Source organism: Amycolatopsis sp. NPDC104863 (assembly GCF_055582965.1).
Genome location: NZ_JBVJOW010000008.1, coordinates 195,818 through 250,187, shown reverse-complemented (window position 1 = coordinate 250,187; position 54,370 = coordinate 195,818). Strand labels below are relative to the sequence as shown.

The window sequence follows — 54,370 nt, the reverse complement described above, 5'->3', positions numbered from 1 at the left end:
CCAGCCGGCGCTCGCCAGCCGGACCCCGAGGATCGCGGAGATCGTCGCGGTGACGCCGACGCTGAACGCGAGCACCGACTGGACCAGGAACAACGGCAGCCGGTGCAGCGCGGCGGCGGCGAAGACGAACCCGAGCAGGTCCACCCCGACCCCGAGGAAGTACAGCGGCTGCCGCCGCAGCGCGACGAGGTCCTGCGGCGAGCCGCCGTAGGCGCCGGCCTTCCGGACCCCGGCGGACTCCAGGATGGAGCCACTGCCCGAGGCGACGGCGGCCAGCACGGCGAGGACGTATCCGAGGATCACGGCCTGAGTCTCTCAGCCCGGCTCCGGACGCTCTCACCTCGGACCGTCGAGCACGGCGTTCAGGAGTCGGTCGTCTTGGCGCAGGACACCGGCCGGCCGGGGCCGGGGGCCGTCGCCCTGGCCAGTTCCTGCTCGCCGTCCAGCAGAATGCGGCAGCTCAGCGTGAGATCGCCCGTCGGGGTGGCCGTGAGCTCCGCCTGCTGGCCCGCGGTCACGATGGCCTCCTGCTTCCACGGCACGCCGACCGGGCCGGCGACCGTGTGCTGCTTGACCTCGTCGTTGTAGCGGTTCGGGGAGTTCGCGTAACCGACCTTCGCCAGCGTCCCGCCACTGGGGCCGGTCACCTCGTAGGTGATCGCCCACGACTTGCCGGTGGGGTTGGCACACGCCGTGACACCCGCCAGCGCGCCGCCGAGGACCACCGTCGCGAGCACTGCCTTGATCATCATGGTCAAAACCGTAGGGCCCCCGGACCGCGACGGCATCGGACCGAAGACCGATCATCCGATAGTGCGATGGTCCTAGTCCCGCACGCTCAGCGCCGGGCCGACCCAGCGGCCGACGAGCGCGCGCAGCTCGTCGTCGGTGAGCTCCGGGGTGGCCGGGAACTGCAGGAACGAGATGAACAGCCGCATCAGGATCTCGGCGAGGCCGCGCAGGTCGTCGTCGGTCTCGACGCCCGCGGCCGCCCAGTCGACCGGCACGGTGCGCAGGATCCGCGCGCCGAACGTGAACGCCTCCGGGGCGAGCACCCCGACCGTGAAGAAGTCGGCTTCGCCCGCCTTCAGCAGCAGGCCGAGGTGGGGCTCGTCGGGGACGGTCCGGAGGGCGAACACCACCGACTCGGCCGCGGCGTCGGCGGGACTGCCGGACGAGGCCAGGTGCCGCTCCATCCGCCCGGCGAACTCCTCGACCCCGGCGAGCGCGACCGCGCGCAGGATGTCCTTCAAGCCCGGGAAGTAGCGGTAGACGGTCTGGCGGGTCACCCCGGCCGCGGCGGCGACGTCGGAGAGGCTGGTCTTGGCGAGCCCGGCGCGGTCGAGGCACGCCGTCGCCGCCTCGACGATCCGGCGGCGTGCCTCGTCTTCGGTGCCGGGCGGGTTGCCCTGCCAGCCGTGGAACCCCATGCGCCCCATCTTCCCCGAGCCGGGCGGCTCAGACGGCGGCAGGGGCCGTCCGCCGCGCGCCGTACAGCGCGGCCAGCAGCAGACCCGCCCCGAGGAAGCAGGCGAGCGCGTACGGGCCGCTCCCGACCGGGGTGCCGTCGTCGGTGACGCCGTCGTGCGCGCCGAGGTACGCGGGCAGCGCGGCGAGCCAGCACACCGCCAGCCCGCCCAGGTAGACCGCGGGGTAGATCCGGGCGAACGCGGTCAACGGCACGTCCGGCCCGCGGTCCGGCGACCGCAGGTGCGCGACGACGATCCCGGCGCCGACGACCCAGAGCAGGGCCAGTTCGACACCGAGCACCCACGCCTGCGCGGGTGTGTTCCCGGCGAAGAGGCTCGACGGCAGCCCGGCGACCGCCATCGTCAGCGGGGTGAGGGCCCCGGCTACGAGCGTGCGCCAGACCAGCGGCCACCCGCGTCGCGAGCGGCCGGCCAGGCGCACGACGAGGTAGGTCAGGCCGCCCATCGAGACGGAGGCGAACAGCAGCATGCTGGTCATCGGCACCGCGGCCAGCGCCGGGTGGTTCACGATGCGGTTGCCCGGGTTCCACGCCCACCACCTCAGCTGCGGGCCGAGCTGGTCGAAAACCTCGTAGAACACCTGGCAGGCGAAGGCGACGGCCACCGAACCGGCCAACGGGCCCCGGCTCCGGAAGAGCCCGAGCGACCGCACGAGCTCGTAGGCGAGCTGGCTGATCACCGGGTAGAACGCGACGATGTAGAGCGGCAGCCGGTCCGCCATGAACTGCACGGTGAACTCGTTGTGGGCGAAGATGAACCCGTACTGCCGGTCGAGCCCGAACCACTCCGGGAAGTACAGCGGCGGTTCGGTGACGAAGAGGTAGACCAGCGAAGCCCACCACAGCGCCAGGTTCACCGGGTCACCCGCGCGGTACCGGCGGATCGCGTGCACCAGCGCGAAGACCGCGCCGCCGACGACCAGCACCTCGAGCAGCGGCATCGTCCAGTGCGCGAGTGTCCACGGTGGACGGACCGAGACCACCGGAGCGACGGCGTGGCAGTCGAAGCCAAGACCGCGCGTGACGGCTTCGGCCTCCGGTCCGCACGCGGTGCTCACGCCGCGGCCGGTGAGTAGTCCGTCGCCGGCGGCTCGGCCTGGGGGTCGAACCCGAACGGCACCCGGTGCCGGCCGAGCGCCGCGCGGACGCGGTAGCGCACGAGCGCGGCGAGCACCCGCGGGTTCCGCAGCAGCTCCCCCAGCGACTCGTCCATGTTGAACACCTTGGCGAAGTGCTCGTCGACCACTTCGTACTCCCGCGCGGCGCCGACGATGAGACTGAACGCCGGCCCGGACACCGCGTCGAGGACACGGCGCTTCCACTCGGGCGCCTTTTCGGTGCCCTCGGCGCAGGCGTAACCCTGGTCCCGCGCCATCGCCAGGCGCCACGGCACCCCGAGCAGTTTGCGTTGCGCGCGCAGGAACCGCGGGACGAACGCCGCGTCGAGCCGTCCGGCGCGGGCCAGGTGCTCCCGCAGCAGCAGCGCCGACCCGGCCGCGGAGCTGATGCCCTGCGCGTAGAACGGGTTGAACGCGCAGATCGAGTCGCCGACGAACACCAGCCCGGCCGGCGGGGTGCGCAGCCGGTCGTAGCGCCGCCACTTGTTGCCGGTCGAGCGGGTCAGGTGCACCTCGGACGTCGGGGCGCACCGGTCCATCGCGGCGGCGAACAACGGCGTCCGCACGCGGCGGGCCGTCTCGACGAACGCGTCCGCCGTGCGGGGCATGGCCAGGCCCCACGAGCCCATGCACGCGATGACGCGGTTGCCTTCGATCGGGAAGAAGTTGACCAGGAACTCGTGCTCGGCGGGGTGCGCGCCCCTGTCCGGCGTCGGCATGATCACCAGGTGCCGCCACCACCACGACGCCGGGCGCGCCGCGGGCTCGGGCAGGTCGTACCAGCGTGAGGTGTAGGTGACCTTGGCGTCGAGGGTCCGCACTTCGGGCTCGGGCCAGCCGGCCGCCGCCAGCCAGCCGCCGGCCGGGGAGCCGCGGCCCATCGCGTCCACGACGAAGTCGGCGTCGACGTGCTCGCCCGCGAAGTCGACGCCCGTGATCGCCCCGGCTCGCACGGTCAGGCCGCTGACCGCGGCTCCTTCGCGGATGACGACGTTGGCCAGCTCCCGCACCTGCTCGCGCAGCACGCGCTCGATGAGGATCCGCGAGCTGTAGATCATCGTCATGGCGCTGCGCTTGCGCGCCGACCAGCCCGGGCCGTCGAGGTAGGCGGCGTCCAGGGACGGCATCAGGTGCAGCCCGCCCGCGGCGATCAGGGCGGCTTCGAAGCCCGGGAACAGCGCCCCGATCGCGCGGCGGCCCGAGTTCAGCAGGAAGTGCGGGTGCTTGCTCTGCGGCACCCCGCGCCGGTGCTCCGCCCCGGCCGGCAGCTCGTCGCGTTCGAGCACCAGCACCCGGTCGAAGTGCGGGGCGAGCGCGCCGGCCGCGCACAGACCGGCGGCGCTGCCCCCGAGGACGACGGCGGTGTTCCCGAGCCGCATGCGGACCCCTTCCGTCATTCATACAAATGGACATCAAATGTATGAATGACGGCGGGCACTGTCAAGGCAGCTCCAGCAGCGCCAGCGGCACGTGGTGCTGGCCCGCGTGGATGTCCCGGTCCCGCAGGCCGCCCTGGGGAACCGGGCGGGGGAAGGAGATCTTGACGACGTTCAACGCCGGGATCCGGAAGATCCGCACCCCGCCGGCCGGCACGCCGTACAGCCGCGCGACGACGTCCTCGTTGAGGAAGGTTTTGTCCGCCGCGACGCGGTATCCCGCTTCGTCGCGCATGAACAGCTCCATGGTGACCCAGAACGGGCCCGCGTTCTTCGACCGGACCTCGAGGGCGCGGTCCTGCAGGGTTTCAGGCATCGGCACGGGCCTTCCGGAGCTCGGTGCGGAACAGCGCGGTCGGCGTCTCGGCGTCGACGACGTGGTTGAGGACGAACTCGTAGGCCGGGCCGCGCTCGGTCTCCGCCGGCGACGTCGGGAAGGCGAGGCTCGGCAGGTACGGCATGTCCGGGGTCGGCAGGTGCAGCATCAGCGGGTTGGCGATCTTCGCGACGGCGGTGGCGGTCGCCTGGTCGGCCGCGTGCACCAGCAGCATCACGCCCACCTCGCGCGCGGGGGTCGTCGCGGGGTCGAGGTCTTCGAGGATCGCGTTGTGGCCGTAGAGCCGGATGTCGAGCTCGTAGCCGTCCTCCCCCAGCGCGAGCGTCTGCTGCACCCGCTCGACGAGCACCTTCCGCAGCAGCGCGGCCCAGTCCTCGATGCCGGCCAGGATGTGCGGGTCGCGGATGGCGGTGAACGACATCGTCGCGTAGCCGGTGAGCCGGGCGCCCTCGAGCTTGATCGTGTGCTGCGCAGCGGGTTCGAACGCCGAGCCCTCGACGCGCACGATCCGGTCGTCGACGGCCCGGTAGGTGGCGGCGGAGACGTCGAGCGTCCCGGCGGGCTCGCGCATCCGGAACGGGTCGGCGGTCTCGTACAGCATGTGCGCGGCCACCGACGTCGGGGTGCAGGCCGCCGTGGGGTCCAGCGGTTCGATCGTGAAGCCGGTGCGGTCGATCCGCGCGAACACCCCGCCCGAGCGCGGGTTGGTCGTGCACTGGCCGCCGCATTCGACGATCTTCGACGCGTGCCAGACCGGGCCGGCCGGCATCCCCCGCATCAGCGCGAAAGCGGCCGCGACCGCGGTGTCGGTGGCGCGTCCGGCCAGCACGACGTCGGCGCCCGCGCGCAGGGCCGCCTCGATGGGCTCGTGACCCATCATCCCGACCACGCGTACGCAGCTGTCGAGGGTCGCGGCCTCGAGCGGGCCGAGTGGCGGCAGCGGGTGGATCGCGCCCTCGGCCAGCCGGCGCCGGAGGTAGGCGGGGTCCTGCTCGCTGTAGATGGTGGCGACGGTCAGGTCGATCCCTTCCGCCGCCAGGATTTCCGCGGTGATCGCGGCGAGCCAGTCGACCCCGCTGTCGGCCCCGCTCGTGCCGCAGGACCCGACGACGAGCGGGATCCGGGCCTTCGCCGCGGCGCGCAGCAGCACGCGCATGTCCCGGGCCACGGCCGCGGTCGACGTCTTCGGGGTGCCGGAACCGAGGTAGTGGGGACCGGAGTCGGTCGAACCCCCGTCCACGGCGATCACGTCCGCGCCGAGGGCGAGGCCGCGCTCGACCGTCTCCTCGGCGAACCCCGCGCCGATCATGCCCGCGGGCACCAGGACGCCCACTGAGTCGTTCACTCGTTTCTCCTTCGTGTGACGGGGAAAACCGGGCTGCGCGGCGCACCGCGCAGCGAGGCCAGCAGCTCGTGGGCGGCGCCGGCCACGGCGGCCCGGCGGGCTTCGGTGGTCTGGCCGCCCAGGTGCGAATAGACGGTGATCCCGTCGACTCCGCGCAGCGGGCTGTCCGGCGGCAGCGGCTCGGTCCGCACGACGTCGAGCGCCGCGCCCGCCAGCCGGCCCGAGCCGACGGCCTCGGCGAGCGCGGCTTCGTCGACGAGGGCGCCCCGCGCGGTGTTGACCAGGATCGCCGTGGGTTTCATCAGGGCGAGCGCGGCCGCGTCGACGAGGTTCCGCGTCCGCGGGGTCAGTGCGGTGTGCAGGGACACGAAGTCCGCTTCGCGCAACAACTTCGGCAGCTCGACGAACTCGACGTCCGGGTCGCCGCCGTCCGGATGTGCGGTGGCGCAGAGGATCCGCATACCGAACGCCCGGGCGAGCGGGACGACGGCGCGGGCGGCCGGGCCGTGCCCGACGAGCCCCAGGGTGGCGCCGCGCAGTTCGCGCCCGCCCCGCCGCGGCCAGCCGCCCGCCCGCACCCCGGCGGCCGATTCGACGAGCCGCCGGGACGCGGCGATCAGCAGCCCCATCGTGTACTCGGCGACGGCGTTGCTGTTGATCCCCGGCAGGTTGCTGACCCGGATGCCCAGCCGGCCGGCGGCCTCGACGTCGACCGAGTCGTACCCGACCCCCGACCGCACGATCGCGCGCAGGAGCGGTGCGCGTTCGAGGACTTCGGCAGTCAACGGGTCGTTGCCGATGATCGCGCCGGTCGTGTCCGCCAGCGCCGCGACCAGCTCCGCACCGCGCGGCCGGACGACGTAACGGAGGTCGTGGCCGGCCGCGGTGAGCAGGGCGTGGGCCTCGTCGCCGGGGCGGGCGTAGTCGGTGGTGACCAGGATGACGCTCACAGCGCGACCTCGGTCCCGGTCGGGCGGCGCCGCAGCACCCACACCACGGCGGCGACCGCGAAGACCGCGAGCAGGGCCGCGTCGACCGGCATCAGGTCCCAGCCGCTGACGTCGACCATCCCGCCGACCACGGCGGGCCCGAGGAAACCGCCGCCCGCCCAGCCGACGGTGTAGAGCGCGGTGTAGGTCCCGAGCACCCGGCTGGACGGCGCGAGGTTCCACAGGACCACCGCGGCGTTGATGACGAACCCGGCGGCGCCGACCGCGGCCACGCACAACGCGACGATCGTCGCCGTGGCGGTGTGCAGGAGCGTGCCGATGGTCAGCGCCAGGACGAAGACCGTCATCCCCAGCGCCATCACGCGCAGCCGGCCGATCCGTTCGGACAGCAGCGCCAAGGGAAACGCGGCGAGCAGGAACGCCACGCCGCTGGGCAGCGTGAGCCCGCCGGCCTTGCCGCGGGACAGCTCGAGGGCTTCGATCCCGTAGTTGGTGACGAGCGAGCGGGACGCCGCCCAGGCCGCGCCGAACAGCAGGATCGCCAGCAGCACCAGCAGCCGGGTGCGGTCGGGGTCACCGGCGAGCTCACGCAGGATGTCGCGCATGCGCGGTTTCGGGGCGTCTTCCTGCTCCGGCTTTTCGTCCTCCTCCACCGCCGCCCGGTAGGCGGGCGACGCGCTGTCGCGGACCCGCAGCACGAGCACGGCCGCGGAGACCAGCATCAGGACCGCGGGCACCGAGAAGGCCAGCACCGGGTGCGAGTCGACGAGGAAGGTGCTGATCAACGCCGAGACGATGATGGTCAGGCTGGACGCGATCTTCACCGCGGCGTTCGCCCGGCTGCGGCGCTCGGGCCGGATGAAGTCGGGCAGCAGCGCCTCCCCCAGCGGCTTGAAGCTGTTCGCCACCAGCGCATAGGCGAACATCAGCGCGATGAGCGCCGGCAGCGACGACGCGAGCGGGATGGTGGCGAACAGCAGGGCGGCGACCGGCATGCCGGCGGCCAGGTACGGGATCCGGCGGCCCCAGCGGGTGCGGGTGTTGTCCGACCGGTTGCCGATCCACGGCTGGATGAACACGCCGAGGATGTTGTCCATCCCCATCAGCAGCCCGATCACGGCGGCGCTCCCGACGTGCTCGCGCAGCAGCGGCGGCACCTGCGCGTCGTAGAAGTTCCACGTCGACTCCTGGGCGAAGACGGCGAGGGCGACGAAGAACGTGATGTGCCGGCCGATCTTCCGCCCGCTCGGGGCGTCCACTGTGGTCATCAGGAGTCCTCCGGGTCGCCGCGGCCGCGTCGCCGCTGCGGTCACCCTAGAGATGCTATAGCAAAATTGTCAACGGTGGCATATCGGGTTGCCATGGCCAGCGCTAGGATGGGGGCATGGAGACCCCCGTCGCGACCGAGACCCTCGCCGACCGCACGTACCGCGCGGTGCAGGCCGCGATCGCGGCGGGTGAGCTGAGCCCGGGTGAGAAGGTGACCGAGCGCGGCCTGGCCGAGCGCTTCTCGGTGAGCCCCACGCCTGTCCGCGAAGCCATCCGGCGGCTGGAGCAGGACGGCCTCATCGAGCGCGCGGGCCCGCGCACGGTGGTCGTGGCGGCGATCGGCGACTCGGCGATCCAGGACCTGGCCGAGGTCGAGGTCGCGCTGCGCGGGCTGGTCGCGCGCTTCGCCGCCCGCCACGCGACGCCGGCCCAGCTCGACCGCCTCGACACGATCCTCGACGAGGCCGACGACCTGGTGATCGTCATGCGCCAGCGGCACGCCGGCGGCCAGCCGGTCGACCGGTACGTCGGCACGCTGCTGGACACGATCCAGCGCTTCAACGACGCGGTGAGCGCGTGCGCGGGCAACCCGGTCCTGGTCCGGCTGCTGGAACAGAGCCGCGTGTTCTCCCGCGACGAGCGCCGCAGCCGCCTGACCGACCACGTGCTGGCCGACGACCGCTTCGGCGCCGAGCGTTATTCGAGCCACCGGGCGCTCGTCCACGCCTTGCGCGCGGGCGACGCGGCGAAGGCCGAGGAGATCGTCATGAAGGACGCCCGCGGCGGCCTCGACGACCTGCTCCGGAAACCGGCGGCCGGGGCGAACTAGCCCCAGCACCACCGCATTCCGCGGATCCCGGGCGCCACCCCGGTGCCGAAGACGTGCGCCGGGGACACCGCCGACAACGCCACCTCCGTGACGTCGCGTTCCGGCCCGCCCGGGGAGTCCCGCCGGTACGCGTGGCAGCTCGACGGCAGCGCCTCCGGGGCGAAGTGGACCTCCAGCAGGTGCTCGGGCACCGGGTGCCGGAACCGCCGGTCGTAGCTGGTGTCGGGGACGTCGTCGGTGTACTCGAACTCGTACTCCAGGATCGCCGTCTCGCCCAGCGCCAGCGGCCGGCTCGGCACCAGCTCGCTGAGCACGAACCCCGGCTCGGGCAGGACTTCCGTGCGCGCGGGCTCGCAGTAGCGCGTCGACACCAGGCGTGGCGGGCGGCCCGGGGTGCAGCCGCGCAGCGCGACCAGCTTGGCCTGCACCGGTTCGTCGACCGCGCGCACCACTTCGCGCACCCGCAGCCGGGTCAGCGCCCCGTCCGCGGCGACGTGCAGGGTTTCGTGGAGGCTGAGCACCACCAGGGACGTCTCGTCCGCCGCGTCGAACGAATGCAGCACCGACAGCACGCGGTTGCGCGGGCCCCAAAGCCGTTCCCAGCCCACGACTCCCGGCGCCGCCACGTGGTCGGGCCGGGCGAGCAGGCCGGTCAGCGAACCCGCGGGCAGGCCGAGGATCCCTTCCAGCACAACGACCGCGCGCAGCGACTCGGGGCGTTCGGGCCGGGTCCGGCCGGTCCGCCAGTAGCTCAGCGTCGTGGTGCTGACCGGGACGCCCGCCGCGGCCAAGCGGCCCCTGAGCCGCGCCAGGCCCAGCCCGCTGCGGTTGATGGCCAGGGAAAGCGCCCGGCTGAACGGGCCGGCGGCGAGCGCGTGCGCCAGGTCCCGCCCGGGCTCCGGGGCGGGGGCCGCGAACAACTGCATCCAGGTCCTCGGTGATCCGGACGGAAACGGCCTGCCCGGCGGATCGCGCCGGTCTGCGTTCGGTCTAACAGCCGTGGACGGCGGCTGTCATCCGACGAACGTCGGCCGTGCCCGGAGAGCGGACGCCCCGGGAAAGCGCAACCCGCCGAAGGAACCGTCCTGTTCCGTTGATCGGCTCGGGCCTTCCAGCGGATTACCCGGAGCGCACCGCCCGCTTACGTTCGGTGAGTCCCCACCGGTCCCCCAAGGAGTCCCGAAATGCGTGAAACCCCCGGACGGCTCACCCGCGCCGCCGCCGTGCTCGCCGGTTCCTGCGCCGTGTTCGCGACGCTCGCCGCCGCCCCCGCATCGGCGAGCACCCCGGTCACCCCGCTCTCCCCCGCCGCCCAGCCGTCGATCATCGGCGGCAGCACGGCGCAGAACCCCGGCTACATCACCCGCTTCAACGGGCACGCCAACGGCTACACGTTCTTCTGCACCAGCACCCTGATCGGCGCGCGCTGGGTGCTGACCGCCAAGCACTGCATGTACGACAACAACGGGCAGCGGCTGACCGACATCGACCTCTACGTCGGCTCGAACAGCGCTTCCGGTGGGGTGCACGCCAAAGCGGCGTCCACCTACCTGTACTCGGGCGGCGACCTCGCCCTGATCAAGCTGAACACCAATGGTGGCAGCACTTTCGCCCAGCTCGCGAGCAGCTCTTCCGACGCCGAAGAGGGTGACGCCGCCCGCGTGTACGGCTGGGGCGCGACCCAGTCCTCCGACGAGGGCAACCACCAGTCGAGCGTGCTGAAGCAGGCGTCGGTCCGGATCTCCGACACGAGCGACACCGACTACTTCGGCGGCCCGGCGATCTCGGCCGACACCCCGAACGGCGCGGTCGCCGGCGGCGACTCCGGCGGCCCGATGCTCGACGGCGGTGTGCAGGTGGGGGTGTGCTCGACCAGCGACCGGTCCAGCACCACCACCTACGGCAGTGTCGCCGCGGGCCGCTCCTGGATCCGCCAGACCAGCGGCGTCTGACCGGTCGCGGGGCCGCCGCCGACCGGCGGCCCCGCGGCTTCACCCGCTCTGGGCGGCGATCCCGCGGCCGATGAGGTCGTCGGCGTCCACTCCGGACTCGACGAGCAGCGCGCGTGTGTGCTGCCCCAGCGCCGGAACGTCACCCATCACGGCTTCGACGTCGGCGAAGGTCACCGGCGGCAGCAACGCGTCGACCCGGGCGTGCTCGGTGCCGACCTTCCGCCAGCGGTCCCGGGCCCGCAGCTGCGGGTGGTCGACGACCTGGCCGACCTCCTTCAGCTGGGCGGCCGGAACTCCGGCCGCGGCGAGGCGGACGTCGAGTTCGGCGTTGGACCACTGCGCCGTCCGGGCCGCGACCGCGGCGTCACACTCGCCGCGATGGGCCACCCGGGAAACGTTGGTGGCGAACCGAGGGTCGTCGGCCAGCTCGGGCGCGTCGAGCACGTCGGTGACCAGGGTGCGCCAGCCGGTGTCGTTCTGGACACCGATCAGCAGCTGGCCGTCGCGGGTCGGGAAGGCGTCGTACGGCGCGATCGAGCTGTGGCTCAGCCCCATCCGCGCGGGCTGCGTCCCGCCGTACATCTGCGTGTACAGCGCATATCCCATCCACTCGACCGTCGCCTCGAGCATCGAGACCTCGATCGTGGCGCCTTCACCGGTCCGCCAGCGCCGCAGCAACGCCGCCAGCACCGCCTGCGAGCAGTACATCCCGGACGCGATGTCGGCGGTCGGGATCCCGGTCTTCGCGGGCGCTTCCGGCGTGCCGGTGATCGCGATCAGGCCGGCTTCGGCCTGCACCAGCATGTCGTAGGCCTTGCGCTGCTCCATCGGCCCGCCGGTACCGAACCCGGACAGGTTCACCACGACCAGCGCCGGCTGCCGCGCGCGAAGGTCGCCGAAGCCCAGCCGGTCCGCGGCGCCGGGCGCGAGGTTCTGCAGGAAGACGTCCGCCTTCGCGACGAGCCGCCGCACGACGTCGCGCCCCTCCGGCGTCTTCAGGTCGACGGCGAGCGACTCCTTGCCGCGGTTGAGCCACACGAAGTGCGCGCCGCTGCCGTGCACGACGTGGTCGTAGGCCCGGGCGAAGTCACCCCCGTCGACCCGCTCGACCTTGATCACCCGCGCGCCGAGGTCGGCGAGGTTGCGGCTCGCCAGCGGCGCGGCGACGGCCTGCTCGAGGGCGACGACGGTGACCCCGTCGAGCGGGCGCGTCACGACTGCTTCTTCTTCTCGGCCCGCACCAGCCCGCCGCCGATGATCAGCCGCTGGATCTCGCTCGTGCCTTCGTAAAGCCGCATCAACCGGACGTCGCGGTAGATCCGCTCGACCGGGACCTCCCGCAGGTAACCCGACCCGCCGTGGACCTGCACCGCCAGGTCGGCGACCTTGCCCGCCATCTCCGTGCAGTACAGCTTCGCCGCCGACGGCGCGATCCGCCGGTCCTCCCCCGTGACGTACAGCCGCGCCGCCTCACGGGCCAGCGCACGCCCGGCGAGCACCCCGGTCTGCTGGTCGGCGAGCATCGCCTGCACCAGCTGGAAGTCCCCGATCGGTGTGCCGCCCTGGGTGGCGGTCGCGGCGTAGGCCACCGACTCGTCCAGCGCCCGCTGAGCGGCGCCGACCGCGAGACCGGCCATGTGGATCCGGCCGCGCGCCAGCGACGTCATCGCCGCCTTGTAGCCGACCTCGCCGTCCCCGCCGACCAGCGCCTCCGGGCCGACCCGGACCTCCGAGAAGGTGACGTCGGCGGTCCGGGAGCCTTCCTGGCCCATCTTGGCGTCCTTGGGGCCGACCGTGATGCCGGGCGTGTCGGCCGGGACGAGGAACACCGCGATGCCGGTGCCGGCCTCCGACGCGGGCCGGGTGCGGGCGAACACCACGAACAGCCCGGCCTCGGTGGCGTTGGTGATGAACTGCTTGCCGCCGGTGATCACCCAGCCGTCACCGTCCGGTTTGGCCGTGGTCCGCAGGCCCGCCGGGTTCGAACCCGCACCGGGCTCGGTGAGCGCGAACGACGCGACGACGTCACCCGAAGCGATCTTCTCCAGCCACCGCGCCTTCTGGTCGTCGGTGCCGAAGCCGACCAGGACCTGCCCGGCGATGCCGTTGTTGGTGCCGAACATCGACCGCAGCGCCAGCGACGTGTACCCCAGCGCCATCGCGACCTCGACGTCCTGCACGAGGTCAAGGCCGAGCCCGCCCCATTCCTGCGGGATGGCGTACCCGAACAGCCCCATTTCGGCCGCCTGCGCGCGCAGGTCGGCGGGGATGGCGTCCGTCGACATGATCTCCAGCTCGCGGGGCATGACACGGGTGCGCACGAAGTCGTCGATCTGGCCGAGGACGTCCGCGAAGACGTCGCCGGGGACGTCGGGGTTGCCGGTGTACATGACTTTCACTATCGCAGATCCACGCGGTCCCCCGGCCCCTGCCGGGCGCGGCGGAACCGGGCGGGAGTCGTCCCGAACTCGGCGCGGAACGCGCGGGTGAACGCGGATTCGGACTGGTAGCCGACCCGGCCGGCGACCGTCGCGACCGTGGTGTCGCCGGTGCCGAGCAGCTCGGCCGCGGCCAGCAGCCGGGCGCGGGTGAGGAACGTCCCGACCGTCATCCCCGTCTCCCGCCCGAAGCGCCGGAGGAACGTCGCCCGGGACATCGCGGCCGCGCGGCTGAGCCGCTCGATCGTCCACTCCGCCCCGGGCTCGTTCAGGACACTTTCGACGCAGGCGGCGATGCGCGGGTCGGTCGCGGCGGTCCACAGGGTGTCCGTCGTGGCGGCGCCGCGGGACGTCCGGAGCACCATCGCCAGCAGCACCGTGCACAGCGCCGCGAGGATCGCCGCCGTGCCGTCGCCTTCGCGGGCGGCCTCCCCGCGCAGCAGGGAACTCACCGTGCGCAGCACTTCGCCGGTTTCGGCCGACTGTCCGAACGAGACGTGGACCGCGTCGGGCAGGCTGCGGAACAGCAGCCCTCCGGCGCCCGCGTTCATCGTGAAGCGGCCGCAGAACAGGTCGATCACCGGGTCGCCGCCGCGCTCGCTGCGCGTGGTCACGAACGCGTCCCCGGCCGTCTCCGCGATCCCCCGCGGCCGCCCGCGTCCGGCGGTGATCACCCGGTGCTCGGCGCCGCTCGGGATCAGCACGACGTCCCCGGGGCGCAGCTCGAGCACCCGGGCGCCGACGTGCAGCCGGCACTCCCCTTCGAGCAGGACGTGGAACGGCACCTCCAGCTCGGCGTGGCGGGCGACGTCCATCCGGGTGGCCGCGCCCAGCAGGCAGCGCTTGTCGAGCCGGGCGCCGACCCGCGCCATCCGCAGCAACCGGCTCACGGTGTCCATGGTGATACTTTGGGGCAGAAAACCGATCCGGACAAGCCTGGTCGTCTCATCGGACCGGCAGCAGACTCGGTCGTATGGAAACCACCTCGCTCACCGCGGACGTCCTGGTCATCGGCTTCGGCAAGGGCGGGAAGACCGCCGCGCACACGCTCGCCGCCGCCGGCAAGCGTGTTGTCCTGGTCGAACGGTCCGCGAACATGTACGGCGGCACCTGCCCGAACGTCGGCTGCGTGCCGACCAAGATGCTCGTCCACCACGCGAACTCCCGCCGCATCGAGGACGACGCCCAGCAGTTCTTCGCCACCTCGATCGCCGGGGTCCGGGCCCTGACCACTGCCTTCCGCGCGGGCAACTTCGAGTCGCTCGACGGCCAGGAGACCGCGACCGTCATCACCGGCACCGCCCGGTTCGTCGACCCGCACACCGTCGCGGTCGGCGAAGGCGACCACCGCATCGACGTCACCGCGCCGGTGATCCTGGTCAACACCGGCTCCGCGCCGGTCGTCCCGCCGATTCCCGGCCTGGCCGGCAGCAGGCACCTGGTCAGCAGCACCGAGCTGACGCAGGCGGCGACGCTGCCCGAGCGGCTGGTGGTCGTCGGCGGCGGGTACCTCGGGCTCGAGTTCGCGTCGATCTACCAGCACTTCGGCACGCACGTCACCGTCATCGAAGCGGCCGGGCGGCTGCTGCCGCGGGAAGACGAGGACATCGCCGCCGCCGTCCGGGAGATCCTCGAAGGGGACGGCGTCCGGATCATCACCGGGGCGAAGATCACCCGGGTCGAGGACAGCGGCGCGGTCGCGGTCGTCGAGTACGAGAGGGACGGCGCGCGCCACACCGTCGAGGCGAGCGCGCTGCTGCCCGCGACCGGCCGCCGCCCGGTCACCGAGGACCTCCGCCTCGACGCGGCCGGCGTCCGGACGCTGCCCACCGGCGCGATCGAGGTCGACGAACACCTGCGCACCAGCCAGCCGCACATCTTCGCCCTCGGCGACGTCAACGGCGGGCCGCAGTTCACCTACGTCTCCCTCGACGACGCCCGGATCGTCCTCGACCAGCTGCTGGGCCAGGGAAAGCGCACGACGGCCGACCGCGTCGCCGTGCCGCACACGCTGTTCACCACCCCGCCGCTGGCCACCGTCGGCCTGACCGAGCGCGAAGCCCGGGCCCAAGGGCTGAACATCAAGGTGTCGCGGGAAAAGGTCGCCGACATCATCGCCATGCCGCGCGCCTACACGGTCGAAGAAACGCGGGGGGTCATGAAGTTCGTCGTGGACGCCGACACCGACCTGATCCTCGGCGCGGCCCTGCTCAGCATCGACGCGCAGGAGATCGTGAACACCGTCGCGCTGGCGATCCGCCACCACATCACGGCGACGGAGCTGCGCGACTCGATCTACACCCACCCGAGCTCGACCGAAGCCCTCAACGAGGTGTTCGACCAGGTTGTCGGCTGAGCGCCGGTTCGGTCCGAGTGAAACCGTGGGGATCATGCGGGTCCTCGACAACCTGGAGGTCGAGATCACCGCCGAGGGCCATGAGCTCTTCGAAGCCGCGCAGCCTGCGGATCTGCCGACCCGGTTCAGCTACCCCGAAGCCCGAGTCGGCTCGGTCGGATCCGGGAGGCAGTGATGCTGGACGTCTACGAGGCGGTGAAGACCCGGCGGGCGGTGCGCGGGTTCACCGACCGGCCCGTTCCCCACGAGGTGCTCGAACGGGTGCTGGCCGCGGCAGCCTGGGCGCCGTCGGGGTCGAACCTCCAGCCGTGGCACGCTTTTGTGGTCACCGGCGGACCGCTCGCCGAGCTGAAGAAGCGCGCCGGCGAGCGCCTGGCCCTCAGCGACCCCTGGGACGAGCCCGAGTGGGGACCTCGAGGCGCGCCAACGGGCCGCGGCCGGGAACTGGGACTGCTTCGGCGCGCCCGCCGCGCTTTTCTGTTACCTCGACCGCGACCTGGACCGGCCCCAGTGGTCCGACGCCGGCATGTACCTGCAGACGGTCATGCTGCTGCGCGCCGAAGGGCTGCACAGCTGCCCGCAGATGGCGTGGGCGAAGTTCCACCGGACCGTCGCGGAAGTCCTTAACCCGCCCCGGAACCTGCTCCTCTTCTGCGGCCTGTCGATCGGCTTCGAAGACCCCTCGGCCGACCTCGGCCGCACGGGCCGCGCGCCGCTCGGCGAAACGGTCACCTTCGTCGGCGACGGCGTCTAGGCCCGGTCCGCGGTGAAGGCCAGGAGCAGCTCGGCGGTCCGGGCCGGGTCTTCGAGGTTGGGCGAATGCCCGAGCCCGGGCAGCATCCGGACCGTCGCACCGGGAACCGCGCGGTAGCCGGCCGCCGACGCCGGACGCCACCGGCGGTCCTCCTCGCCGAAGAGCACCAGCAGCGGCTTGCCGAGCGGCGCCAGCCGGTCCGGGAGCGACCGCTCGCCCAGGTAGGCGAGGACGGCCCGCGAAGTCGCGCCGAACACCCCGAAGTCGATGTCGCGGAACTGGTCCACGTACGACCGGGGGATCTCGAACCCCGGCCGGAACCCGTCGCTCATCGCCTGCCGGATCTCGTCGTCGGTCAGCTCCGTCCAGGAAACGGCCCGGGCGGGGACATCCCTCGCGATCAAGGCCGCCAGGTCCGGTCCGGTGTTGATCAGCACGGCCGCGGTCACGAGGTCGGGGCGCGTCTCGGCGAGCGCCGTGACGACCACGCCCCCGCTGGAATGGCCGACGGCGACGGCAGGCCCGCCGAGCCGGTCCAGTGCCGCGGCCGCCCGGCGAGCCTGATCTTCCACGGCGTAGCTCGCGCCCGCCGGCCGGGCCGACCGGCCGCACCCGAGCAGGTCGATCCGCAGGACCCGGCGGGACGCCGTCAGCAGCGGTAGGACCGGCTCCCACGAACGGGCCGACGCGGCGGTCCCGTGGACGAGCAGCAGCGCGGGCGCGTCGCGGGGGCCGTCGTCGTAGACGTGGATCTCGCCGTCGTCCAGGACCGGGGCCGTCTCGCCGGTGCGGGGTTCGTCGTTCGAAACAGTCATGAGGGCACTGTCGCGGGCCGCGGGCGCCCGTGGCTTGGACAAATGTTCCGGCCGCCGGCGTGCGTAGCATGACGCCATGGGGCCGTTGTGGGACATCGCCCGTCCGCCGCAGCGCGGCCGCGTGCCCGGTGTGGCGATGGCCGGGTTCGCCGACCGCGGGGTCACCCCGCCCGCGCTCCGGATGATCCCGCACCCGGCGGTGACCCTGATCGTCGCGGTCGGCGGCACGATGGCCGTCGAGGACCCCGCCGGGCGGCGGCAGCGGGGCAGCTTCGCCGCCGGGCCCGGCTTCGGCGGCCTGGTGCGCGTGTGGTGGGAAAACGACGTCGAATGCCTGCAGGTGCGGCTGTCCCCCGTGGTCGCCCACGCCGTCCTGGGGCCCGCCGTGGCCGGCCTCGACGGCGGCGTCGGAACGCTCGACGAGCTGTGGGGCCGGGAAACGGCGAGGCTCGGCGAGCAGCTGGGCGCACTTCCGTCCTGGGCACAGCGGTTCGCGTGGACCGACGCGTGGCTCGCCCGTCGCTGCGCCTCGGCCGCGCGGGTGGACCGCGAGCTGGCCTGGGCCTGGCAGCGGATCACCGCCGGGCGCGGCGCGGTCCGGATCGAGGACCTGGCGGCCGAGCTGGGCTGGAGCCGCAAGCGCCTGTGGGCCCGGTTCCAGGCCCAGCTCGGCCTGCCACCCAAGCGGGCGGCGAAGCTGGTCCGCTTCGACCACGCCGTCCACCGCCTGGTCGCCGGGCAGCGGGCGGCCGGGGTCGCCGCCGAAGGCGGCTACACCGACCAGTCCCACCTGCACCGCGACGTCAGGGAGTTCACGTCGCTGACGCCCACGACCGTCGTCGACGAACCGTTCCTCGCGATCGACGACGTCGCGTGGGGCTGGCCTTCGCCGGCTCGGGGTCAGCTGTCCGTTGTGGAGTCGAGCGCCCGCTTCCGGAACCGCGCCGGCGTGCTGCCGAGCGACGCGCGGAACGCCTGCCCGAACGCCGACTCCGACCGGTAGCCGACCTCGCTCGCCACCCGGCCCACCGAGTGGTCCGACCGCGTCAGCAGGTCGGTCGCGACCATCATCCGGATCGCCGTCACGAGCGTCGCGACCGTGGTGCCGGTGCGGGCGGTGAAGTGCCGCACGAACGTGGCCCGGGACATCGACGCGGCGGCGGCCAGCCGGTCGATCGTCCACGCCTCCCCCGGCCGGTCGACGATGCCGGCGATCACGCGGCCCAGCGCGTCGTCACCCATCGCCGTCCACAGGGCCGGCGCGCCGAGGCGCGGCTCGGGGCGGCCGCGCAGGGCCATGGCGAGCAGCGCGTCGCACAGGGCGGCGACCACGGCGGCGGTGCCGGGGCCGTCGACGCGGGCCTCGCCGCGCAGGACCTCCGCGAGCGTGCACGCCGGGGTGTCCAGCGAGACGTGCACCAGCGGCGGCAGCAGGCGGAACAGCAGTGAGCCGGCGCCCGGCTCGAAGCGGTAGCGGCCGCAGAAGAGGTCCAGCTCGGGCTCGGCGCCGACCGTCCGGCGGGTCGGGAACGCCGCGCCCGGCTCCTCCGCGAACCGCCGCCGCCGTCCCGAAGCGGCCGAGACGGTGTGCGCGCCGCCGTGGGCGAGCAGCACGAGGTCCCCCGGGCCGAGCTCGGCGGTGTGCGGCCCCGAGGTCACCGTGCAGCGGCCGTCGAGCACCAGGTGGAAGGGCACCTCGCCCGGGCCGGCCGCCGGGTGGTCCAGCGCGAAGCGCCCGGCGAGCAGGCAGCGCACGTCCACCCCGCCCTCCGGCCGGGCCAGCCGGACCAGGCGGCTCACGCCGTCCATGAGCCGGTTCCGACAAGGATTGAGCTGTTCACGCGTGGTCGTCTCTCCTCGCCCGGCCGATGATGGACACATGGAGCATAAGCACTTCGACCTGCTGGTGATCGGGTTCGGCAAGGGCGGCAAGACGCTGGCCGCCACGATGGGGCGGCTCGGCAAGCGCGTGGCCATGATCGAGCAGTCCGATCGGATGTACGGCGGCACGTGCATCAACATCGGCTGCGTCCCGACGAAGGCGCTCGTCCACCACGCCGAACACCCCGGCGCCGGCAGCCCGGCGGAGCGCCACCACCAGGCGGTCGAAGACACGCGCGCCCTCACGGCGACGTTGCGCGGCAAGAACTTCGCGATGCTCGACACGCTCGACTCGGTCACGGTGATCACCGGCCGGGCGGAGTTCCTCGACGCCAAGACGGTGCGTGTCACCGCCGACGCGGACGTCCTCGACCTGAGCGCCGACACGATCGTGGTCAACACGGGCGCGGTGCCGGCGGTCCCGCCGATCCCCGGCCTGCGCGAGAGCGGGCACCTGCTCACGAGCACGGACCTGATCGACCTCGACCACCTTCCGAAGCACCTGGCGATCCTCGGCGGCGGTTACGTCGGCGTGGAGTTCGCGTCGATCTACGCCCAGTTCGGCAGCACGGTCACGGTGCTCGACGCGGGCCCGCGGATCATGCCGCGCGAAGACGAGGACATCGCTACGGCGGCCACGGAAATCCTGCGCGGCGCGGGTGTCGAGTTCATCCCGGGCGCCCAGGTGACGGCGGTGCGCGACATCGACAACGGCGTCGAGCTGACGTACGAGGTGAACGGCCGAACCCACACCCTGGCGGCCGACGAAGTCCTGGCGGCCACGGGCCGCACCCCGGCGACGGAGGGCCTCGGCCTCGACCGCGCGGGAGTCCGCACCCGGGCGTCCGGCGCGATCGAGGTGGACGAGTACTTGCGCACGAGCGTCCCCCACATCTACGCGGTCGGCGACGTCAACGGCGGCCCTCAGTTCACGTATATTTCTTTGGACGACAGCCGAATCGTGACGGACCAGCTCACCGGCGCCGGTTCGCGGTCCACTGTGGACCGGAAGTTCGTGCCGTACACGGTGTTCATGACGCCGGCCCTGTCCCGGGTGGGTCTCACGGAGCGGGAGGCGGTCGACCGGGGGCTGCGGGTGAAGGTGGTTTCGAAGGCTGTCGCGGACATCGCGGGGATGCCGCGGGCGAAGATCGTCGGCGAGACTCGTGGGGTCATGAAGTTCGTCGTCGACGTCGATACCGACCAGGTGCTGGGGGCGGCTCTGCTGAGTGTGGATTCGCAGGAGCTGATCAATGTGGTGACCCTGGCGATGCGGCAGGGCACGACGGCCGGGGTGCTGCGGGATGCGATTTATACGCATCCTTCGTCTACGGAGGCTTTCAACGAGGTTCTGGCTACCCCGCCGGTGCGGACCACCTGAGCCGCTGGATACGCTCAAAACGATCACCCCCAGCGCCCGATGCGCCAAGATACTTGAACGAGCAACTAGACGCGAGTACTAGTGGTAGCAGGACCGGCACGGTCCGTTCGCTCTTCAGGGGAGAATCATGCGCATTGGGTTCAGCCTTCCGGTTTTCGGCAAGGCCGCGGCCACGCCGGGCGGGATTGCGCGGTATGCGCGCGAGGCCGAGCAGGCCGGCGCCGCCAGTCTTTGGGTCGGGGACCGGCTTCTGTCGCCCGTCAAGCCCGTTGTGCCCTATCCGGGTTACGACACCATGCCGGAGGAGTTCCACACCGCCCACGACCCGTTCACCGCGCTGGCCGTCGCCGCCGCGGTGACCGAGACCGCGATCCTCGGCTCCAGCACCATCAACGCCACCCAGTACCAGCCCGCCAACTTCGCCCGGCTGCTGACCAGCCTCGACGTCGCCAGCAACGGACGGCTGCTGCCCGGCCTCGGCATCGGCTGGTCGCCGGACGAGTACGCCGCCGTCGGGATTCCGATGGGCGAGCGCGGGAAGCGGCTCGACGACCTGCTCGACCTGCTCGACACCTGGTGGGCCAAGGACGTCGTCTCGCACGAGGGCGTCGGCTACTCGATCGCGGAAAGCCACGTCGACCTCAAGCCGGTGCGCAAGCCGCCGGTGCACCTCGCCGGGTTCGGGGAGAAGTCGCTGCGGCGGGTCGCGCAGCGGGCCGACGGCTGGCTGCCCGTCTGGTCGGTGCCCGAAGCCTTCCCCGCGGACGTGCTCACCTCGACGCTGGCCAAGCTCCGCACCGACGCCGAGCAGGCCGGCCGTGACCCGCAGGCGCTCGGTGTCGCGCTGCGCGTGAACGCCGCTCCGGGCACGAAGGCGGAGGACATCGCCGAGTCGGTGACGAAGATCGTCACGACGCTCGAGCCCGACCACACCTTCGTGGACCTCACCTACCTGACCGGCAGCGTCGAGGAGCACCTCGACCTCACCGGCCGGCTGCTCGACCTGACCGCCCAGGGCTGAGCCACCCCGGGCGGGCCCACCGGAGCCCGCCCGGGTCAGGCCGTCCGGATCCTGATCGGGCCCCGCCATTCGCCGTCGGGGTCGAGGAGCTCGCCGCCCTGAATCACCCGGACCCGGCCGTCCCGCGCCAACTCCCGGGCCAGTTCGCGGGCCTCGGGCACCAGGGGACGCCAGTCGTCGGCCACCGCCCGGGCCGCGTCCGACGGGCACGTGCTGCTCCCCGCGCCTCGCGCCGTGGCCAGGGCGAGAATCGCCGCCCGCAGCCGGTCAGGCGCGGTGGTCAACGCGATCCGGGCCTGCTCCGCGCCGGGACCGCCGCCGTCCCGGATGCGCTCCAGCTCCCGCCGTGGACCGCTCATCCCGCCAGGATCGCACCGCGCAGGCCAGCGCGCAGACCGCGAACCCGGCCCCGAGCAGACTCGAGCCCACCCAGCCGTAGGCCGTGAAGACGGCGGTCGTCGACGCCGCGCCGAGCGCGGACCCGAGTGCGTAGAAGACCATGTAACCGCCGATGACCCCGCTCGGCCGGTCCGGGAACGCCGCGGTGAGCCCGTGCTGGTTGCCGACGTGCACCACCTGGACGGCGAAGTCGAGCACCACGATCCCGGCGGTGAGCAGCCAGAGCGACCACGGCAGCTGCGCGATCGCCGCCCACGACACGACGAGCAGGGTGAGCGCGAGCCCGGTGACCGGCGCCGCCCGGCCGGCGTCCGCCCACCGTCCCGCCCGGGCGGCGCCGAGCGCGCCGGCGAGCCCGGCGAGGCCGAACAGCCCGATCCGGCTTTCGCTCAAGGAACCCGCCAGCGCCGGCGACAGGCCGCTCCACAGGGTCCCGAACGACGCGAACAGGAAGAACGCGACGAGCCCGCGAGCCAGGAAGGTCCGCTGCCGGAACAGCCCGCCCAGGGACACCAGAGCCCGCCGGTACCCCGAGGAGGCGCGCTCGTCCGGCGGCAGCACCACGAGGACCAGGACCGCCAGCCCGAGCGACAACACCGCGAGTACGGCGTAGACGCTCCGCCAGCCCCACGCGTCGGCGAGCAGGCCGGTGACCACCCGCGCACCCAGGATTCCCACCACGACGCCCGAAGTCACGACGCCGATGGTCCGCCCGCGTTCGGCGGGCGCGGAAACCGAAGCGGCGTAAGCCACCGTCGTCTGCACCACCACCGCGAACGCCCCGGCCACCGCGAGCCCGGCGAACGCCATCCCCGCACCCGACGCCGACGCCGTCAGGACCAGGCCCACCGCGGTCAGCGCCAGGTGCCCGGCGATGAGCCGGCGCCGGTCAGCGACGTCGCCCAGCGGCACCAGCAGCACCAACCCGGCGAGATAGCCGAGCTGGCCGGCCGCGACGAGCCACCCGGACAGCCGCGCCGGCACCCCGAGGTCGTGGCCCATCGGGCCCAGAACCGGTTGCGCCGCATAGATTCCCGCCACCGCGACCCCACACACCACCGCGAGCAGCAGCCGCCGTCGCCCGTCCATCACTCCCCCGATCAGTAGCAGTTTGCAACCAAACCGACCGTACGGCAGAATGGTTTCGATCCGCAACTCTTCGGAGGTGTCATGCCCTGGACCGACCCCCAGTGCCCGGTCGCCCGCACGCTCGACCTCGTCGGCGACCGCTGGAGCCTCCTGGTCGTCCGTGACGCCATGGACGGCGCGCGCTCGTTCACGGAGTTCCAGCGCCGCACCGGGATCGCGCGCAACATCCTGACCGACCGCCTCCGCAAGCTCGTCGAGCACGGCCTCCTCGCCCAGCGCACGGCGGCCTCGGGACGACGGCAGGAGTACGTGCTCACCGACGCCGGCCGCGACCTCTTCCCGGTGGTCCTCACGTTGCGGCAGTGGGGAGAACGCCATGCCTTCGCCCCGGGCGAGCCGCACTCCACGCTCGTCGACGGACGGGGTGTCCCGGTGCCGGAACTGGTCCCGTCGGGAACCGACGGCGAGGTGGTCGACGCGGACACCACGCACGTGCGGAAGATCGGCTGACCCGGGGGCGCCTGGTCAAACGGGCCGCGGTGAGCAAGGATCCGCAGATGCCCGACATCAGAGGATTCAGCCTCTTCGCCCGGATCGGGCTGACCTGCTACGCCGTGGTGCACCTGGTCGTCGCCTGGCTGGCGGCCCAGGTCGCGCTCGGCGACAACGAGAAAGCCGACAAGGCCGGGGCGCTGCAGCTGGTCGCTTCCGGCGGCGGCGCGTGGCTGCTGTGGCTGATCACCGCCGGGACCGGCCTGCTCGCCGTCTGGCAGCTCAGCGAAGCGATCACCGGCCACCGCCACGTTCCCGCGCGACGGCGGCGGATCCGCCGGATCACCAGCGGGCTCGAGGTCGTCCTGTACGGCCTGGTCGCCTACAGCGCGGGCAAGACCGCGGCCGGCGGCTCCGGCAAGGCGGGCTCGATCGTGGCCGCGGCGCTCGGCCAGCCGTGGGGCGCCGCGGTGGTGATCACGGCCGGCGCCGCGGTCATCGTCGCCGCCGCCTTCCTCGCCTACCGGGGTGTCCGCAAGAAGTTCGTGCAGGACCTGGACTTCGGCGGCGCCTCCCGCGGCCTGCGCCGGTCGACCGAGCAGCTCGGCCAGGTCGGCTGGTGCGCGATGGCGGTCGCCTACGGGACGGTGGGCGCCATGTTCGTGCTCGCCGCGCTCACCTACGACCCGGCGAAAGCCGGCGGCCTGGACCCCGCGCTCAAGACCCTCGCCGCGCAGCCGTACGGGCAGGTCCTGCTGCTGACGCTGGCCGCGGGCATCGCGGTCTTCGGGGTGTTCGCGCTCCTCGAGTCCCGGTTCCGCAAGATCTGACCGCTCGGGTGAGCTTCGCCCCGATCACCGCTCGGCGAACCCGACTCGCCAGTAGGCTCCACCTCGTGAACGGCCCCGAGCCCTGGCACGCCCGCACCCGGCGGTTCCTCCGCACGGCCGACGAGCGCGACCGGCTGGTGCGCGCCGCCCGGCTGGTGCGGCGGCTCGTGCCCGGTGACGACCGGCCCGACGACCCGCTCAGCCCGTCCGGCGGCCGGTCGTCCGACCGGATCGCGCGGCTGCTCACCGACGCGGGCGCGGACCGGCCCAGCGCGTCCCGTGAGCTCGGGCTGGCCGCCGTCCAGGCCTGGCAGGCGGCCACCCGCCGCACCACGCACCCCGACACCGCCGCCGGGATCACCGTCCTGTTCACCGACCTGGTCGGCTTCTCCTCGTGGGCGCTGCACGCCGGCGACGACCGGGTGCTGGCCCTGCTGCGCTCGGTCGCCGACGTCAGCAAGTCGGTGATCACCGGGCACGGCGGCTCGGTGGTGAAGGGCCTGGGTGACGGCGTGATGGCGGTCTTCACCGACACCGCCCGGTCGGTGGTCGCGGCGCACGAGACCTGCTCGGCGGTCGCCACCGTGGCGGCCGAGGGTTACCACCCCCGCCTGCGCGCGGGACTGCACCGCGGGCACCCGCAGCGGGTCGGCGCGGACTACTTCGGCGTGGACGTCAACATCGCGGCCCGCGTGATGGCCGCGGCCGGCGGGGACGAGGTCCTCGCGAGCGCGGCGGTGCTCGACGCGCTCGACCCGGACACGGTCATCACCCGCCGGCGGCGGGGGTTCCGCGCGAAGGGTGTGCCTGCCGACCTGCAGGTGTACTCGGTGGTGCCGACGTACCGCTCGTGACCCGCCCGTCGCCATGCCAGCGCAGCAGGAAGCGCAGGGCCTCTTCCGACGGCGAGCCGGGCTCGGCGGTGTAGGCGACCAGCAGCTGGTCGGGATGGGTGTCGACGGAGAACTGCTGGACGTCCAGCTCGACCCGGCCCGCCACCGGGTGCGCGTAGGTCTTGACCAGCTGCCGCGGCCCGCGGACCTGGTGGCTCGCCCACCAGGCGCGGAAGTCCGGGTCGCGCACGCTCAGCTCGCCGACCAGCGCGCTCAGGGCGCGGTCGTGCGGGTCGCGGCCGGCCTCCATCCGCAGCACCGCCACGCACTCGCGGGCCGACCGCGGCCAGTCCGCGTACAGCGTGCGGAACTTCTCGTCGAGGAACGTCAGCCGGATCAGGTTGCGCTCTTCGGCGGGCAGGGCGCCGAAGTCGGTCAGCAGCGCCTCGGCGCCGCGGTTCCACGCCAGCACGTCCATCCGGCGGTGCAGGACCAGCGCGGGGACGTCGGCCATCGTGTCCAGCAGCTGGCGCAGCCGCGGCGCGACCTCCGGCCGGGCGGGCCGCCGCGCCGGGGCGGTGACGTCGGCGACGGTGAACAGGTAGTCGCGTTCGTCGGCGGCCAGCCGCAGCGCGTCGGCGAGCGCGTCGAGGACCGGGCGCGAGACCCGGCGGGTCCGGCCCTGCTCCAGGCGCACGATGTAGTCGACGCTCACGTGCGCCAGCTGTGCCAGCTCTTCCCGGCGCAGGCCGGGCACGCGGCGCAGCCGGCCGTCGTCGGGCATTCCCGCGTCGCGCGGGTCGAGCGCGGCGCGACGGGCCCGCAGGAACTCGCCCAGTTCGGTGCTCACGCCCCCAGTCTTCCGCAGCGGGCGACGCCGTGCCTGGTACCAGGTTGCCTAGGCACTTCCTTCCCTGGCACCCGCCCGTCCGCCGGACCGAACCTGGAGGTCCACACCGGACCGAATCGGAGCACCCATGAACGTCACCTTTCCCAGCGCCGGCCTGAAGATCGCGGGTCACCTCCACCTGCCGGAGACGGCCACGCCGGGCCCGGCGATCGTCGTCGGGCACCCCGGCACCGGCGTCAAGGAGCAGACGGCGGGCCTGTACGCGCGACGCCTCGCCGAACAGGGGTTCGTCACGCTCGCCTTCGACGCCGCCTACCAGGGTGAGAGCGAAGGCTTCCCGCGCGGCCTCGAGGATCCCGCCCAGCGCGTCGAGGACCTCAAGGCCACGGTCTCCTTCCTCACCACCCGCGACGAGGTCGACCCCGCGCGGATCGGCGTGCTGGGCATCTGCGCCTCCGGCGGGTACGGGCTGACCGCGGCCGCGACCGACCACCGCGTCCGGGCGCTCGGCACGGTCAGCGCGGCCGACATCGGCCGCCAGTTCCGCCTCGGCGCCGACGGCACCCAGGATCCGGCCGTGTTCCGGCAGCTCCTCGACGCCGCCGCGGAAGCGAGGACCGCCGAAGCGCGCGGCGAGGAGGTCCGGACCTTCGCGCTGTTCCCGGAAACCGCGGACCAGGCCCGCGCGGGCGGCCCGCACAGCTACGACGGCTGGGAGTACTACTGCACCCCGCGTGGCGAACACCCGCGGTCGGCGAAGCTGCTGCCGTGGTCGAGCGTCGACCGCATCGCCGGCTACGACGCCTTTTCCGCGCTCGGCCTGCTCGCGCCGCGCCCGCTGCTGATGATCGCCGGCCGCGACGCGGTGACGTCCTGGATGAGCGTCGAAGCGATCCAGCGCACGACCGGCCCGCGGGAGCTGCACTGGATCGAAGGCGCGTCCCACGTCGATCTCTACGACAAGGACGAGTACGTCACGCCCGCGGTCGCGAAGCTGGCCGGGTTCTTCAAGGAGCACCTGGGCTGAAGGTGCGGCCGTGCACGGCGGGGCGGCCGCCGTACGGGTCCTTCTCCGTCCACAGCGTCGTGGGCGCCGCCTTGCGGACGACCGGGACGACCTCGGCGGCGAACCGGTCGAGCATGTCGAGCTGCTGCTCGTGCGGGAGCATCGTGGGCAGGCTGAACGACTGCAGGTCGTGCCCGTAGGCCTCGTGCCACCACAGGATCTTCTCGGTGATCTGCTGCGGGCTGCCGACCAGGACCGGGCCGCGCGCGATCGCGTCGTCGATCGACCCGAACGTCATCTCGTTGCCCGGCGTGTGGTTTCCCGGCTGGTTGAAGAAGGCGACCATCTTCTCGTAGGTCGGCCCGAAGGCCTCGCGCGCTTCCTGCGTGCTGTCGGCCAGGTACAGGAAGCCCGCGCCGGCGGCGACGAAGGCGAGGCTCGGGTCGTGGCCGTGCTCGGCGTACTGCTTGCGGTAGTGCTCGATCAGGACGGTGTAGTTGTCCCGCGGCTGGATCGCGTTGGCGGAGAAGAGCGGGTCACCCCATTTCGCGGCGAGCTAGGCCGAGGTCACCGTGGTCGCCGAGCCGTGCCAGATCCGGGGCGCGCCGGCGAACGGGCGCGGCAGGCTCGTCACCTCGTTCAGGGGAGCGCGGAACCGGCCTTCCCAGGTGACGTCCTCTTCGCGCCACAGCCGGCGCAGCAGCTCGTACTTCTCCGCGAGCGCGTCCCACTGGTCGCCGTTGGTGATGCCGAACATCGGCAGCTGGCGCAGCTCGTTGCCCTTGCCGATCACCAGCTCCAGCCGGCCGCGGGAGAGCTGGTCGACCGTCCCGTAGTCCTCGGCCACACGCAGCGGGTCGTGGATCGACAGCACCGACACGCCGGTCTGGATCCGCACCCGGCTCGTCGTCGCGGCGATCGCCCCGAGCAGCACCGTCACCCCGCTGCTCAGGAAGTGCCCCGCGTGACGTTCCCCGAGCGCGACGGCGTCGAACCCGAACTCCTCCGCGTACCGCGCCGAGGTGAGCGCCTGCGCGAAGCGTTCGTCGGTGCGGATCAGCCGGCCGGTCACCGGGTTCGTCAGGTGCGGCAGGATGTCCAGGACCTGGAATCTCATTTTGTGCTCCGTTCTCACGCTGGTCGATCGGATCATGACCTGCGCTTTTGCCGCCGTGGCAGCGGTTCCACATCCTGAGCGGCCGTGCGCTCGCCGCCGCTTGCGGGGATAACTGGGAACCATGCCCGACGTCCCCCTCGCGGTGCTCGACCTCGTCCCGATCAGCTCCGGGTCCGACGTCGCGCAGGCCGTGCGCAACACCGTCGACCTCGCGCGGCGAGCCGAAGAGTTCGGTTACCACCGCTACTGGTTCGCCGAGCACCACCTCAGCCCGGGGGTCGCCGGAGCGTCACCGCCGGTGCTGATCGCGCTGGTCGCCGGGGCCACCACGCGGATCCGGCTCGGGTCCGCCGGGGTCCAGCTCGCGCACCGGACGCCGCTGGCCGTCGTCGAGGAGTTCGGCCTCCTCGAAGCGCTCCACCCCGGCCGGCTCGACCTCGGACTCGGCCGCAGCGGCAAGCAGCTCGTCCGCGAGTACACCGCCGCGGCCCGGCGGCCGCCCGCGCCCGAGCGGGTCGCCGACGGCGTGCTGATCCCGCGCAAACCCGACTTCAGCAGGCTGGTCGCGTCCCCGCTCATCGGGCTGACGTTCGCGCTGCTGCAGCAGCCCGGCGCCGAGTCCCCCGACTACGGCGAGCAGGTCGACGACATCCTCGCCCTGCTCGGCGGCACCTACCGCTCCGCCGAAGGGCACGAAGCGCACGCGGTGCCGGGAGAAGGCGCCCGGCCGGAGATCTGGATCCTCGGCAGCAGCGGCGGCCAGAGCGCCGCGGTCGCCGGCGCGAACTCCCTGCGGTTCGCGGCGAACTACCACGTCAGCCCCTCGGGGGTGCTCGACGCCGTGGCGGCCTACCGGCAGGCGTTCCGCCCGTCCGACACGCTGCCCCGGCCCCACGTCGCGGTGTCGGCCGACGTCGTCGTCGCCGAGGACGACGCCACCGCGCGGGAACTCGCCACCGGGTACGCCCTGTGGGTCCGCAGCGTCCGCCGGGCCGAGGGTGCGATCCGCTTCCCCTCCCCGGCCGAAGCCGCGGCCCACCAGTGGACCGACGAAGACCGCGCCCTCGTCGCCGACCGCGTCGACACCCAGTTCACCGGCTCGCCCGCGACCGTGGCCGCGAAGCTGCGGCAGCTGCGCGACGCGACCGGCGCCGACGAGCTCGTGATCACCACCATCACCCACGAGCACGCCGACCGCGTCCGGTCCTACGAGCTGCTCGCCGAACACTGGCACGGCTGAGTGGCCCGTCTCAGCCCGGGAGGGTGTCCTCGCCGCCGGTGAACATGGCGGCCAGCGCCTCCGGGACCTCGTCGCCGAACAGGCTCTCCAGCAGGAAGGCCTCGTCGAGCGGGGTCGCGCTGCGGGTGAACATCGCCTGCTCGTACTCGGTGAGGGCGGCTTCGACGTCGCCGGGGTGCGCGGCGAGGGCCTGGCCCAGCTCGGCGCCGTCCAGCATGGCCAGGTTCGCGCCTTCGCCGTTCGGCGCGGTGAGGTGGGCCGCGTCGCCGACGAGAGTCGCGCCCGGCACCCGGTCCCACCGGTGCCCGAACGGCAGGGTGTGGTGCGGCCGCAGGACCGGCGCGGTGTCGGCGTCGGTGATCAGGGCGGTGAGCTCCGGCGCCCAGCCGTCGAACTCCCGCGCGATCCGCGCCCGCGCCGCGGCCGGGTCGCCGAAGTCGATGGAGTCGAACCACGCCAAGGACTCGGTGAACGCGATGTAGGCGTGCAGGGTGTCCCCGCTTTCGCGGTGGGCGTTGATCGCCCGGCTCTCGGTGGGGCCGTTCGCGACCATCGTCCCGCCGCCGACCGCCTTCGCCGTCTCGGGGTGGCGGGTGTCGGCGTTGAACAGGTAGGTCTCGACGAACGCCGTGCCGACGTACTCGGGGGTCGCGTCGGTGAGCAGCGGCCGGATCCGTGACCACGCGCCGTCCGCGCCGACCAGCAGGTCCGCGACGACACTGGTGCCGTCGGCGAAGGTCACCTCGTGGCGGCCGTCGCCGAGGGTGCGGCTGCCGGTGACCTTGTGGCCCCACTTGACGGCGCCGGCCGGGAGCGCGTCGAGCAGCAGCTGCCGCAGCTCCCCGCGCTGCACCTCGGGGCGGCCGCCGGTGCCGTCGTCGACCTTCTCGAACAGGACTTCGCCGGTCTGGTCGAGGATCCGCATCGCCTCGCGGCCCTCCAGGACCAGGCCGCGGAACTCGGCCGTCAGTCCCGCGGCCGCGACGGCGAGCTGCCCGTTGTAGTCGTGGATGTCGAGCATCCCGCCCTGCATCCGCGCCATCGGGGACGGCTCCGCTTCGTAGACGGTGGCCGGAATGCCGTGGACGTGCAGGACGCGGGCGAGCGTGAGGCCACCGAGCCCGGCGCCGATGATCGTGACTGGGGTGTTCATGCGAGCTCCTTCGCCGTGTCTGGAATTACGTTCCAGACTCTGGCGCGGGCGCCTGGCACGGGACGCACACGGCGCTGGCACCGGCCTGGCACCCGGTGTCAGCGGCCGGCGAGCAGCGTCTCCGCAAGCCGCTTCGCGACGCGGAACGGTTGTGCGTCCTGGGAAACCACCGACCGGACGGTCGCGCCTTCGAGCAGGAGCATCAGCTCGTCCGCCAGGTCGGACCCGGCCCGCTCGAGCTGGGCCCGCAGGTAGCCGTGCAGGGCGGTTTTGTGGTGGCGGACGACTTCGCGGACCGGGTCCGCGGGATCGGGGAACTCCGAGGTGGCATTGAGGAACGCGCAGCCGCGGTAGCCGTCGCGGGAGAGCCAGGCCTCGTAAGCGTCGAAAACCGCCAGCACCCGCTCGCGCGGGTCGTCGTGCTCGGCCGTGATGGAGTCGATCTGCTCCTGCCACTGCCGGTCGCGCTCGCGCAGGTAGGCGACGACCAGCCGGCTCTTCGACCCGAAGTTGCCGTAGAGGGCCGCCTTCGTGACGCCCGCCTCGGCCGCCACCGTGTCGACCCCGACGGCGTGGATGCCTTCGCGGTAGAAGAGCGTCGACGCGGCTTTGAGCACCTTGGCTCCCGCGTCGCCGGGACGAGTCTTGCCCACGCTTCCTCCGAACCGGTCGGTCTGCACTCTCACCTGCAACGATCCTGCGCCTGGTTGACATCATACAGACCTGTCTGTTCAGTGGAGGGCATGGCGACCAGGACAGCGGAACAGACGGCGCGGTGGTGGCCCACCGCCGCGCTCGGCGCGGGCGTGATCGCCCTCTGCTACGGGTTCGCGCGGTACGCCTACGGGCTGTTCGTCCCGCGGTTCAGCGAGACGTTCGGCCTCACGACGGTCGCCGTCGGGGTGCTCGGCGGCCTGTCCACCGCCGGGTACGGCGTGGGCCTGCTGGTGGCTCCCCTGACGTCGGCACGCTCCCCGCGCGGCACCGTGCTCCTGGCCGGGGCGGCCGCCACGACGGGACTCGCGCTGATGGCACTGGCGCCGGACGTCGTGCTGTTCGGGGCCGGGATCGTCGTCGCGGGCGCGAGTGCGGGACTCGTGTCCCCCGGGGTCGCGCAGCTCATCGGCGAGACGGTCGGCATGCCGGTCCGGGCTCGGGCGCAGACGTGGGCGAACACCGGAACCGGCCTCGGGCTCGCGGCGTCGGCGTTCACTCCCCTGCTGGCCTTCGGCTGGCCGGCGATTTGGGTGACGTTCGCGGTGCTCGGCGCGGCGATGACCCTGCTCGCGTGGCGGACGCTGCCCCGCGCGGAACCCGTTGAAGCGGCCGCCGGTTCTGCGCACGGCGTGGGGCCATTGGTGCTCAACTCCGTCCTCATCGGAGTGACGAGCGCTCCTTATTGGACGTTCTCGAGCACCCGGCTCACCGAGGCCGGGCTGAGCCCGGTGGCGGCGACCTGGTGCTGGTTCACCATCGGAGCCGCCGGTCTGCTCGGTGGTGTGGCGGGCCGCGCCGCGGAACGGCTCGGGCTGCGGGCGGTCAACCTCACGACGTGGACGCTCGCGGCGATCGGCATCGCTTTGCTCGCCCTGCCCGGCCTTCCGGCGGCGCTGCTTTCCAGTGCCCTCTTCGGAATCACGTACATGGCGCTGACCGGGCTGTGCATCCTTTGGGCGGCGCGGGTGTTCCCGACGCGGCCCGCGCGCGGGGTCACGTGGTCGTTCGCCGGGCTCGGGATCGGCCAGACCGCGGCGTCTCCCCTGGCCGGCGCGCTGGCGGCCGGCGTCGGGCTGCCCACGGTCTTCGGGCTGACCGGGTTGGTCGCCCTGCTCGCCTGGAGCCAGCTCCACCCGCGGCTCGCCCCGCGGACGAGCTAGCCCGCGGTCAGGCTGATCAGCTCACCGAGGACGTCCGCGAGGATGTCGGCCAAGGAACGCTCCTCGCCATCGCGGATCCACTGCGTGAACGCGATCCCGAACACCGTGGTGCCCGACTGCGCCGTCAACGTCGCCGCCGGTTCCTCGATGCCCCGCGCGCGGAAGGCCTCGGCGAGCGAAGTCGCGAGCCCGGCCAGTTTGTGCAGCTCGCGTTCCTGCAACGCCGGGTTCCGCTCGATCACGGACTGGCGGACCCGCGAATGCGGCCGGCGCTCGTCCGGGAACAGCACGGACGCCGATCGCAGCGCGGCGGCGAGGACCTCGATCGGCGGCGCGTCCGCCGGGGCCGCGTCGACGCCGTCGAGGAACGCCTGGACGAACACCTGCTGGCCGTGGAAGAGGACTTCGCGCTTGTCGCTGAAGTGGCGGAAGAAGGTGCGTTCGGTGAGGCCGACCGACTGCGCGATCTCCGCGGCGGTCGTCTCCTCGAAGCCGCGGTCGGCGTACAGCTCGAGCGCGGCCCGCTGCAGCCGCTCCGGGGTTCCCGGTTCCCAACGCACCATGCCGCCGAGTCTAGTGATCCCGAGTCAGTGATGACAGCGGCTGACTTCAGGGCGTAGGGTCGATGTCAGTCACCGACATCAGTCACTGACATCACTGAGGAGTGCACGTCATGCGTGTTTTTGTCACCGGAGCCTCCGGCTGGATCGGCTCCGCCGTGGTCGACGACCTGCTCGCGGCCGGCCACGAGGTCACCGGGCTCGCCCGGTCGGACGCCTCCGCCGCGGCCGTCGAGGCCAAGGGCGCCCAGGTCCGCCGCGGTGACCTCGACGACCTCGACGGGATCCGCGCCGGCGCCACGGCCGCCGACGCCGTCATCCACCTGGCGAACAAGCACGACTTCGCGAACCCGGCCGTCTCGAACGCGGCCGAGCGCGGCGCCGTCCAGACGATCGGCGACGCGCTGGCGGGGACCGGCCGGCCGTTCCTGCTGGCCTCGGGCATCGCCGGCCTCGCCCAGGACCGGCCGGCCACCGAGGCCGACACGTCGCCGTTCCACGGCCCGGACGCCCCGCGCGGCGGCAGCGAGAACCTCGCGCTCGAGTTCGCCGAGCGTGGGGTGCACCCGGTCAGCCTGCGGTTCTCCCCGACCGTCCACGGTACCGGCGACCACGGGTTCGTCGCCGTGCTCGCCGCGGTCGCCCGCGAGAAGGGCGTCTCCGGTTACCCCGGGGACGGCGCCAACCGCTGGGCCGCCGTGCACGTGGCCGACGCCGCCCGGCTCGTCACCCTCGGCCTCGAGAAGGCCCCGGCGGGCAGCCGCCTGCACGCCGTCGCCGAGGAGGGCGTGCCGACCCGCGAGATCGCGGAGGCCATCGGCCGGGCGTTCGACCTGCCCGTCGCGTCCGTCCCGGTCGACGACGTCGTGGACCACTTCGGCTGGATCGGCCGCTTCTTCGGCATGAACGGCGCGGCCAGCAGCGCGCAGACCCGGGAGCTGCTCGGCTGGACCCCGGCCGGCCCGACGCTCATCGAGGACCTCGACGCCGGCGCGTACGGGACGTCCCGGTAGGCCTCAGGATCCCTCGGCCAGCCGCGCCCGCCGCTTCTCGAGGAAGGTCCGTTCGGTGTCATTGCCGGCCAGGCCGATCGCGTCGTCGTAGGCGGCGAGGGCGTCCGCGGTGCGGCCGAGCCGGGTGAGCAGGTCCGCGCGGGTGGCGGGCAGCAGGTGGTAGCCGGGCAGGTCGAGGTCGTCGACGATGGCCAGCGCCGCCGCCGGGCCGTGCACCTCGGCGACGGCGACCGCGCGGTTGAGCGCCACGATCGGGGTCGGGGTGTGCCGCAGCAGCTGGTCGTAGAGCGCCAGCACCTGCGTCCAGTCGGTCGCCGGGCCGTCGGTGTGCACGGCGTTGATCGCGGCCTGCAGCTGGTAGGGCCCGGGCTGGTTGCGGCGCAGGCACCGCCGCACCAGCTCGTGGCCTTCGGCGATCAGCTCCCGGTTCCACAACGACCGGTCCTGCTCCGTGAGCACCACCAGCTCGCCGGCCGGCCCGACGCGTGCCGGTCGGCGGGCTTCGGTGAGCAGGAGCAGGGCCAGGAGCCCGATCACCTCGGGCTCGTCGGGCATCAGGTCGGCGAGCGCCCGCGCCAGCCGGACGGCTTCGAGGCACAGGTCCGTCCGCACCAGCTCCCCCGACGTCGAGGTGTAGCCCTCGTTGAACACGAGGTAGAGCACGGTGAGCACCGGGCTCAGCCGGTCCGGCAGCTCCGCGGCGGCCGGCACCCGGTACGGGATGCCGGCGTCGCGGATCTTCTTCTTCGCGCGGACGATCCGCTGCGAGACGGTCGCCTCCGGGACCAGGTAGGCGCGGGCGATCTCGGGGACCTCCAGCCCGCCGAGCAGGCGGAGGGTGAGGGCGGTCTGGGCCGGCGCCGACAGCGCCGGGTGGCAGCAGGTGAAGATCAGGCGGAGCTGGTCGTCGCGCACCGGTCCCACCTCCTCCGGCTCGTCGGGTTGGTTCAGCAGCAACGCTTGCGCGTGCCGGGCTTCCCGGGTGGACTCCCGGCGCAGGCGGTCGATCGCCCGGTTGCGGGCGGTGGTCACGATCCACGCGCCGGGGTTGGGCGGCAGCGCGTCCGCCCACTTCTGCACGGCGACCGCGAAGGCGTCCTGAACGGCCTCCTCGGCGAGCCCGATGTCACCGAGGAGGCGCGTCAGCGTGGCCACGCACCGGCCGTACTCCGCGCGGTAGACGCTGTCCAGGTCCATCCGCTCAGACCCCGGACGCGCCGTCGAACGGGCGCACCTCGATCGGGCGCCCGCAGGCCAGCGCGCACTTCTCGCCCCAGGCCAGCGCCTGGTCGAGGTCGTCGCACCGGACCACCCAGAACCCGGCGAGCTGTTCCTTCGTCTCGGCGAACGGGCCGTCGGTCATCGTGGTCGCGCCGTGGGCCGGGCGGATGACGGTGGTGGCGTGCGAGGGCAGCAGGCCCCCGACGAACACCCACGCGCCCGCGGCCCGCATCTCGTCGGTGACCTGGCCGGTCCGGGCCATCTGCGCCCGGGTTTCCGCTTCGGTCTCCGGAACGCTTTCGTCGAACTGGACGGCGAGCAGATACTGCTTCACGGTGAGCCCCTTCCCCGGTTCAGGCGGCCAGCCGGCGCGCGACGGCCGGGATCACGATCGCGGCGGCGGCCAGATGCGTCAACATCAGCAGCACCTTCGTGGCCATCGACGCGTCCGCGAGCACGTCCGGCACCAGGGACAGCGCAGTCAGCACGAGTGTGGTCCGGACGAAGACCGGGCGCGGGTGGCGGGCCAGGCGAGCCAGCACGAGGGCCAGGACCAGGCCGACGACCGAGAAGACGGCGGTCAGCACGGCGAACCCGGAAACCGGGATCGGCGCCCCGCCGACCTCGACGGGAATCCCGGCGAACCGCCCCGCGGCGGCGATGGCCGAAGTCGCCACCGTGGCGACGGCGGCCGCGGTCAGGCCGCCGGTGACCAGGGGTTTCGCGGGAGCGGTGGTGGTGACGGACATGGTGACCTCCGACAAACGGCGGCCGGCCCGGTGCCGGCCTCTCACCTTGGCTACGAACGGCCGCGACCCCGTTCGACATCGCCGTGGAAAAGTTCTGCCGGATCTTCCGGCACCGGGTTCGCCGCCTCAGCCAGGCCGCACGGCGGTGGCGAGAATCCCGGCCACCGCCGCCATGCCCGCCGCGTTCGGGTGGTACGGGTACGCCGGGGACGCCGGTGCCGCGCCCTCCAGCCAGCGGGTCGCCGGTTCGGCGCACAGGCCGTGGCGGGCGCTGGGCACCCTGATGTCCACATAGGACGCGCGCTGGCGCGCGGCTTCCCGGGCCAGCGTCACCGCCAACTGGTCGAGCGCCGACTGGATGAACGCCGCGTCCGCCGGGGTGTACGGGTCCGCCGGGTAGCAGCCTCCGGGTCGCCAGTACGTCAGGTACCCCGTGACCACCACGCGGGCGGCGGGTGACCGGCGGTGGATCTCCGCCAGCGCGGCCGCCACCTTCGGCGCGGTGGCCTCGATCCGCCGGGCGAACTCGTCGCCGTACTGCTCGCGACACGACGGCCGGACCGGCTCGGCCGGGCTCGCGCACGAGACGAACGCCGAGCTCAGCCGGATGTCGTTGGCGCCGATCGCGACCGTCACCAGGCCGGTGTCCGGGCGCAGCGCGTCGAACTGCGGCGCGACGACTCCGGCTTGGCGGCCGGTGAAGTCGGCGGTGGTCGCCCCGGAGCAGGTCACGTCGGTGAGCTCGGCGCCGAGCCGCGCGGCCAGCAGGTGCGGCCAGTCGTGGTCCGAGCGCAGGCACACCGCGTCGATCTGTGCGGGGATGCCCGGCCCGGCGGCCGACGAGTCGCCCAGGGCGACGTACCGCAGCGGCGCCGGGGTCACGACCAGCCCCGCCACGAGCGCCGCCACCAGCGCGAACTTCACCGGACCGTCTCGGGCGTCACGACGCGGTTCTTCGCCGCGTCACGCCGGATCGCGATCGCCAGGGCGGGCACCAGCGCGACGGCGACCGCGGCCGCCGCGGCGAACACGTAGTACGGCGCCACCAGGCTGTGGGACGAGCTTTCGATGAGGCCGTAGACGTACGGGCCGACGAACCCGCCGGTGATGCCCAGCATGTTGATGAACGCCAGCCCGGCCGCCGCCATCAGGCCGGACAGCCGGGACATCGCGACCGACCAGAACAGCGGCAGGGTGCCGAAGGCGAAGAAGTTCGACACGAACAGCAGGCTGATGCTCCACACCGGGTTCCGCGAGACGAGGAAGCCGACGAGCACCAGCAGGACGGCGCTCGCGCACACCCCGATCAGCACGACCTCGTGCCCGTGCCGGCGCTTGAACCAGGGGAAGAACAGCACCCCGGCCAGCGCCGAGATGCCGCCGCTGCCCGCCACCAGCCCGATCAGGAACGGGCTGGAAAGGCCCAGTGACTGGATGTAGGCCGGGAAGTTGAAGCCGATGCCGCCGCCGATCGACTGGTTGATCAGGTAGATCGCGCCGAGCAGCAGCACCGTCGGACGGCCGAACGCGAGCCTGAGGTTGCCGCGGACCCGCGTCGGCGAAGGGGCCTCCTGCCCGGACGCGCCGGCGGTCAGCGCGGCGGCTTCCTCGGCGGTGAGCCACTTCGCGTCCTCCGGACGGCTGGGCAGCGCGAACCAGACCACCACGCCGACGAGGACGGTGACCAGCCCTTCGACCAGGAACATCCACTGCCAGCCGCGCAGCCCGCCGACGCCGTGCAGCTCCATCAGCGCCCCGCCGAGCGGCGACCCGATGATCACCGCGACGCAGGGCGCGGTGTAGATCAGCCCGACGATCGTGACGCGGTGCTTCTGCGAGAACCACTGCGTGACCATGTACATCATCGCCGGGAACAGACCGGCCTCCGCGGCGCCGAGCAGCAGCCTCAGGACGTAGAAGGACAGGTCGTTCGAGACGAACATCATCGCGGCGGAGACCAGGCCCCAGGTCACCGCGATGCGCGTGATCCACAGCCGGGCGCCGACCCGGTAGAGGACGAGGTTGCTCGGCACTTCGAGCAGCGCGTAGCTGACGAAGAACAGGCCGGCGCCGAGACCGTAGGCCGCGGCGCTGATGCCGACGTCGGCCGCCAGCGCCGTCTTCGCGAGCGCGACGTTGGTCCGGTCGACGTAGGACATGAAGTAGGCGATGCCGAGCACGGGCAGCAGCCGTGTGACGGCCTTCTTGGTGGCGAGTTCGTGCACGAGGTCTTTTGCGTTCGTCATTGGACGCCTTCCCGGACTTCCAAGCCGTCTGACCTGCAATACTACGGAGTATCACGGTAGAATCGACCGCGTGGCGGTGTCAACCGCCGGACGTCGCCCGTGCGACGATGGGCGGCGGCCAGGAGGAGGACGGACAGGTGAGCGCGAGCCCCGATCTCGAGCCGGACGCGCGGCGCAGGATCCTCGACGCCGCGGCGGAGGCCTTCATGGCGCACGGGTTCGCCAACGCCACGATCGACGACATCGCGCGCGAGGTGGGCGCGACCAAAGGGCTGGTCTACTACCACTTCCGCTCGAAGTTCGACATCTTCCTCGCCGTCTACGAAGAGGCGATGGGCCGCGTCCGCGACCGGGTCGAGCTGCACACCCGCGGCCCCGGCACCGGCCGCGACCGGCTCGAGGCCATGGCGGTGGCGCACCTGGTGAACCTGATGACGGACCTCGCCTACCACCACGTGGTGCACCAGGCGGTGCGCGGCCAGGTCGCGGTCGCGCTCAAGACCCGCCAGCGCGACACGCTGCAGGAGCTGAACAAGCTGCGCGCCGACTACGAGCAGCTGTTCCGCGGGGTGGTGGCCGACGGCGTCGCCGACGGCTCGCTGCGCGCCCTCGACCCGTCCCTGACGACGCGGACCCTGCTCAGCAACCTCAACGCCGTGGACACGTGGTACCACCGGGTCGGCGGCCAGACCGCCGCCGAGCTCGAGGACCTCGCCCGCCGGATCGTCGACCTCCTGATCGGCGGCCTCGGCGCCCCGGCGAGTTGATCGTCGGCCGCAACCTTCCGCCCCCTTCGCGCGTGTTCACCTCGACGGCCCGGGCAGTCCGGGCCGCCGAGCACAGGGGGTTTCCTTGACCATCCGGAAAAGATCGGCGCACCGCCGGGTTTTCACCGCGGCCGCGCTCACGCTCGGGTTCCTGACCGCCGGGGCCGGGGTCGCCTCGGCCGACCCCGATCCCGCCCCGCAGGCCGACGTCGCGCTCAGCGTGTCCGCGCCGCGCCACATCCTGCCGGTGGGCGGCTGGACCTCGGTGTCGGCCGAGGTCCGCAACGCCGGCGACGCGCCGGCGTCGGACGTCACGGTCAGCATGGCGCTGTCGAACGGCCTGCAGATCACCGGCACCTCGACGAGCAGCGAGTGGGACTGCGCCCTGGAGGGCCAGGTCATCCGCTGCTCGCACGTCGGCGACCTCGCCCCGGGCGCGACGGCGTACCCGGTCTTCGTCACCGCGGGGGTCACCGGTGTGGACCCGGGTGACACGCAGTCCGCGACGGCGTGGGCGACCACCACCTCGCAGGAAAGCCAGGCGGGCAACAACAACGCCTACCAGCCGATCACGATCGTCGGGAAGGGCACCGTCCAGGGCCTCTTCTGGAACGACCGCAACGCCGACGGCGTCCGCCAGGACGACGAGCCGGCCGTCAACGCGGGCAGCATCACGATCCGCGCGCTCGACGACGAAGACAGCTACGGCTGGGCGAACACCTCCGACGGGACGTTCTCGTTCCCGGTCCCGGCGAAGCGCTACCGCGCCGAGGTCCGCGTCTGGCCGGACGAGTGGACCTTCACCACGCCGAACGTCGGTGACGACGCCACCGACTCGGACTTCACCGAGATCCCCGACGGCGGCTGGCAGCGCACCGCCGTGACGGACGCCTTCACCGTGGCGCCGGGCGGGACGATCACCGTCAACGTCGGTCTGGTCGCGGTTCCGCGGGGCTGATGTCGAATCGGGGCGGGCCCGTTCGTAGCCACAGTGAGAGCCGGCTACGGACCGGCCCGCACCCGAGGAGGACACCATGACCGCGACCTACACCTTCGACGTCTTCTCCAGCCTCGACGGCTTCGGCTCCCACCACGGCGACTGGGGCGGTTACTGGGGCAAGCAGGGCCCCGAGCTGCTCGAACGCCGGCTGTCGCTGTACGAGCACGACCAGCGCATGGTCTTCGGGGCGGCCACGCACCGGACGAACGTCGAGCTGCTGGGCGCGTTCACCGGCCGGCTCGACCCCTGGGTCGAGCGGATGCGGAGCCTGCCCACGACGGTCGTGTCGAGCACGCTGCGCGAGCCGCTGGACTGGCCGGACGCGACCGTCGTGAGCGGGGACGCCGTCGACGTCGTCACCCGGCTGAAGGCGGAGTCCGATGTGCCGCTGCGTTCCCACGGCAGCCTGTCGCTGAACCGGGCGCTGCTGGCCGCCGGCCTGGTCGACCGCATCCAGGTGACGCTCTTCCCCGTGATCACCGGGCAGACCGGGGAGGGCCCGATCTTCCGGGACGCGGCCGACTTCGACCTCGAGCTGCTCGAGAGCCGGACGCTCGACGGCCACATCCAGGAGCTCGTCTACCGGCCCACCCGGCACGCCTGATCAGCTGACGAAACCCGCCGACTTGAGCCAGTCGCGCGCCACGGCGGCGGGCTTCTGGCCGTCGACGCTGACCTTCTTGTTGAGGTCGGTGAGCGTCGCCGTGTCGAGCTTCGCGGCGATCGGCGTGAAGACCTGCTCCAGCTGCGGGTACTTCTGCGCAACGGCGCTGGCGATCGAAATGGCGGGGTTGTAGGTCGGGAAGAAGTGCTTGTCGTCGTCGAGGACGGTCAGCTTCTGCCCGGCGACGCGCCCGTCGGTGGAGGCCACCGACCCGAAAGCGCAGGTGTCCCCTTTGCCGATGCTCGGATACACCACGGCGTCGTTGAGGACGTGCACCTGCGCTTCGGGGAGGGTGAACCCGTAGGTCTTCTCGACCCCGGGGAACCCGTCGTCGCGGCTCTTGAACTCCGGGCCGATGCACGTCGAGGCCGCCGCCGGGTCCCGCTTCGCCAGCGCCGCGTAGTCGGAGATCGTCTTGACGCCGGTGCGGGCGATCGCCGCGGCGTTGCCGGCGATGGCGTAGGTGTCGTTCGCCGGCGAGCGGGCCCACCAGGTGACACCGTGGGCCGCGTCGGCCTGCTTGACGGCGTCGTACTGCGCCTGCGGGTCGGCGATCGGCTTGGTCTGGTTGAGGTAGCTGATCCAGGCGGTGCCGGTGTACTCCCAGTACAGGTCGACCGCGCCGCTGGTGAGCGCCTGGCGGACGTTGCTCGACCCGGTGATGTTCGTCTTGTCCTGCGGGCTCGCCCCGGCCGCCTGCAGCGCGACGAGCGCGATCTGGCCGAGCAGCAGCTGCTCGTCGAACTCCTTGGAGCTGACGCGGATCTGCGCGCCGGCCAGCGCGTCGATCTTCTTGATGGAGCCCGCCCCCACCTGGGCGCCGGTCTCGTCCTTGCCGATCGTGCAGCCGGCCGCGAGCGCCGCCGCCGTGGTGAGGGCGAGCACGGCGGCCGCCGTGCGCTGGAACATCCGCATGGGTTGGTCCTCCTTGGTTCGGTCGGGCTACAGGCCGCGGGGGTGCAGAACCTCCTCCGCGACCAGCCCCAGCCAGTCCGCGAAGAGCGCCAGCGCGGCGACGATGATGCCGAAGGTCAAGCTCAGGAACGGGCGGTACAGCCCGATCCCGGCGACGAGCCCGCCGCCGAGACCACCGCCGTCGATGAACGTCGCCAGCGTCGCGCTGGCCACGGTGAGCACGAGCGCCGTCCGGATCCCGGCGAGGATCACCGGGACGGCCAGCGGCAGTTCGATCCGCCAGAGGATCGCCGTCCGGGTCATGCCCATGCCGCGCGCGGCGTCGACGAGCGTCGGGTCGACGCCGTCGAGCCCGACCATCGTGTTGCGCAGCACCGGCAACGTCGCGTAGACGACCAGCGCCGTCACCGCGGTCGCGGTGCCCGTGCCGGCCCAGAGCGCGAGCAGCACCACGAGCCCGATCGACGGGATCGCCTGGCCGAGGTTGCCCAGCCCGAGCCCGATCGGCCGGGCCCACCGGGCGCCGGCGCGGGTGAGCAGGATGCCGAGCGGGAGCGCGATGACGATGGTGCACACCGTCGAGATCAGCGTGAGACGCAGGTGTGCGCCGAGTTCGGTGAAGATCTCGCCGCTGTTGAGGTAACGCTGCTCGATCGAGTCGGCCGGGTGCGCGCGCACGATCAGGAAGAGCGCCAGCAGCCCGAGGGCCAGCAGGACCGGGCGCACCAGCAGCCCGAGCCGGCGCCGGCGCGGCCGGGTGGCCGACGCCGGGGCGGGGGTGTCCTCGGCGGCCGCCACCACGGGCGGGGCCGGCTCGCCGTCGGGCCGGAGCGCGGCGAAGATCGCGGGCCCGTCGCACACCGTGCCGTCCTCGGGCACCACGACCGCCGTGCTTCCGGTGCGCACCATGGTGTCCAGCGCGTCTCGCAGGGTCGCCTCGCGCGAGACCGGCGGCAGCCCGTCCGGCCCGGCCGCCGGCCGGAGGTCCAGGTCGCCGACCCGGATCAGCGCGAGCCGCTTCAGGTTCCGTTTCGAGCCGGCGAAACTGGCGACGTAGTCGTCGGCCGGCGCGGCGAGGATCGCCTGGGGTGTGTCGTACTGCGCGAGCACCGACCGCGGCCGCAACACCGCGATCCGGTCGCCGACCTTCAGCGCCTCGTCGAAGTCGTGCGTGACGAACACGATCGTCTTGCGCACTTCCCGTTGCAGGCGCAGGAATTCGTCCTGCAGCCGGGCGCGTGTGATCGGGTCGGTGGAGCCGAAGGGCTCGTCCATCAGCATCACCGGCGGGTCGGCGGCCATCGCCCGCGCGACACCGACCCGCTGCTGCTGGCCGCCGGAAAGCTCACGCGGGTACCGGGTGCCGTGCTCGCGCGTCAGGCCGACGACGTCGAGCAGCTCTCGCACGCGGCCCGCGACGCGCTGCCGCGTCCAGCCGAGGACCCGGGGCACCACCCCGATGTTGGCGTCCACCCGCAGGTGCGGGAAGAGCCCGACCTGCTGGATGACGTAACCGGTGTGGCGCCGGTGCTCGTCGAGGTCGAGGGCGGCGACGTCGGCGCCGCCGACCGTGACCACGCCCGAGGTGGGCTCGACGAGCCGGTTGATCATCCGCATGGTCGTCGTCTTGCCGCAGCCGGACGGCCCGGTCAGCACGACGATCTCCCCCGCGGGGATCCGCATCGTCAGGCGGTCGACCGCGGGCGCCGCCTGGCCGGGGTACTGCTTGCTGAGCTCCCGCAGCTCGATCGTCTCGCCGGCGGTGCCGACCACCTGCGCCGGGGCCGCGGTTTCGCGGGTGCGCGGACGGCGCCACGCCGTCAGCTTGCCGACCAGCACGAACGCCAGGTCGAACAGCAGCGCCAGCACCATGATCCCGAGCGTCCCGGTCAGCACCTGGTTCAGCGAGTTGACCGAGCCGAACCGGCCGAGGCCGTCGAAGATCTCGTTGCCCAGCCCCGGTCCCTTGACGTACGCGCCGATGGCCGCGATGCCGATCGTGATCTGCGTCGACACGCGGATGCCGGAGAGGATCACCGGCCAGGCCAGCGGCAGCCGCACCCGCCACAGCAGCCGCACCCGGCCGAGCCCCATGCCGCGCGCCGCGTCCACCACGGCCGGGTCGACCCCGCGCAGGCCGACGATCGTGTTGCGCGTGATCGGCAGGAGCGCGTAGAGCACCAGCGCGCACAGGACGTTCGTGAGTCCCAGCCCGAACGGTCCGATCAGGATGCCCAGCAGCGCGATCGACGGGATGGTCAGGAACGCCGCGGTCGTCGTGGTCGCGATCGACCCGAGCCACGGCCGCCGGTAGGTGAGCAGGCCGAGGGTCATCCCGATCAGCACGGCCAGCGCCATCGCCGCGAGCGTGAGGTCGACGTGCAGGATCGCGTCGTTGACCACGTCGATCCAGTTCTCACGGAGGTAGTCCGAAAGGCTCAGGGCCGCGCTCCTCACTCCTCGCCGGGCGGAAAATGACCGACCGTCCCCTCCGGGGCGGGTTCAGCCCAACACGTCCGCGGTCTCCTGTCCACCGGCGTACCGTGACAGCTCCGGATCCTGCTCACTCCCCCGCCGGAGCGGCACATGGACGCACCGAGGAAGACCGCGCTCGTCGCGGGCGCGCTCTACCTGCTCACCTTCGTCTCGATCCCGACCCTCGCGCTCTACGGCCCGGTGCGCGAGCGCGGTTACGTCACCGGCCCCGGTCCGGACACCGGCGCCGTCGTCGGCGGGATCCTCGAGGTGGTCGTCGCCTTCGCCTGCGTCGGGACGGCGGTCGTGCTGTTCCCGGTCGTGCGGCGGCAGAACGAAGCGGCCGCGCTGGGCTTCGTCGGCTCCCGGCTGCTGGAGGCCGCCGCGATCATCGCCGGCGTCGCGTGCCTGCTGACGGTCGTGACGCTGCGGCGGTCCGGCGCCGGTAACGGCGCGCTGGTGACGGGCCAGGCGCTCGTCGCGCTGTACGACCGGCTGTTCCTGCTGGGGCAGAGCCTCATGCCGGTGGTGAACGCGCTGCTGCTCGGCTCGCTGCTGTACCGGGCGCGCCTGGTGCCGCGGGCCCTGCCGGTGCTCGGGTTTGTCGGCGCACCCCTGCTCGCCGCGGCGACGCTCGCGACGATGGCCGGGGCGGTCGAGCGGGACGCGCCGTGGGTGGCGGCGGCCGCGCTGCCGATCGCGCTGTGGGAGCTGTCGCTGGGACTGTGGCTCGTGTTCAAGGGGTTCAAGCCGTCGCCGGTGCTCTCGGCCGACTCTCCGGTGCCCGAAGGTCTTCCGCAGGCGCGGTGACCGACCCGAAAAGGAGGCAGCGATGACGGAACCGGCCTACGTGCCCGCGGCGGAAGCGGACCTCGTCCGCGAGCTGACCGTCGGCGCGCTGCTCCGCGAGGCGGCCGAACGAGCACCGTCCGCGCTCGCGCTCGTCGAGGGTGTTCCCGACCCGGCGGCCCGGCGCCGCTGGACGTACTCGGACCTCCTGACGGAAGCCGAGGCGGCGGCCCGCGCGCTGCTCGGCCGGTTCCGGCCCGGCGAGCGGGTGGCCGTGTGGGCGAACAACATTCCCGAGTGGGTCCTGCTGGAGCTGGCGGCCGCGCTCGCCGGGATGACGCTCGTGACGGTCAACCCCGCTCTGCGCGAGGGCGAGCTGCGGCACGTCCTGAGCCAGTCGCGGGCCGCCGGGATCTTCCTCGTCGCGGAGTACCGCGACAGCCCGATGGCGGACCTGCTCGACCGGGTGCGACCGGAGCTCGCGCACCTGCGTGAGACGGTCCTGTTCCAGGATTGGCCGGTTTTCCGCGCATCCGGCTCCCCCACCGAGACGCTGCCAGTGGTGCACCCCGGCGACCCCGCCCAGATCCAGTACACCTCCGGCACGACCGGCACCCCCAAGGGAGCGGTCCTGCACCACCGCGGCATCACCGGCAACGCGCGGCTGTCCTACGTGCGGACGCTGGAAATGCGGCCCGGGGAAGCCTTCGTCAACCCGATGCCGCTGTTCCACACCGCCGGCTGCGTGCTGGCCACCCTGGCGCCGATCGCCTCGCTGGGCACCCAGGTCCTGCTGCCGTGGTTCGACCCCGGGGTGCAGCTGGAGCTGATCGAAGCCGAACGCGGGGTGGTGTTCGGCGGTGTCCCCACCATGCTGCTGGCCCTGCTGGGCCACCCGCGGTTCGCCGGGACGGACCTTTCTTCCGTGCGCTACGCCCTTTCCGGCGGCGCGACGGTCCCGCCCGAGCTGGTCCGGCGCGTCGAGGCCGCGGTGGGGGTCCCGATGAGCATCGTCTACGCGCAGACCGAGGCCTCCCCCGGCATCACGATGACCCGGCTCGACGACAGTCCCGAAGACCGGGCCGGCACGCTCGGCCGGCCGCTGCCCGGCTGCGCCGTCAAGATCACCGACCCCGCCACCGGCGAAGTGCGTGCCCGCGGTGAAGTCGGGGAAGTGTGCACCCGCGGCTACCACGTCATGACCGGCTACTTCGACCGGCCCGACCAGACGGCCGAGGCGATCGACCCGGCGGGCTGGCTGCACACCGGCGACCTCGCCGCCATGGACGACCGCGGGTACCTGCGCATCGAGGGCCGCGTCAAGGAGATGATCATCCGCGGCGGCGAGAACATCTACCCGCGGGAGATCGAACAGGTCCTGCTCGACCACAAGGCCGTCTACGACGTCGCGGTGGTCGGCGTCCCCGATCCCGAATGGGGTGAGCAGGTCGCCGCGTTCGTCCGGCTCGCGCCGGGTGAGACCGCCGACGAGGCGGAGCTGTTCGCGCACGTGCGCGAGAACCTCGCGCCCCACAAGACACCCCGGGTCTGGCGCTTTGTCGACGAGTTCCCGTTGACTGGTTCCGGGAAGATCAAGAAGCACGTGCTCCGCGACTCGCTTGCCGGCTCCTGAACTACTTGCGCTTTCCCCACCGCTCGTCGGCCGGCTCCTCGCCTCGGCGCAGCGCGTCGAGGTAGGCGCGGTCGACGGCGAAGCGGGCCGCCACCTCGGGGCCGGTGGCCACGGCTCCGTGGCCGGGGATCACGACGTCGACCTCCTTGGCGGCCTCGGCGAGCCGGTCGAGGGCCGCCGGGTAGGCGTCCTCCTGGCCGGTGCGGCGGGGGTCGAGGAGCGGGATCAGGACGTCGGAGAGCATGTCGCCGGCGAGCAGGACACCGCGGTCCGCGAGGAGGACGGCGGCGTGGCCGACGGCGTGCGCGTCGTGCTCGATCACCTCGCCCGGCACGGGGCCGCCGTCCGCGGGCAGCGGCGTGACGAGCGCGACCAGGTCGAGCGGAACACCGGACGTGCTTTCCACCGCCATCGCCTGCGCCCGCTCGCGAGCTTCGGTGGCGACCGCGGCCGCGGCGGCGGTGGCGTACCGCGGCACGTCGCCGAAGCGGGAATGCCAGAGCAGGTGGTCCCAGTGCGGGTGCGTGCAGAACCCGGCGACCACCGGGAAGCCCAGCCGGTCCAGGTCGTCGGCGAGCTCGTCCAGCTCGGCGCCGCTGATGCCGGGGTCGACGAGGACCACCCCGTCCTCGCCGCGGACGACGGTGGTGTTGCTCCAGACCCATTCACTCTGCCGGACCCACACGCCTTCGGCCACCTGATTCAGCATCGGCACACCGTGTCAGGCATCCCCGCCGGGCGCAATATCGTCGTTTCCTCGTCTCGGAGCGTGACACCTCCTACTCTCACTTGAGTGGACGGCATCGACAGTCTCCGGCACGCCATCGAAACGATCCCCATTCCCGGCGCCCCGCCCCGGCTGTCGCGGCAGGGCGCCGCCGTCGGGCTGGCGCTCCTGGACACCTCCCTGCGGCTCAACCACGTGCGCCGGCTGACCGAGCGGCTGACCGTCGTCGAGCACGGGACGGCGCGGCGCAGCACCGAGGTCGACGTCAGCCTCAAGCTCCTCGACGAGGGGCAGCGCCAGGCCACCGCGCAGCTGCAGGACCTCATCGGCCAGGAACACGGCGAACGGGCCGCCTCCCGGCCGGCGCGGCAGCGGTCCCTGTGGGTGCCGCTGGCCCGGCTGCCCCGCCGCGACGTCTCCCCCGTCGACGTCTTCGACAGCGCGGGCCAGAAACTGCCGCGGCTCACCCAGCACGAGGCGTCCCGGCTGGTCGCCGCCGGGCTCTACCGGCTGCTGCGCGGAATCCTCGCCAGCGACGAGAACGCGCAGACCGCGAAGCACGAGCTGAACACCTTCCTGTTCCAGGTGCACGAACCGCGCTGGCTCATCCAGCAGGCGCTGCTGACCCTGCTCACCGAACGGAACCACCCGGACGCGGAGTTCACGATGGCCCCGGCCGAGGGCACGGTCTCCGGGTACGGGAGGCAGTGCCGCGAGCTGGCGCTGGACATCCTCACCGGCTGTTCGGAGCTGCTGGTCGAGTACGCGTACCTGCTGAATGTCGCCGTCCGCGACTACATGCTGGTGGTGGCGCTGGACGACTCGGTCGAGGAACACCGGCTCAGCTACGAAACCCCGCTGCACGTCGACGCGCGCCAGCCGGCCGCGAAGGAGCAGTGGCGGCGGCTGGCCTCCAGCCAACGCGGGTACGTCGTGAGCTACGAGACCATGATCCCGGCGACGCTGAAGTCCTACCACCTGGTGGCCCGGACGGCGCCGGAGGCCGAGATCGCCCGGATGTACCTGTCCACCGACGCCGACCAGCACCAGGTGGACGGCCTGGCCAAGGACCTGGTCTCGCTCGCCGAGCGGCAGGACGCCGCGCCGCTGCAGGAGGCCGACGGCGCTCGGCACAAGATCCTCGAGCTGCAGGCGCAGACCGTGCTGCGCCGGCTGGCGGACCTGCTGCGCCGCCGCAAGTGGGAGGCCGGCCAGTCCGGGGTGGAGCTCTCGCCGCGCAGCCTGCCCGCCTGCCACCGGCTCGCCGCCGCGGCCACCACCGGCGAAGCCGTGCGGACGGACTCGGGCGAGCTGGACAACTCGCTGCGGCGGCACCCGGTGTTCACCGCCGCGAACCTGCGCAAGGCCGCGCAGGAGCTGACCGACCGGGAGTTCGGGCAGGACCTGGTCCTGGTCAACGGCATCGCCGACAACGAGGCGCGGGCGTACTGGCGCCGGTCCGGCGGCCGCGACTCGCGCGGTGACCACGTCCGGGTGCGCGCGACGCTCGTGCTCAAGGACTCCACGAAGTCCGGCCCGCTCAACGTGACGTTCTACGCGCTGGCCGTCGCGACGGTGTCGTTCGTGCTCGGCTGGATGCTGGTGGGCAGCCCGTGGCCGTACGGGCGCGCCGCCACCGAAGCGCTCGGCCACATCGGTGACGGCCAGTCCGTGATCACGATGTTGCTGCTGCTGCCGGGTTTCCTCTACAGCCGCCTGTCGCTGCCCCCGCGCCGCACCGTGCTCGGGTACCTCGGCACCCTGCCGCAGGCGCTCGTCCAGCTGAGCATCGCGGCCGTCGCCGGGTTCGCCGCGGCCGTCGCGACGCAGAGCCCGGGCGAGGTCGTGCAGGTCACGCTCACGATCGCGGTCGGCTTCCCGGTGCTCGCCGCGCTGGTGCTGCTCGGCCAGGCGTCGTGGCGCGGCTCGGCGATCCCGTTGTCCCGCATCGGGGCGCCGCGCTGGGCCGGCGCGGGCGCCTGGGACCGGCACCGGACGCTCGACGCCGACGTGCGGTTCGACTCGTCCGGAGGGTAGTGACCGTGCGCAGCCAGCGGATCTCCGTGCGGAACGTGGCCGACCTGGCGCGGGCCGGGTTCGAGATAGCCCGGCAGCCGGTGACCAAAGTGGACTTCGAGGTGCACCACGCGATGGCGCGCCACGGCTACCTGCGTGAGCTCGTCTCCGCCGACCCCGACAGCGCGATCTTCCTGGAGACGCTCTGCTCGGCGACGAACGGCGCCGGCGTCGTGATCGGCACCCGCACCCGGAAACCCCTGGACGGCACCGAAGTCGTCGAGCGGGTCGACGGCCACCAGCCGGCGGAACGCCCGCAGCAGAGCCCGGGCGCCTGGACCTTCCACCAGACGACCTCGCCCAACCCGACGTTCATCTACGAGTCAGCGCAGACCTTCGAGGGCCTGATCGCGATCGACCCCGGCGCGCGCGAAGTGTGCGAGTGGCACGGCCTGGCCATCCGCGACCTGGTGCGCGAGATCTCCGACGCCGCGTCCGCGCTCCTCGACGCGCCGCTGCTGTCGCTGCAGTGCCCGGCCCAGCTGCCGACGATCGTGAAGACCCGCAACCACGACCTGCGCACCCGCAAGGAGGTCGCGCCGCCGTGCGCGTCGCTGGCGGTGCGCTTCGCGATCGCGCTGCGGGACGTGTCCGCGGCCGCGCGGTTCGAGCTGGCCGACCGGTTCCGGGAACTGTGCGAGAAGCACGGCTACAGCTTCTGGCTCGCCGACACGCGCCCGGGGCACCGGCAGGGGAACTGGTTCGAGGTCTACCACGCCGACGGCGAGTTCTCCCCGCTGTACAAGGGTGATCTCCGGTCCCGGCAGCGGATCGGCGCGTGCCTGCCGGTGACGTTCGTCGGGCCGGCGCGGATCGGCTCGACGCACACGATCGCCTCCTTCCTGCAGCGTTATCCGCAGGTGGGGGTGGTCGGCTGCGCCGGCACCACGCTGTCCGACGTCGCGTTCGTCCACCTGCAGCTGGCGATCCACGGGGTCGCCGCCGACCGGCTGAACCGCATCCTGGGCAAGCTGCTCGGCGAGTCCTCGACGCCGGCCCGGCCGCAGAAGCTGCTGCGCGAGCTGTTCAAGCGCCTCGGCCTGCCGCCCGACCCCGACGGGCCGAACCCGCCCCCGGCCGATCCCACCAGCGACTACCAGACCTTCGCCGGACCCGCGTTCGCCTACCGCCCGTTCCAGATGCCCGACTGCATGGCCGTGTGGGTGTCGTGGGAGATCGCCCGCCAGCACCAGGGGCTCGCCGCGCCGCTGGACTGCCTGTACCGCGCGCTGGCCCAGGTCGCGCCCACGGTGTCCCCGGACACGCCGGGCTCGGCGGGCGACCTGGCCACCGTCGAGTACCTCATCTGCCGGGCGACCGAGCAGTCGGTGGTGCGGGGCAAGGCGAAGCTGGCCGTGCCGAAGACGGTCCTGCGCCAGTTCTCCTCGGGCGGGGTCGAGCTGCCCGCGTCCAAGCTGTGCGCGGCGCTGGAGGAGGCGTGGAAGGCGCACGTCGACCAGTCCGATGTGGACGGTGTCAGCGAGCTGACGGTGGCCTGGCGCGAATCCTGGCTCGGCCACTGGACCTATTCCTGATCCTCCGGGAACAGTTCGTCCAGGTCACCGAAGGCGCGCTCGAAGAACCCCGTGCCGCCGGTGTGCCCGGCGGTGCGGGCGAACATCGCCCGCTCGAACTCCGCCAGTGCCGCTTCGACGTCTTCGGGGTGCGCGGCCAGGGCTTTCCCGAGCTCGGCGCCGTCCGTCATCGCGTTGTTGGCGCCTTCGCCGTCCGGCACCGCGAGGTGGGCGGCGTCGCCGATGGCGGTCACCCCGGGGACGCGGTCCCACCGGTGCCCGGCCGGCAGGGTGAAGAAGGGCCGCGGCACCGGTGGGACGTCGCCTTCGGTGATCAGCGCGGTCAGCTCCGGCGCCCAGCCGTCGAACTCCCGCGCGATCCGGGCGGGCGTTCGAGCGTCGGCGAGGTCGAGCGAGGCGAACCAGTCCTGCGACCGGGTGAGGATCGCGTAGGCGTGCAGCGTCCCGCCGCGCTCCCGGTGGGCGATGATCGCCCGGTCCGCGCCGGGCACGACCAGCGACCCGCCGCCGACCGCCTTCGCGGCGGCCGGATGACGCTCGTCGGCGTTGTACAGGTAGGTCTCGACGGCCGCTTCGCCGGTATACGCAGGCACAGCGCCGGAAAGCAGCGGCCGGACCCGGGACCAGGCGCCGTCGGCGCCGACCAGGAGGTTCGTGACGACGCTCTCGCCGTCGGCGAAGGTCACCTCGTGGCGGCCGTCGCCGAGGCCGCGGACGGCCGCGGCCTTCCGTCCCCAGTGGACGGTCCCGGGCGCGAGCGAGTCGAGCAGCAGCCGGCGCAGCTCGCCGCGCTGGACCTCCGGGCGGCCACCGGTGCCGTCGTCGGGGTGGTCGACCAGGACGGTCCCGGTCCGGTCGAGGATCCGTGTCGCCTGCCGGCCGTCGAGGACGAGGCGGCGGAACCCGTCCAGCAGGCCGGCCGCGGCCAGGGCGTGCTGCCCGTTGTGGGCGTGGATGTCGAGCAGGCCGCCCTGTGCGCGGGCGGCCGGGGACGGCTCGGCCTCGTGGACCGTGACCGGGAAACCGTGGACCTGCAGGACCCGGGCCAAGGTGAGGCCGGCCAGGCCGGCGCCGAGGATCGTGACGGGAGTGGGCATGCGGCGCTCTTTCCGGGATCGGGGACCGCCCGGTGGTCCCAGGCGGTCCCCGAACCTTCGCCGGAGCCGCTGCCACGGCGCGCACGCGCGGCTGGCACCGGCCTGGCAGCGGCCGTCACGCGCAGCTGGCGGCGTCCTCGGTGAGCACCGGGTCCGTCACGGGACGCCCGCTGAACGGCGTCGACTCCTGGACGCTCAGCGCGCCGTCGCGCAGCGTGTACACGGTGCGGGTGCCCGAGTAGGTGAGCTGGTCGACCGGGCGGCTGATGTCGTCGGTCTCGGCGGCGACCGTCGCGAACGCCCGGCCCCCTTCGAACGGCGTGCACTGGTAACCGAGGTGGGCGGCGACCCCACCACCTTCGGCGACCGAAAACGGCTTGTCGTCGGCGCCGACGACCTGGCTGAGGTTGCGGCCGTCGTAGTGCAGCACGGAGAAGAACGTCGTGTTCGCGCCCACGGACTGCGTGACGACGAGCTCGGCCCGGCCGTCCCCGTTGAGGTCGGTCACCCGCGGCGCCTGGATGCCGAACTGGCTGTCGGCCGGCAGGTGGATCGAGGTGTAGGTCCCGTTCACCGTGGCCGAGACCAGCTGGTCACTCTCGCCGGTCAGCTGGGTGGTCACGGTTTCGAGCTCCCCGTCACCGTTGAGGTCGGCGACCGTGGTGACCGGGTCGGCGGCGGGCGCGGCCAGGGCCGGCACGGCGGCGGCGAGCCCCAGGGCGGCGGCCAGGCCGGCGACGGTGGTGGTGCGGACGAGTCCGATGCGGTTCATGAGATCTCCCTCCGTCTTCCGGTGATCTTTTCACCGAAAGTGCTCTCACGAAGAAAGACGCTCACCGGCCGCCGGCGTGCAGCGCCAGTGTGATGTGCCACACGGGCGCAACCCGCGTCGCAGGTCAGCCCGGCCGGGTCTCCGCGGCGCGGGCGGCCCGCGCGGCCAGCTCAGCGAAAGCGTCGCGCAGCTCCGGCGGCCCGACGACCTCGATCTCGCTGTCGAACCGGGCCAACGCCGCGGCGAGCGCGGCCCAGGACCAGGACCCGGTGGTCAGCCTGGTCCGGGCGGGACCCAGCTCTTCGACCATCCCGTCCCCGGCGAACGGCGCCACCTCGGTGGCGGGCAGCGCGAGGACCACCTCACCCCGGCACGGCCACGCGTTGACGGTGTCGGACCCCTTGAACCGCGCGGAAAGGAACGTCGCGACGTCGCCGCCCGGCACCTCCCGGGGCGCGAACCGCGGGCCGTTGGGGACGCGCAGGGTCATCCGGTCGGCGCGGTACGTCCGCCAGTCCGCGCGCTCGGGATCCCAGCCGACGACGTACCAGCGGCCGCCGCGGACGACGAGGTGGTGCGGCTGGACCCGGCGGGGCGGGCGCGAACCGTCGTCCGCCGGCCGTCCCGGCGAGCGGTAGTCGAACCGCAGCTCCTCCCCCGCCCGCACGGCGGCGCTCAGCGCGAGCAGGACGTCGGTGCCGACCTGCGGCTCGGCGCGGTGCCCGGCGGTGCTCATCTCGAGCGTGTCGACCCGCTGCCGCAGCCGCGACGGCAGCACCTGGCGCACGGTCGCCAGCGCCCGGGCGGCCGCCTCTTCGATGCCCGCGCCCGTCCCGACGGCCATCCGCAACGCCACGGCGAGCGCGACCGCCTGCTCTTCGTCGAACAGCAGCGGGGGCACCTGGCTGCCCGCTTCGAGCCGGTAGCCGCCGTCGGGCCCCTTGACCGCCTGGATGGGATAACCGAGCTCGCGCAGCCGGTCGACGTCGCGGCGCACGGTGCGTTCGCTGACCCCCAGCCGCTCGGCCAGCAGCACCCCCGGCCAGTCGCGCCGGGCCTGCAGCATCGACAACAGCGACAGCAGGCGGCTCGACGTCGTGGTCGAAGAGGCGATCGGCATGGTTTCAGGATGCCACGAGAAGCGGACGTTCCCTGACCGCTACCCCTGACACAGTGGCCTCACTGCCGGAGACCTCCGGCGGAGAACCCCTGGTCGAAGGATCGGAAACCATGTCGCTCAACGCTGTCGCCCACCTGAACTTCCGCGGTCAGGCCCGCGAGGCCCTGGAGTTCTACCGGTCGGTGTTCGACGGGCAGCTCACCGTCGTCACCTACGGCGACTTCGGGATGCCCGCCGAGCTGCCCGGCGCCGCCGACGTCGTGTTCGGCCAGGTCGTCGCCGACAACGGCTTCCGGGTGATGGCCTACGACGTGCCCGGCGAGCACCGGCCGGTCGCCGCCGGCGCGCCCACCACGCGCCGCGAGAACGGCACCACGCTCACCGAAGAGCCGTTCTTCCTTTCCGTCCGCGGCGAGACCGTCGACGAAGTCACCCCGGTGTGGGAGCGCCTCGCCGACGGCGCGACGGTCATCGAGGCGTTCGGCCCGGCCCGGTGGGCGCCCGCCTTCGGGATGCTGGCCGACCGCTTCGGCGTCACCTGGATCGTCGACGTCGCGGCCGCGTACTGACCCGCGGGGTGCGGCCGCACCCACCCCCATCCCCAGGGTTCCGGCAAGTCGGATTCGCGCGGCCGAGCTGCCGTCGGCTCCGACCGCGACCTTGCGTGGGGGGGGGGGGGGGGGGGGGGGGGGGGGGGGGGGGGGGGGGGGGGGGGGGGAGGGGGGGAAGGGGGAGGGGGGGGGGCAAGCGCTAC

Annotated in this window: 56 protein-coding genes and 1 pseudogene (1 of these 57 only partly in view); 24 read left to right on the top strand and 33 right to left on the bottom strand. The window is 72.9% G+C overall.

Annotated elements, in window-relative coordinates; translation table 11 throughout:
• The 9 genes from ACZ63J_RS37205 to ACZ63J_RS37165 all read right to left on the bottom strand — a co-directional run.
• Positions 1-303, bottom strand: partial view of a hypothetical protein gene (locus ACZ63J_RS37205; protein WP_465404420.1) — the 5' portion only. The gene continues 540 nt to the left of window position 1, outside the view; only the first 303 of its 843 coding nucleotides appear in the window; its start codon is at positions 301-303; the stop codon falls past the left edge of the window.
• Between the two features lie 59 nt (positions 304-362).
• A complete protein-coding gene (locus ACZ63J_RS37200; protein ID WP_465306053.1) occupies positions 363-752 on the bottom strand; it encodes a hypothetical protein in 390 nt (129 codons plus the stop codon).
• A gap of 72 nt (positions 753-824) precedes the next feature.
• Positions 825-1,430, bottom strand: a complete 606-nt coding sequence (locus tag ACZ63J_RS37195) for a TetR/AcrR family transcriptional regulator (RefSeq protein WP_465404422.1) — start codon at positions 1,428-1,430, stop codon at positions 825-827.
• Between the two features lie 28 nt (positions 1,431-1,458).
• Positions 1,459-2,547 (bottom strand): hypothetical protein, encoded by a 1,089-nt coding sequence (locus ACZ63J_RS37190; RefSeq protein ID WP_465404424.1) that lies wholly within the window; start codon positions 2,545-2,547, stop codon positions 1,459-1,461.
• Positions 2,544-3,986, bottom strand: coding sequence for an NAD(P)/FAD-dependent oxidoreductase (locus tag ACZ63J_RS37185; protein ID WP_465404547.1), 1,443 nt, complete (start codon positions 3,984-3,986; stop codon positions 2,544-2,546). The genes ACZ63J_RS37190 and ACZ63J_RS37185 overlap by 4 nt, the downstream gene beginning before the upstream one ends.
• A gap of 61 nt (positions 3,987-4,047) precedes the next feature.
• On the bottom strand, positions 4,048-4,359 hold the full coding sequence (locus ACZ63J_RS37180) for a DUF4387 domain-containing protein (RefSeq protein ID WP_465404426.1): 312 nt from the start codon (positions 4,357-4,359) through the stop codon (positions 4,048-4,050).
• The gene (locus ACZ63J_RS37175) at positions 4,352-5,725 is read right to left on the bottom strand and encodes an acyclic terpene utilization AtuA family protein (protein WP_465404428.1); all 1,374 of its coding nucleotides are present in this window, start codon (positions 5,723-5,725) and stop codon (positions 4,352-4,354) included. The genes ACZ63J_RS37180 and ACZ63J_RS37175 overlap by 8 nt, the downstream gene beginning before the upstream one ends.
• The gene (locus ACZ63J_RS37170; protein WP_465404430.1) at positions 5,722-6,675 is read right to left on the bottom strand and encodes a phosphoglycerate dehydrogenase; all 954 of its coding nucleotides are present in this window, start codon (positions 6,673-6,675) and stop codon (positions 5,722-5,724) included. The genes ACZ63J_RS37175 and ACZ63J_RS37170 overlap by 4 nt, the downstream gene beginning before the upstream one ends.
• A complete protein-coding gene (locus tag ACZ63J_RS37165) occupies positions 6,672-7,943 on the bottom strand; it encodes an MFS transporter (RefSeq protein ID WP_465404432.1) in 1,272 nt (423 codons plus the stop codon). The genes ACZ63J_RS37170 and ACZ63J_RS37165 overlap by 4 nt, the downstream gene beginning before the upstream one ends.
• Before the next feature lie 116 nt (positions 7,944-8,059).
• Here ACZ63J_RS37165 and ACZ63J_RS37160 point away from each other — a divergent pair, with 116 nt between their 5' ends.
• Positions 8,060-8,773, top strand: a complete 714-nt coding sequence (locus ACZ63J_RS37160; RefSeq protein WP_465404434.1) for a GntR family transcriptional regulator — start codon at positions 8,060-8,062, stop codon at positions 8,771-8,773.
• Here ACZ63J_RS37160 and ACZ63J_RS37155 read toward each other — a convergent pair.
• The gene (locus ACZ63J_RS37155; protein ID WP_465404436.1) at positions 8,770-9,699 is read right to left on the bottom strand and encodes a hypothetical protein; all 930 of its coding nucleotides are present in this window, start codon (positions 9,697-9,699) and stop codon (positions 8,770-8,772) included. The two genes, ACZ63J_RS37160 and ACZ63J_RS37155, sit on opposite strands and share 4 nt — an antisense overlap.
• A 258-nt stretch (positions 9,700-9,957) precedes the next feature.
• Between ACZ63J_RS37155 and ACZ63J_RS37150 the strand changes: the two genes are divergently transcribed.
• The gene (locus tag ACZ63J_RS37150; protein WP_465404438.1) at positions 9,958-10,725 is read left to right on the top strand and encodes a S1 family peptidase; all 768 of its coding nucleotides are present in this window, start codon (positions 9,958-9,960) and stop codon (positions 10,723-10,725) included.
• 39 nt (positions 10,726-10,764) lie between these two features.
• Here the strand turns inward: ACZ63J_RS37150 and ACZ63J_RS37145 are convergent, their stop codons facing one another.
• From ACZ63J_RS37145 to ACZ63J_RS37135, 3 genes are read right to left on the bottom strand one after another with little or no spacing between them, the layout of a single operon-like run.
• Positions 10,765-11,940 (bottom strand): CaiB/BaiF CoA transferase family protein, encoded by a 1,176-nt coding sequence (locus ACZ63J_RS37145; RefSeq protein ID WP_465404440.1) that lies wholly within the window; start codon positions 11,938-11,940, stop codon positions 10,765-10,767.
• Positions 11,937-13,115, bottom strand: a complete 1,179-nt coding sequence (locus tag ACZ63J_RS37140; protein ID WP_465404442.1) for an acyl-CoA dehydrogenase family protein — start codon at positions 13,113-13,115, stop codon at positions 11,937-11,939. Before ACZ63J_RS37140 ends, ACZ63J_RS37145 begins: the two co-directional genes overlap by 4 nt.
• Before the next feature lie 8 nt (positions 13,116-13,123).
• Entirely contained in the window at positions 13,124-14,062 is a 939-nt protein-coding gene (locus ACZ63J_RS37135) for an AraC family transcriptional regulator (RefSeq protein ID WP_465404444.1), read from the bottom strand.
• A gap of 74 nt (positions 14,063-14,136) precedes the next feature.
• Here ACZ63J_RS37135 and ACZ63J_RS37130 point away from each other — a divergent pair, with 74 nt between their 5' ends.
• The 4 genes from ACZ63J_RS37130 to ACZ63J_RS37115 are packed head-to-tail and all read left to right on the top strand — an operon-like array spanning position 14,137 to position 16,273.
• A complete protein-coding gene (locus tag ACZ63J_RS37130) occupies positions 14,137-15,519 on the top strand; it encodes a dihydrolipoyl dehydrogenase family protein (protein WP_465404446.1) in 1,383 nt (460 codons plus the stop codon).
• Positions 15,520-15,553: 34 nt separating this feature from the next.
• Positions 15,554-15,694: a hypothetical protein gene (locus ACZ63J_RS37125; RefSeq protein WP_465404447.1), complete on the top strand. Its 141-nt coding sequence runs from the start codon at positions 15,554-15,556 to the stop codon at positions 15,692-15,694.
• Positions 15,694-16,146, top strand: coding sequence for a nitroreductase family protein (locus tag ACZ63J_RS37120; RefSeq protein ID WP_465404449.1), 453 nt, complete (start codon positions 15,694-15,696; stop codon positions 16,144-16,146). The genes ACZ63J_RS37125 and ACZ63J_RS37120 overlap by 1 nt, the downstream gene beginning before the upstream one ends.
• Positions 16,046-16,273 (top strand): nitroreductase family protein, encoded by a 228-nt coding sequence (locus ACZ63J_RS37115; protein WP_465404551.1) that lies wholly within the window; start codon positions 16,046-16,048, stop codon positions 16,271-16,273. Before ACZ63J_RS37120 ends, ACZ63J_RS37115 begins: the two co-directional genes overlap by 101 nt.
• Here the strand turns inward: ACZ63J_RS37115 and ACZ63J_RS37110 are convergent.
• Positions 16,270-17,088, bottom strand: a complete 819-nt coding sequence (locus ACZ63J_RS37110) for an alpha/beta fold hydrolase (protein ID WP_465404451.1) — start codon at positions 17,086-17,088, stop codon at positions 16,270-16,272. The genes ACZ63J_RS37115 and ACZ63J_RS37110 overlap by 4 nt on opposite strands.
• A gap of 76 nt (positions 17,089-17,164) precedes the next feature.
• Between ACZ63J_RS37110 and ACZ63J_RS37105 the strand changes: the two genes are divergently transcribed.
• Entirely contained in the window at positions 17,165-18,091 is a 927-nt protein-coding gene (locus ACZ63J_RS37105) for a helix-turn-helix domain-containing protein (protein WP_465404453.1), read from the top strand.
• On the opposite strand, the gene ACZ63J_RS37100 is transcribed toward ACZ63J_RS37105, so the two are convergent.
• Entirely contained in the window at positions 17,989-18,897 is a 909-nt protein-coding gene (locus ACZ63J_RS37100; RefSeq protein ID WP_465404455.1) for a cupin domain-containing protein, read from the bottom strand. The genes ACZ63J_RS37105 and ACZ63J_RS37100 overlap by 103 nt on opposite strands.
• Positions 18,898-18,967: 70 nt before the next feature.
• Between ACZ63J_RS37100 and ACZ63J_RS37095 the strand changes: the two genes are divergently transcribed.
• Positions 18,968-20,350 (top strand): FAD-dependent oxidoreductase, encoded by a 1,383-nt coding sequence (locus ACZ63J_RS37095; protein ID WP_465404457.1) that lies wholly within the window; start codon positions 18,968-18,970, stop codon positions 20,348-20,350.
• Positions 20,351-20,477: 127 nt separating this feature from the next.
• Positions 20,478-21,371 carry a TIGR03619 family F420-dependent LLM class oxidoreductase gene (locus tag ACZ63J_RS37090; protein WP_465404459.1) on the top strand — a complete coding sequence of 298 codons (894 nt, stop codon included), beginning with the start codon at positions 20,478-20,480 and terminating at the stop codon, positions 21,369-21,371.
• Between the two features lie 35 nt (positions 21,372-21,406).
• Here ACZ63J_RS37090 and ACZ63J_RS37085 read toward each other — a convergent pair whose 3' ends face one another.
• A complete protein-coding gene (locus ACZ63J_RS37085) occupies positions 21,407-21,655 on the bottom strand; it encodes a DUF3253 domain-containing protein (RefSeq protein WP_465404461.1) in 249 nt (82 codons plus the stop codon).
• Positions 21,639-22,859, bottom strand: a complete 1,221-nt coding sequence (locus tag ACZ63J_RS37080; protein ID WP_465404463.1) for an MFS transporter — start codon at positions 22,857-22,859, stop codon at positions 21,639-21,641. Before ACZ63J_RS37080 ends, ACZ63J_RS37085 begins: the two co-directional genes overlap by 17 nt.
• Positions 22,860-22,940: 81 nt before the next feature.
• Between ACZ63J_RS37080 and ACZ63J_RS37075 the strand changes: the two genes are divergently transcribed.
• The 3 genes from ACZ63J_RS37075 to ACZ63J_RS37065 all read left to right on the top strand — a co-directional run bounded on the left by ACZ63J_RS37075 (position 22,941) and on the right by ACZ63J_RS37065 (position 25,035).
• Complete coding sequence (locus tag ACZ63J_RS37075) at positions 22,941-23,369, top strand: winged helix-turn-helix transcriptional regulator (RefSeq protein ID WP_465404464.1); 429 nt, start codon at positions 22,941-22,943, stop codon at positions 23,367-23,369.
• Positions 23,370-23,416: 47 nt separating this feature from the next.
• The gene (locus ACZ63J_RS37070; RefSeq protein WP_465404466.1) at positions 23,417-24,181 is read left to right on the top strand and encodes a DUF1206 domain-containing protein; all 765 of its coding nucleotides are present in this window, start codon (positions 23,417-23,419) and stop codon (positions 24,179-24,181) included.
• 65 nt (positions 24,182-24,246) lie between these two features.
• Positions 24,247-25,035, top strand: coding sequence for an adenylate/guanylate cyclase domain-containing protein (locus tag ACZ63J_RS37065; RefSeq protein ID WP_465404468.1), 789 nt, complete (start codon positions 24,247-24,249; stop codon positions 25,033-25,035).
• Here the strand turns inward: ACZ63J_RS37065 and ACZ63J_RS37060 are convergent.
• Positions 24,950-25,864: a helix-turn-helix domain-containing protein gene (locus tag ACZ63J_RS37060; protein WP_465404470.1), complete on the bottom strand. Its 915-nt coding sequence runs from the start codon at positions 25,862-25,864 to the stop codon at positions 24,950-24,952. The genes ACZ63J_RS37065 and ACZ63J_RS37060 overlap by 86 nt on opposite strands.
• 127 nt (positions 25,865-25,991) lie before the next feature.
• On the opposite strand from ACZ63J_RS37060, the gene ACZ63J_RS37055 reads away from it, so the two are divergent.
• Complete coding sequence (locus tag ACZ63J_RS37055; RefSeq protein ID WP_465404472.1) at positions 25,992-26,891, top strand: alpha/beta hydrolase; 900 nt, start codon at positions 25,992-25,994, stop codon at positions 26,889-26,891.
• Here ACZ63J_RS37055 and ACZ63J_RS37050 read toward each other — a convergent pair.
• Positions 26,872-27,987, bottom strand: a pseudogene (locus ACZ63J_RS37050) (LLM class flavin-dependent oxidoreductase). The gene ACZ63J_RS37055 and the pseudogene ACZ63J_RS37050 overlap by 20 nt on opposite strands.
• 121 nt (positions 27,988-28,108) lie before the next feature.
• Here ACZ63J_RS37050 and ACZ63J_RS37045 point away from each other — a divergent pair.
• On the top strand, positions 28,109-29,227 hold the full coding sequence (locus tag ACZ63J_RS37045; protein WP_465404474.1) for an LLM class flavin-dependent oxidoreductase: 1,119 nt from the start codon (positions 28,109-28,111) through the stop codon (positions 29,225-29,227).
• Between the two features lie 10 nt (positions 29,228-29,237).
• Here ACZ63J_RS37045 and ACZ63J_RS37040 read toward each other — a convergent pair whose 3' ends face one another.
• The gene (locus ACZ63J_RS37040; RefSeq protein ID WP_465404476.1) at positions 29,238-30,380 is read right to left on the bottom strand and encodes an FAD-dependent oxidoreductase; all 1,143 of its coding nucleotides are present in this window, start codon (positions 30,378-30,380) and stop codon (positions 29,238-29,240) included.
• A 98-nt stretch (positions 30,381-30,478) separates the two neighbouring features.
• The gene (locus ACZ63J_RS37035) at positions 30,479-31,033 is read right to left on the bottom strand and encodes a TetR/AcrR family transcriptional regulator (protein ID WP_465404478.1); all 555 of its coding nucleotides are present in this window, start codon (positions 31,031-31,033) and stop codon (positions 30,479-30,481) included.
• A gap of 90 nt (positions 31,034-31,123) precedes the next feature.
• Here ACZ63J_RS37035 and ACZ63J_RS37030 point away from each other — a divergent pair, with 90 nt between their 5' ends.
• Positions 31,124-32,257, top strand: a complete 1,134-nt coding sequence (locus ACZ63J_RS37030) for an MFS transporter (protein WP_465404480.1) — start codon at positions 31,124-31,126, stop codon at positions 32,255-32,257.
• Here the strand turns inward: ACZ63J_RS37030 and ACZ63J_RS37025 are convergent.
• Positions 32,254-32,820, bottom strand: a complete 567-nt coding sequence (locus ACZ63J_RS37025) for a TetR family transcriptional regulator (RefSeq protein WP_465337372.1) — start codon at positions 32,818-32,820, stop codon at positions 32,254-32,256. The genes ACZ63J_RS37030 and ACZ63J_RS37025 overlap by 4 nt on opposite strands.
• Positions 32,821-32,930: 110 nt before the next feature.
• Between ACZ63J_RS37025 and ACZ63J_RS37020 the strand changes: the two genes are divergently transcribed.
• Complete coding sequence (locus ACZ63J_RS37020) at positions 32,931-33,830, top strand: SDR family oxidoreductase (protein ID WP_465404482.1); 900 nt, start codon at positions 32,931-32,933, stop codon at positions 33,828-33,830.
• Between the two features lie 3 nt (positions 33,831-33,833).
• Here ACZ63J_RS37020 and ACZ63J_RS37015 read toward each other — a convergent pair whose 3' ends face one another.
• The 5 genes from ACZ63J_RS37015 to ACZ63J_RS36995 form a co-directional block, all read right to left on the bottom strand.
• Positions 33,834-35,027, bottom strand: coding sequence for an RNA polymerase sigma factor (locus ACZ63J_RS37015; protein ID WP_465404484.1), 1,194 nt, complete (start codon positions 35,025-35,027; stop codon positions 33,834-33,836).
• A gap of 4 nt (positions 35,028-35,031) precedes the next feature.
• Positions 35,032-35,385: a YciI family protein gene (locus ACZ63J_RS37010; protein WP_465404486.1), complete on the bottom strand. Its 354-nt coding sequence runs from the start codon at positions 35,383-35,385 to the stop codon at positions 35,032-35,034.
• A 19-nt stretch (positions 35,386-35,404) separates the two neighbouring features.
• Positions 35,405-35,800, bottom strand: a complete 396-nt coding sequence (locus ACZ63J_RS37005; RefSeq protein WP_465404488.1) for a DUF6069 family protein — start codon at positions 35,798-35,800, stop codon at positions 35,405-35,407.
• Positions 35,801-35,926: 126 nt separating this feature from the next.
• The gene (locus tag ACZ63J_RS37000) at positions 35,927-36,724 is read right to left on the bottom strand and encodes an SGNH/GDSL hydrolase family protein (protein ID WP_465404490.1); all 798 of its coding nucleotides are present in this window, start codon (positions 36,722-36,724) and stop codon (positions 35,927-35,929) included.
• Complete coding sequence (locus ACZ63J_RS36995; RefSeq protein ID WP_465404492.1) at positions 36,721-38,046, bottom strand: MFS transporter; 1,326 nt, start codon at positions 38,044-38,046, stop codon at positions 36,721-36,723. The genes ACZ63J_RS37000 and ACZ63J_RS36995 overlap by 4 nt, the downstream gene beginning before the upstream one ends.
• A gap of 137 nt (positions 38,047-38,183) precedes the next feature.
• Between ACZ63J_RS36995 and ACZ63J_RS36990 the strand changes: the two genes are divergently transcribed.
• From ACZ63J_RS36990 to ACZ63J_RS36980, 3 genes are all read left to right on the top strand, one after another.
• Entirely contained in the window at positions 38,184-38,813 is a 630-nt protein-coding gene (locus ACZ63J_RS36990) for a TetR family transcriptional regulator (protein WP_465306123.1), read from the top strand.
• A gap of 85 nt (positions 38,814-38,898) precedes the next feature.
• Positions 38,899-39,771: an SdrD B-like domain-containing protein gene (locus ACZ63J_RS36985; RefSeq protein ID WP_465404494.1), complete on the top strand. Its 873-nt coding sequence runs from the start codon at positions 38,899-38,901 to the stop codon at positions 39,769-39,771.
• 76 nt (positions 39,772-39,847) lie between these two features.
• Entirely contained in the window at positions 39,848-40,417 is a 570-nt protein-coding gene (locus tag ACZ63J_RS36980; protein ID WP_465404496.1) for a dihydrofolate reductase family protein, read from the top strand.
• On the opposite strand, the gene ACZ63J_RS36975 is transcribed toward ACZ63J_RS36980, so the two are convergent.
• Complete coding sequence (locus ACZ63J_RS36975) at positions 40,418-41,392, bottom strand: glycine betaine ABC transporter substrate-binding protein (protein ID WP_465404498.1); 975 nt, start codon at positions 41,390-41,392, stop codon at positions 40,418-40,420. It lies immediately after the preceding gene.
• A gap of 27 nt (positions 41,393-41,419) precedes the next feature.
• Positions 41,420-43,849, bottom strand: a complete 2,430-nt coding sequence (locus ACZ63J_RS36970; protein ID WP_465404500.1) for an ABC transporter permease subunit — start codon at positions 43,847-43,849, stop codon at positions 41,420-41,422.
• Between the two features lie 129 nt (positions 43,850-43,978).
• On the opposite strand from ACZ63J_RS36970, the gene ACZ63J_RS36965 reads away from it, so the two are divergent.
• Together ACZ63J_RS36965 and ACZ63J_RS36960 are read left to right on the top strand one after the other, a co-directional pair.
• Positions 43,979-44,677, top strand: coding sequence for a DUF4386 domain-containing protein (locus tag ACZ63J_RS36965; RefSeq protein WP_465404502.1), 699 nt, complete (start codon positions 43,979-43,981; stop codon positions 44,675-44,677).
• 22 nt (positions 44,678-44,699) lie between these two features.
• Positions 44,700-46,289 carry an AMP-binding protein gene (locus ACZ63J_RS36960; RefSeq protein ID WP_465404504.1) on the top strand — a complete coding sequence of 530 codons (1,590 nt, stop codon included), beginning with the start codon at positions 44,700-44,702 and terminating at the stop codon, positions 46,287-46,289.
• Between the two features lies 1 nt (position 46,290).
• Here the strand turns inward: ACZ63J_RS36960 and ACZ63J_RS36955 are convergent, their stop codons facing one another.
• Positions 46,291-46,998: an MBL fold metallo-hydrolase gene (locus tag ACZ63J_RS36955; RefSeq protein ID WP_465404506.1), complete on the bottom strand. Its 708-nt coding sequence runs from the start codon at positions 46,996-46,998 to the stop codon at positions 46,291-46,293.
• Between the two features lie 84 nt (positions 46,999-47,082).
• On the opposite strand from ACZ63J_RS36955, the gene ACZ63J_RS36950 reads away from it, so the two are divergent.
• Together ACZ63J_RS36950 and ACZ63J_RS36945 are read left to right on the top strand one after the other, a co-directional pair.
• Positions 47,083-49,053: a hypothetical protein gene (locus tag ACZ63J_RS36950; RefSeq protein WP_465404508.1), complete on the top strand. Its 1,971-nt coding sequence runs from the start codon at positions 47,083-47,085 to the stop codon at positions 49,051-49,053.
• On the top strand, positions 49,053-50,627 hold the full coding sequence (locus ACZ63J_RS36945; RefSeq protein ID WP_465439812.1) for a hypothetical protein: 1,575 nt from the start codon (positions 49,053-49,055) through the stop codon (positions 50,625-50,627). Before ACZ63J_RS36950 ends, ACZ63J_RS36945 begins: the two co-directional genes overlap by 1 nt.
• Here the strand turns inward: ACZ63J_RS36945 and ACZ63J_RS36940 are convergent.
• From ACZ63J_RS36940 to ACZ63J_RS36930, 3 genes are all read right to left on the bottom strand, one after another.
• Positions 50,618-51,724, bottom strand: a complete 1,107-nt coding sequence (locus ACZ63J_RS36940) for an FAD-dependent oxidoreductase (RefSeq protein ID WP_465404511.1) — start codon at positions 51,722-51,724, stop codon at positions 50,618-50,620. The genes ACZ63J_RS36945 and ACZ63J_RS36940 overlap by 10 nt on opposite strands.
• Before the next feature lie 115 nt (positions 51,725-51,839).
• Positions 51,840-52,496 (bottom strand): FG-GAP repeat domain-containing protein, encoded by a 657-nt coding sequence (locus ACZ63J_RS36935; RefSeq protein WP_465404513.1) that lies wholly within the window; start codon positions 52,494-52,496, stop codon positions 51,840-51,842.
• A 124-nt stretch (positions 52,497-52,620) separates the two neighbouring features.
• Positions 52,621-53,616, bottom strand: coding sequence for a helix-turn-helix transcriptional regulator (locus ACZ63J_RS36930; RefSeq protein ID WP_465404515.1), 996 nt, complete (start codon positions 53,614-53,616; stop codon positions 52,621-52,623).
• 110 nt (positions 53,617-53,726) lie between these two features.
• On the opposite strand from ACZ63J_RS36930, the gene ACZ63J_RS36925 reads away from it, so the two are divergent.
• The gene (locus tag ACZ63J_RS36925) at positions 53,727-54,185 is read left to right on the top strand and encodes a VOC family protein (RefSeq protein ID WP_465337394.1); all 459 of its coding nucleotides are present in this window, start codon (positions 53,727-53,729) and stop codon (positions 54,183-54,185) included.
• Positions 54,186-54,370: the final 185 nt, after the last annotated feature.

Bases quoted from the DNA above. Each gene is read 5' to 3' on its own strand.
- ACZ63J_RS37140 (WP_465404442.1), bottom strand. From the start codon at position 13,115: ATGTACACCGGCAACCCCGACGTCCCCGGCGACGTCTTCGCGGACGTC.
- ACZ63J_RS37150 (WP_465404438.1), top strand. From the start codon at position 9,958: ATGCGTGAAACCCCCGGACGGCTCACCCGCGCCGCCGCCGTGCTCGCC.
- ACZ63J_RS37090 (WP_465404459.1), top strand. From the start codon at position 20,478: ATGCGCATTGGGTTCAGCCTTCCGGTTTTCGGCAAGGCCGCGGCCACG.
- ACZ63J_RS36965 (WP_465404502.1), top strand. From the start codon at position 43,979: ATGGACGCACCGAGGAAGACCGCGCTCGTCGCGGGCGCGCTCTACCTG.
- ACZ63J_RS37030 (WP_465404480.1), top strand. From the start codon at position 31,124: ATGGCGACCAGGACAGCGGAACAGACGGCGCGGTGGTGGCCCACCGCC.
- ACZ63J_RS36925 (WP_465337394.1), top strand. From the start codon at position 53,727: ATGTCGCTCAACGCTGTCGCCCACCTGAACTTCCGCGGTCAGGCCCGC.
- ACZ63J_RS37120 (WP_465404449.1), top strand. From the start codon at position 15,694: ATGCTGGACGTCTACGAGGCGGTGAAGACCCGGCGGGCGGTGCGCGGG.
- ACZ63J_RS37105 (WP_465404453.1), top strand. From the start codon at position 17,165: ATGGGGCCGTTGTGGGACATCGCCCGTCCGCCGCAGCGCGGCCGCGTG.
- ACZ63J_RS37020 (WP_465404482.1), top strand. From the start codon at position 32,931: ATGCGTGTTTTTGTCACCGGAGCCTCCGGCTGGATCGGCTCCGCCGTG.
- ACZ63J_RS37155 (WP_465404436.1), bottom strand. From the start codon at position 9,699: ATGCAGTTGTTCGCGGCCCCCGCCCCGGAGCCCGGGCGGGACCTGGCG.
- ACZ63J_RS37095 (WP_465404457.1), top strand. From the start codon at position 18,968: ATGGAGCATAAGCACTTCGACCTGCTGGTGATCGGGTTCGGCAAGGGC.
- ACZ63J_RS36940 (WP_465404511.1), bottom strand. From the start codon at position 51,724: ATGCCCACTCCCGTCACGATCCTCGGCGCCGGCCTGGCCGGCCTCACC.
- ACZ63J_RS36980 (WP_465404496.1), top strand. From the start codon at position 39,848: ATGACCGCGACCTACACCTTCGACGTCTTCTCCAGCCTCGACGGCTTC.
- ACZ63J_RS37005 (WP_465404488.1), bottom strand. From the start codon at position 35,800: ATGTCCGTCACCACCACCGCTCCCGCGAAACCCCTGGTCACCGGCGGC.
- ACZ63J_RS37045 (WP_465404474.1), top strand. From the start codon at position 28,109: ATGCCCGACGTCCCCCTCGCGGTGCTCGACCTCGTCCCGATCAGCTCC.
- ACZ63J_RS37195 (WP_465404422.1), bottom strand. From the start codon at position 1,430: ATGGGGTTCCACGGCTGGCAGGGCAACCCGCCCGGCACCGAAGACGAG.
- ACZ63J_RS37115 (WP_465404551.1), top strand. From the start codon at position 16,046: ATGTACCTGCAGACGGTCATGCTGCTGCGCGCCGAAGGGCTGCACAGC.
- ACZ63J_RS37110 (WP_465404451.1), bottom strand. From the start codon at position 17,088: ATGACTGTTTCGAACGACGAACCCCGCACCGGCGAGACGGCCCCGGTC.
- ACZ63J_RS37070 (WP_465404466.1), top strand. From the start codon at position 23,417: ATGCCCGACATCAGAGGATTCAGCCTCTTCGCCCGGATCGGGCTGACC.
- ACZ63J_RS37180 (WP_465404426.1), bottom strand. From the start codon at position 4,359: ATGCCTGAAACCCTGCAGGACCGCGCCCTCGAGGTCCGGTCGAAGAAC.
- ACZ63J_RS36955 (WP_465404506.1), bottom strand. From the start codon at position 46,998: ATGCTGAATCAGGTGGCCGAAGGCGTGTGGGTCCGGCAGAGTGAATGG.
- ACZ63J_RS36930 (WP_465404515.1), bottom strand. From the start codon at position 53,616: ATGCCGATCGCCTCTTCGACCACGACGTCGAGCCGCCTGCTGTCGCTG.
- ACZ63J_RS36960 (WP_465404504.1), top strand. From the start codon at position 44,700: ATGACGGAACCGGCCTACGTGCCCGCGGCGGAAGCGGACCTCGTCCGC.
- ACZ63J_RS37200 (WP_465306053.1), bottom strand. From the start codon at position 752: ATGATGATCAAGGCAGTGCTCGCGACGGTGGTCCTCGGCGGCGCGCTG.
- ACZ63J_RS37165 (WP_465404432.1), bottom strand. From the start codon at position 7,943: ATGACCACAGTGGACGCCCCGAGCGGGCGGAAGATCGGCCGGCACATC.
- ACZ63J_RS37185 (WP_465404547.1), bottom strand. From the start codon at position 3,986: ATGCGGCTCGGGAACACCGCCGTCGTCCTCGGGGGCAGCGCCGCCGGT.
- ACZ63J_RS37100 (WP_465404455.1), bottom strand. From the start codon at position 18,897: ATGGACGGCGTGAGCCGCCTGGTCCGGCTGGCCCGGCCGGAGGGCGGG.
- ACZ63J_RS37080 (WP_465404463.1), bottom strand. From the start codon at position 22,859: ATGGACGGGCGACGGCGGCTGCTGCTCGCGGTGGTGTGTGGGGTCGCG.
- ACZ63J_RS37040 (WP_465404476.1), bottom strand. From the start codon at position 30,380: ATGAACACCCCAGTCACGATCATCGGCGCCGGGCTCGGTGGCCTCACG.
- ACZ63J_RS37075 (WP_465404464.1), top strand. From the start codon at position 22,941: ATGCCCTGGACCGACCCCCAGTGCCCGGTCGCCCGCACGCTCGACCTC.
- ACZ63J_RS36935 (WP_465404513.1), bottom strand. From the start codon at position 52,496: ATGAACCGCATCGGACTCGTCCGCACCACCACCGTCGCCGGCCTGGCC.
- ACZ63J_RS37160 (WP_465404434.1), top strand. From the start codon at position 8,060: ATGGAGACCCCCGTCGCGACCGAGACCCTCGCCGACCGCACGTACCGC.
- ACZ63J_RS37135 (WP_465404444.1), bottom strand. From the start codon at position 14,062: ATGGACACCGTGAGCCGGTTGCTGCGGATGGCGCGGGTCGGCGCCCGG.
- ACZ63J_RS37015 (WP_465404484.1), bottom strand. From the start codon at position 35,027: ATGGACCTGGACAGCGTCTACCGCGCGGAGTACGGCCGGTGCGTGGCC.
- ACZ63J_RS37125 (WP_465404447.1), top strand. From the start codon at position 15,554: ATGCGGGTCCTCGACAACCTGGAGGTCGAGATCACCGCCGAGGGCCAT.
- ACZ63J_RS37130 (WP_465404446.1), top strand. From the start codon at position 14,137: ATGGAAACCACCTCGCTCACCGCGGACGTCCTGGTCATCGGCTTCGGC.
- ACZ63J_RS37025 (WP_465337372.1), bottom strand. From the start codon at position 32,820: ATGGTGCGTTGGGAACCGGGAACCCCGGAGCGGCTGCAGCGGGCCGCG.
- ACZ63J_RS36995 (WP_465404492.1), bottom strand. From the start codon at position 38,046: ATGACGAACGCAAAAGACCTCGTGCACGAACTCGCCACCAAGAAGGCC.
- ACZ63J_RS36975 (WP_465404498.1), bottom strand. From the start codon at position 41,392: ATGCGGATGTTCCAGCGCACGGCGGCCGCCGTGCTCGCCCTCACCACG.
- ACZ63J_RS37055 (WP_465404472.1), top strand. From the start codon at position 25,992: ATGAACGTCACCTTTCCCAGCGCCGGCCTGAAGATCGCGGGTCACCTC.